Raw genomic sequence first — 57,671 nt, forward strand, 5'->3', positions numbered from 1 at the left:
TAAAAACAGCTCAACTGAGCCCATGAAACGGAGGAGATCACGACAGTATACTGGCTGAAAAATCACATCAAAAGAGCGGGTCGGAATTCAATGCAAATTCCGGGTCAGAGTTCAATGCAATTCAACACGCCGCTTGCAAAAAGAGCGGTCTAAGTAGATTTGCGGCTACGCCCGTTGCGGCATTTCCAGTCGCTCGACTTTCGGCAACGGCAGCAAGAATTGGCGACTTAAATACGCGACTTGCCAGTGCCGACAACACCCCAACCTCCACCAACGTCGCGCGGAGCACTTTGCCTTGCATATCAATTGAATTAAATTTCGGAAGCAATGATCTCTGTGTCGCTCTGCGATCCATCGAAAGTAGAAAGCTGACGTCCCTGGCGAATACTCCGCACGCAAAAAAACCCGCTGGAGTCGAAGATACCATTACCTTTTCCGCTCGCAGCATCAAGGAAGACACCAATTTAGAATCGTTAGCCTGTCGCGCCTGATCAAGGTGAAGTATCAGGTGGCGGGCATGACGACCGGCAGCAGTATTTATCACGCGGTCATAGAAACGCTCTCCATCCTCTAGTTCCAGTTTTTCAGTATCTTCATGCCCTTCTAAAACTAGCCATAGGCGATCCCACCACGTCAGGTCGGGGGCAGTGGGCCAAAGATCTACTAACCGGTTAACAAGTCCACCGACAATGTTGCTGCCCGAACGTCTGAAGCGACGGAATACCAAAAGGGCCACGCGTTCGCGGATGGCCTTCGCGTCATCGCTCTCGTTTTGCGGAGCCCAAGAAATCGCACCGATGAGGTCGGACCACAGACCAAGATTTTTCGCGTTCTCGCGACTGGCCGCCAACGTTTGAAATGCTCCGACAGGATCGGCAGCACAGTATGCACTCCAATTGCGCTGTACATCCGGATCCCAAGCACCTTGCTCAGAAAGGGCTTTTTCAAGCCGCTCTTCAGGAGGCGTGCTTAGCAGCACCTGTGCATTCCCCGCCACATACGTCACGCCAAACGAGTATGTAGTGAATAAGTCCCGATCCTCGTAGTCCCGCCCTTCAATATGAAGACTGGCAGCGATTTTTCGCAACAATGTGCGACCTGCTCCGGTTAGCGCCCCCGCGCGATCTATTGCTTTTAATCGCAACCACATTTCCCGGCTTCTAGCATTCGGTCGCCAATCAGTTTCGCCATTCTCGCTAAGCTTAGGAAAAAGCTTCGGTCCCTCCTTGCCGATACGTCGCCAGAGCTGGGCTACCGACTCTGTAGACGCCTCTCCAATGCGTTCTTCCAGCGCCAAAATTAATTCTCGGCGGATTCCCCAAAACTGATCATGAGACAATTTGGTCAAGATCGTTGCAACCTCGTCCCCTGAGTACAATAATCGATTTCGTAGGCAATGCAGCCAAAGCCGCGCGCCAAGCTTTCCTGGCAATCTTCCGAGCATTTCAACCGCGGCTTTTACTTCCTGCGTATTTGTCTTCGCGAGAACTGCCACTAGGGTGGTCGTCAACATGACCAAGTCGGCTAGACCGTAGTGGTGACCGTTTTGCGCATGCTCTTCCACTGCCGGCACATCTAAATCAAAACGGTCCCAATCGGAGTCAACTAGTTCGACGTCACGTGCCTCGTAGAGAACAGAACGCACTGCAAATACTGCGAGCTGAAAAATCCGCTCCGCGTGTGCTGGTAGCTGTAGCAAGGCAACCCGGAGACGCGCTGATTCCCGTTCCTCTGGCGCGCGCATCTCGACCCATAATAGCTCTGCCAGTTTCGCTGGTTTAAGCGCGGGTGGCTTCGTCACGTCAGACCATTTCGCGCGGTCCTTCACAGTGACGACAGGTCGCATGCAATCAATTGCGGCACGCAGATCGGAATCGCTGACGTTACCGGATTTTACCCTTTGCAGTACCTGCATTCCAATCGAGTAAACTTCACGTACTGGCGCCGCAGCTTTTGCAATAACATCCCACGCCTTTACGTACACAGGTGGGATGTGTTCCCGAAGCCGCAATTTTAAACTGAGGCTTCGGGAAAAATCCGGCCCGAGTTTTGTGTGCCATTGAACGGCAGTTTCGATATGAATGTGGCTTGTCCATCCTCGCGCCAGCCATGACGGCAAAGAGCGCGCCATGTCTTCTTTATTTACGAGACGTTCCGCATATAAAAAATCAAACCAGGATGGATCCCGAATTGAGACAACGGCAACCTCTAAGAGGTCAATTTTGCCCTCAAATAGCCACTTGACAGTAACTTTTGCGGCCTCATCGGCACTTGCGAATGGCATTGATAAGATCTGGCCAGCCCTTTCTCGCCTTACAGCAGCAGGCGACTCAACCAAACGGGCAAGGAGTTTGAGGTCGTCCCACAATGCCGCGTGCCCCCTGCGCGTTTTCCGATAGGACAGGGGAGTGACAGCAAGAGCTGACCAGCGCGCCTCGGACTGCGAACTATGACTTTCCACGCCATCAAATGCGTACACTGATCTGATATCTTTGAAGCGCTGTCGATCAGCGTCGAGAACGTTGAGAAAATATCGAACGGACGCATCACCAGCGCTATAGCCGATCAGTACCAACGTTTTGCACCGGAGTAAATCGAACAAGAAACGCGACGCTCCGCCAGACCGCATATAGACGTCGCCGTAGGCAGCACTGGTTAGTACAAGTGGCGTGGAACTCAGTCCTAGTTCGGTGTCCTCAATCCTTCCATGTATGTGGATAATGCCGCCGAAATCAGGAACTCCGGGCGAGGGCAGCGATTGTGAGGCATAGCTCGCCTGCTTACCTACGCCAACACCGTCGAGTCGTTCCAGCGCCTGTTCGAATAGCGTATCAAAGTTGGTGGTAATAAGGCACACGCGATCGTCAAGATTGCGGGCTAATCGTAGTAACGTTAAATGATTTTCGAGGTTCGGGGAGGGTGGACGAAGGCGCCGCGAGACCGACTCAATCATTGCCGACGGGCGCGATAGACGGCGCTCCAATGATCCGAACGCCTCTTCAAATCGATAAGCGTCTGCAGCTTCTTTCTCTGCGGGCGTTGCATCAACTCCGAGATCGGCATATACCTCGTTTAACAGTCCAGCAAAACCCGGAAGCTGAGGTGCGCTAACGCCAGCGCCACATAAAAAGACGACCTCGCCGTTAATGAAGTCATCCACCAGCTGAGCCGGGAACGCTGGGCCATCGTTGGAAAAACGTATTTCCAAATTACCTCCACTAAAGCGGAACCATAAAAATTTCCGTCAAAACTCAACTGGCGCTATGCGATTGCGTGTTGGCAAGCAAACTTTATCGATTGCTATGCGACATGTAAAGCTCTGGCAGCACCATAGATTCGGCCTTCACAAACGAAAGCGAGAAGGCTGGCAACTCGGCGTCAACCCAGACCGATTGCTGGTACTCCCTGGAACAGCTGCGGTGCGGGCTTGGCTGGCGCAGAAGACATCCGCGATTGCACATCAATCACAGAATACCAAAACATTTCACACTATGAGATCTGTGAATAATGTGCAAAAGATAGGGTGATTCTTATGCACACCATCTCAAACCATGCCGGTATGAGGGATGGCCGGGATTACGAATTTTTTCGCAGAAATTGAACTAACTCGTTGATCTATAATAGAAAACTGCGTTAATGGATAGCTCTCTTTCCTCGACCTATCCGACTTAGTCATCAAGAATCAGAGGCCTTCAGTCCCCGCCTATTTCCAGGAATTTTTGGTGAATTGGCCTTTTTAGCTGCCCAGCAAAAAGGGACGTTTCGCCAAATTTTGATGCTCTCATATAGCGAACACCCATGTAATTGATGCGAACGCCTTGTCACTGGCGTGGCCGCTACTCAAAAACGATTAAAGCTGAGAGTGAAGGACGTCATTTTCGGCGTTTTTGCCAGGTCTCCAGCCCAAACAACGTGACCGTGTGGGCGCAATGAATCGCCAGTCGCGCGTGGCGTGGTTCTAGACACAGAAACGGGATTTCAGCAGCAAGCCAATTCACACCTGTGCCTTATTCCTTCTGCCAGCATCATGGAAATATGAAGGAAAGCTTGCCTCACCTCGCGATATAACTCCGGATCCGAATCACGTTCACCAGGTCCAATAGAAATTTCGCCCAAGACAGAACCATCTTCCAGTCTCTCTGCTGCTTTGAATTGTTGGATGAGTTGGCTGATATGGAAATCAGAAAAATGTATAGCACCTGAAGTTTTTGTATAAACAATAGGTATCCATTTTCCAAGCGGTTTGATCTGCTCAATCAGCCATCGATCAGTCGCGTTCTCCTTCGATTTCTTAAACTTCATGTTCTTAATACTTTTCCCCTGCGCGATATCCTTTGCAAGGGATTCTGCCGACATTCCCTCTGTCTGCTCTGCCCAATACAGGGTGTAGAACCTCGCTAAAGTGTCAAGGTTCAAACGAACGAGTGTCATAGCCATTTGGCCGTTATTAGACTCAACCGACTGGACAAAGGCTTTTTCTAGAGAAAGTGTTCGTCGAATCGCAGCCAGGAGAAAGTGGCGTTCGTGCTCATTTTTTTGCGGAAATGCGAGGACCCTTGCGCACATACCGTACAGGTCGCTCCGCAATTTCTCATACTGATCCCAATCGCCAAATCTTTCGGCAGGGGTAGAATTTACCATCGCGCACTCACTATTATTGTTCATCATTGTCAATCTGCCGTGGCGGCGCCGGCCGGTAGCGCGCAAAGCGGTCACTGCTGTCAATGTAACGCATCGCGCTTTGAATGCTTTTCCAGCCGACGTACTCCATCATGGATTTAGTATCCCAGCCGTCGGCTGCGGCCCAGTTCGCAAAACCGCGACGCAGGGAGTGTCCGCTGTATCCGTCGGCGTCGTCAATGCCGGCTTTACTAAAAATCGAGCGAAGCAAAGGTATCAGGCTGTTGGAATGCAGGCCATCATCCCCGACATGCCCTCAGCGGTCAATGCTGCGAAATGCGGGGCCGATCTCGATGTGCGCCAGCGAGACCCAGTCCAGATAGGCAGACACCGGGCATAGACGTGCCAGTGCCGGCGCGTGGAACGTGACACCCTTGTGCTGGCGGTCCCCCTTCGTGCGCGGAAAGAAGCAGCTCATGCCTTCGCCGGCGGCGACTTGAACATGCTCGGCCTGCAGGCTGGTCAATTCATCACCGCGAAAGCCGCGCCAGAAGCCCAATAAGAGGGTGTGCCGGGATAAGGGTGGAAATGACACATAAGCGATAAAGTAATAAAGAGTTAAATCGTTATGCTTTTACTGCTCATTGAATGAGACGAGCTTCGAGCTGTCAAAATGCGGAAAGCGCTCTACCAGATGGATGCTGGCCCACCGGCCCCGCTGAAGTCCGATGTTCCTGAACTGGCTAGTTTTACAAAGGCGGCAACATCAACAATGCCTGCGAGTCCACGCTTGGTTTTTGGGTCAAACTGCAAAATGCGCCAGAAACCATGCTCTGCCCCAAAATCAATGAACACCGGCTTGATGGTGTGCCAACGTAAAAACAGCGTGCTTTTACCAAACCACTGGAACTGCGCTGTGCCGTCTTTCCCTATCTTTTCACGCATGTTCGAGAAATTAAATCGGTCTGCATCGTTCTTGCAGCCGTCTACAACCCAGACCATTTTCTGATGGAAATGCTCTCGGGCCTTGACCTCGTCGAGCGTAATGGTCGACCGCTGGAATTCGAGTACCAGGCCGAAGGCAGTTTTTACATCTGCGATGTGCAGTTCTCCTGATTCGGCATCGCGCGCGGGGATTTCCTGCCACTCAGTCGGAAAGCGATTTTTCCAGGCGCGATGCCATTCCGTTTCCGATTCCCACCAAGGGTCGCAATGAATTCGTGATACATGGGCCCAATGCCAGGTGATGTATTTTCCGCATTTGGATACAACCTCGGCGCCGCAACCCGGGCAAGTAGCCCTCAGTTTCGGAGCCGCCTCGACTCGTTGGCCCGCCAAAAGAGCAAATCGCATGTTCTTCCTTTGTGTCGGGATAAAATCTCACTCTAAGTCATCGGCTGTTACCAGCCCCAAATCCAGTAGTAATCTTCCCCAAACAAAACCCATCATCATCACGAGATCCGGACCTGATATGCTGTTGTTCCGTGTGCGGACCATAATTTCCTGGACCGCGGCGGGTTCATTTCCGATCGAGGCAGGGTCTACCTGGAAATCGATCTCCGTTATCACTTCAGGACCGCCATTCGCGTTCATGACAAAATGCTTCGCGGCAGTCGCTAGTTGAAAACTCATGCTCATCCACGGGCTATTCGTCGTGAGAAACGAACCGAAATCCTTCACTCCCCTGATCTCGCGGCCGGCAAAACGATGCAGCTCATCTAGACGCCCGGCGTCGCGCAGCGCGACGTACACCCAATCTTTCATTTGCCATGCCGTAGTGATCGCATTCATTACGGCATAAGCGCGCTCAGTGAGGTCATCTGGAGGCGCCTGGCGAAGTGATATCGCCTCAAACCTGAGTTTTCGGTACAGGTCGCACGGAGTTTGCAGAGAGAATGTACGACCGTTACTGGCTTCAGGCGGCATGGTTAACCCCGGTGCTTGGCTGCACAAAAATGATTATCCCGACTTAAAAACGATTACAAATGCCTTCACAGGCCAAAAAACGATTATAACGATATCCGTTTCGCAATAAAATGCAGTATCCCACCTGGCTCAGCTTTTAGAATCTGCCGCACTTGCAGTGGTCGCTATCTTGTCCAGATAAGCACGCAGTTGCTCCCCAATCTGTTCGTGAGCCGTTGCTTTTGCGTTTGCCCGCGCCAGTTGTATCTCAAGCTCGCGGGTGCGTGCATGCGCAGGCTCAATCAGCGCGTTTGCGGCTTTCAGCTGCTCAGCGAGTAGTTCGACCTCGGCAATCTTGCTCGCAAGTTGCCGTTCAATGTCTCCAGCACTTTGCTGCATCGCTTGCAGCTGCTCGATCTTCTGTTCCAACTTGCGGCTATTTGTCAGCTGCTCGTAGAGTGATTGCTTAGTGTGGGCCAGCTCGGCGACCAGGCGCGCGCACTCCTGATTCAGCTTCGTGACCTCTTCCTGCTTGGCCCCGGTAGCTAACTGCTGACGCCGCAGCTCAGCCTGTGTTTGTTGTACTTGCTCCTCGTGGCGGCGTTGATCTTGTTCCCGCTGATCCTTCACCGACTGGCGATAATGATCCAGTGCGTCGCGTGCGTGCGTGTGCTTTTCTTCGAGCGATTTCCGATGCTGCTCATTTTCCGCCAGCCGTTCCTTTAAATCCCTAACTTGCTGTTCAGCGGTATGCCTGGCGATCGATTCGGCCTGGAGTTGCGCCTGCGTGTTGGCATGTTCGGCGATCTCCGTGCTGAGGCGAGCCTCCAAGGTGCCCAAGGTTTCTCGCGCGGCGCTTAACTCACTCTCCAGCAAGTTCCGAGCTTGAACCTGTGCCCGCTCGCGGCTGTCCAGCTGCTCTTTGGCGTGCGCGACGCCGGCGTTCGCTTCCTCCTGCAGCCTGCCGGCGAGACGCTCAACCAGATCCTGGATTGCATCGCTGATCGATGCTTTCTGAGGGCCGGCGCCTTCTTCCTCTTCGAGTTCCTTGAGGTACTTATGGATGGTAGTTTTCGATCCGGTATTGCCTAGCGCCATACGTACGGCATCGATGGATGGATATTGCGACTGGGCGATCAGGCTATCCCGAGCCCGTTTCACATCCGACTTGTAAAGTCCCGATCTGGCCATGCTTCCTCCATTAAATTTGATACTGCAATACGTACTACGTAAATACATACTAATTTTATCGCCAAATTTGAATTCATGTGCCTGAAATTTAGCACTTGATAATGTCACATTATCACGCCTGTGCGCCAAAAATCGCGTTAAAATCGTCCGAAACCAGTACATTTCGCGGATCAGTCCCAACAAACCGTCTTTTTTGGAAAATCGACATGAATGGTATCGCCCGCATGCATCACTGGGTGCCCCAGTGCTATCTGAAGGGCTTCGCGCGCAGCCCCAGCAAAAAGGCGCAGCTATTTGTGTTCGATCGCAAGACGCAGCGCACCTTTATTTCTCACCCTAGCGGCATCGCCGGCGAGCGCGATTTCAACCGCATCTCCTCTGAAGGATTTGATCCCAATTACATGGAGACGCAATACGCCTTATTTGAAAGCGAGTTGGCGTTGGTGCTGCGTCGCATGTGGCAGGATCGTCGGCCGGCCGTCGGCGAAGATCTAAACCTATTGCTGAACCTGATTTCGTTACTCGCGGCACGTAATCCACGCATGCGTGAAAATGTTCGTGACTTCAGTGAGCGAGTTATTAAGCAAATGATGCATCTGTCCGTCGCCACGGAAGAACGCTACGAGGCCACATTTGGTCGGGCAGTTAAGGACGGGCACGTAGCCCCAAATCCGGAGGTTGACTATCAATCCATGAAGGAGTTCATCGATGGCGAACAGTACAAGATCACGATGGCCACAACCCGGCATGTCGAAAACGAATTGCACATGCACGAGTCGATTTTGGACTTGCTCGGGCATAGGCAGTGGTGTTTGCTGCGTGCTGCGCCTGGCAGCGGTGGATTTGTCACGTCAGACCACCCAACCTGTCTTATCTGGACCCAGCAGCGCGACCGCGGCTTCTTCAGCTCACCAGGTTTCGGCCTCAAAGGAACCGAAGTAGTATTCCCAGTGTCGCACGACTTGGCCATAGTTGGCCTGTTCGAGCGCATTCCCGATGTGCGCGACGTCGGACCAGATATAGTTGCTCATATCAACGGGATCGTCGCGCATTACAGCGATCGCCAGGTCTACGCACGCGACGATAAGTTCGTATTCATGCTGCCCGATGGTCGAGTTGCACGTGGCGCCGATCTGCTACGGCATCTCCCCAAAGGAGAGAAAACCGATGGACACTGACGATATCGACCGTTACCTTGATGCCGCGAACCGCAGCAATACCAACCGCAGCTACCAAGGCGCTCTACGGCATTTTGAGGTCGAATGGGGTGGATTTCTGCCAGCCACGCCAGATAGCGTCGCCCGCTATCTGGCACACTATGCTGACTCACTCGCTATCAATACGCTCCAGCAGCGGCTTGCGGCACTCGCCAAATGGCATAACGAACAGGGTTTTGCTGACCCCACCAAGGCGCCAATCGTACGCAAGGTTCTGAAGGGAATACGCACACTGCATCCAGCGCAGGAAAAACAGGCGCGACCAATCCAGCTAGAGCAACTACGCTCTCTCGTCGACTGGCTTGATTCCCAGATTGCTGACGTTGGCATCGGACCAGCATCGCTACGCTACCGCCGCGACAAAGCACTCGTGCTGCTGGGATTCTGGCGCGGGTTTCGTGGTGACGAACTGACGCGACTTTGCATCGAACACGTCAAGGCTGTCGCCGGCGAAGGTATGTCCTGCTTCCTGCCGTTTTCAAAAGGCGACCGCCAGGCACATGGCATGACGTTCCGCGCACCGGCGTTGCTGAGCCTTTGCCCAGTCGACGCCTATCTGGATTGGATCGCTGCTGCAAAACTAACGGATGGGCCTGTATTTCGCGCTATCGATCGCTGGGGCAATGTGGGCACCGAGGGCTTGCATATCAACAGCTTGATTCCCTTGCTTCGCTCGCTGCTCGACGATGCCGCCATACCGCACGCCGACGAGTACACTAGCCACTCATTGCGCCGTGGTTTCGCCAATTGGGCAACAGGCAGTGGCTGGGATATGAAGACACTGATGGAGTACGTAGGTTGGCGTGACGTCCACTCAGCTATGCGGTATGTGGAGGCGGCAGATCCGTTCGCCAGCGTACGCCAGCCCAACGAATAATTAGGTCAAAGCACAAGAACATGAATGCCCAGTTGCAGGAGCTTCCCGCATCTGGGCAGTGACCATGTACTAAATCAATCCCGGCGCATTGCGCTAGGGGGCGCCGCGTGCGCCTTATCACGCTGCCGCCGGCGCAATATCAGGTATGCCGCAGGCACCACAAGCATGGACAACAATGGCGCCGTGATCATTCCCCCGACCATCGGCGCCGCAATGCGCTGCATGACTTCGGAGCCTGTCCCGCTACCGAACATTATTGGCACCAGTCCCGCCAGAATGACGGCAACGGTCATCGCCTTGGGGCGCACGCGCAGTACGGCACCTTCGCCGATCGCGTCCAGCAGGTCTTCAACGCTGGTTTTGCCGGCCTGTATGCGAGCATCCCAAGCCTGTTTCAAGTACAGCTGCATGATCACGCCAAACTCGGCCGACACCCCCGCCAGGGCGATAAATCCCACGCCCGACGCGATAGAAAGGTTGTGACCCAACAGCCATAGCAGCCACACGCCGCCTGCCAACGCAAAAGGCAGCGTCGCCATGATCAATGCAGCTTCATCAAAGCGCTTGAAGATCAGGTACAGCAGCACCACGATGATCGACAAGGTCGCCGGCACCACGATCTTGAGCCTGGCCGTGGCCCGTTCAAGGTATTCGAATTGCCCAGACCAGGAAACGGAGTAGCCGGGCGGAAGCCGAACTTCCTTGGCGACCACCTGCTGCATCTCGTGTACCGCCGAGCTGAGATCGCGTCCGCGAATATCAATATACACCCAGCCAGACAGGCGTGCGTTCTCGCTCTTTAACATTGGCGGACCATCCTCGATGCGGATGGCGGCGACGTCTCCGAGGCGAATCTGCGCGCCGCGCTCAGTGAGCACCGGTAGCTCGCGCAATTTCTCGACCGAGTCGCGCACCTCGCGCGGGTAGCGGACGTTGATCGGGAAGCGCTGCAAGCCTTCGACGGTTTCACCGATATTGTCGCCCCCGATTGCCGACGACACGATGCTTTGCACGTCGGCGATATTCATGCCGTAGCGGCCTGCAGCGTCGCGGTCGATCTGCACATCGATGTAGCGGCCACCGTTCAGACGCTCGGCCAGCGCGGAGGACACACCGGGTACATTTTTGACGGCCCGTTCGACTTCGCCGGTGATGCGATCGATTTCCTTCAAGTCGACGCCGGCGACCTTCACACCCACCGGGCTCTTGATGCCGGTGGCCAGCATGTCGATCCGATTGCGAATGGGCGGTACCCAGATGTTCGACAGCCCCGGCACCTTCACGGTGCGGTCCAGTTCTTCGACCAGCTTATCCGGCGTCATACCCGGGCGCCACTGGTCACGCGGCTTGAACTGGATCGTGGTCTCGAACATCTCCAGCGGCGCCGGATCGGTGGCAGTTTCGGCCCGGCCAGCCTTGCCGAACACACTTTGAACCTCCGGCACCGTTTTTATTAGACGGTCGGTTTGCTGCAGCAACTCGGCAGCCTTGCCAATCCCAATGCCGGGCAAGGCCGAAGGCATGTACAGCAGGTCGCCCTCATCAAGCGGTGGGATGAATTCGCCTCCCAGGCGTACCAGCGGCCAGATGGTCGCCATAGTGACGATACCGGCCGCCACCAACGTCGTCTTCGGATATTTCAGCACGCGCTCCAGCAACGGTCGGTACAACCGGATCAGTGCGCGATTGAGCGGATTGCTTTGTTCGTCCGGGATACGGCCACGAATCAGGTAGCCCATCAACACGGGGATCAGGGTAACGGCCAAGGCGGCCGCGGCGGCCATTGCATAGGTCTTGGTGAAGGCCAATGGCGCAAACAGCTTGCCTTCCTGCGCTTCGAGCGTAAAGACCGGCACGAACGAGAGCACGATGATCAGGAGCGAGAAGAACAGCGCCGGGCCGACTTCGGCGGCGGCCTCACCCACCACGCGCCACTGTTCGTCGCCAGCGAGCGCCTGGTCGGGATGGCGGTGCCTCCACGCCTCGATGTGCTTGTGCGCATTCTCGATCATCACCACGGCCGCGTCGACCATCGCCCCAATGGCGATCGCAATACCGCCCAGCGACATGATGTTGGCATTTACCCCTTGGTAGTACATCACCAGGTAGGCCGCCAGTACACCGAGCGGCAACGAAACGATGGCCACCAGGGCCGAGCGCAGGTGGAACAGGAAAATGGCGCAGACCACGGCCACAACGACAAATTCCTCGATCAGCTTGTGTTCGAGATTGGTCACGGCCCGCTTGATCAGGTTCGAGCGATCATAAGTCGGCACGATCTCCACGCCTGGCGGCAGGCTGGCTTTGAGCTTGTCGAGCTTGGCTTTGACAGCCTCGATGGTCGAAAGCGCGTTTTTCCCTGACCGCATAACGATCACGCCGCCGGCCACTTCGCCTTCACCGTTCAGTTCCGCCACGCCGCGCCGCGTTTCCGGGCCGACTTGTACCCGGGCGATGTCGCCCAGCCTGACCGGCACGCCGCTATCTGTCGTGCGCAGCGGGATCTTGCGGAAGTCGTCGAGCGAGGTCAGGTAGCCCGATGCGCGTACGATGTATTCCGCTTCGCCCAGTTCCAGCACCGATCCGCCCGTTTCCTGGTTGGCCTTTTGTACCGCCTCGATCACCCGGGCATGGGGGATGTTATAGGCGCGCAGCTTATCTGGGTCGAGCTGGATCTGGTATTGCCGCACCATGCCGCCGATGCTGGCCACCTCCGACACATTGGACACCGCTTTGAGTTCGTACTTGAGAAACCAGTCTTGCAGTGCACGCAGTTGTGACAGGTCGAGCTTGCCGCTCCGGTCGACCAGGACATACTCATAGATCCACCCCACGCCGGTGGCGTCAGGGCCAAGTGCTGGCCGCGCCTGTGCTGGCAAACGGGACTGCACCTGGTTGAGGTACTCCAGCACGCGCGAGCGCGCCCAATAAGGATCGGTGCCGTCGTCAAACAGCACGTAGACGAAGGAGTCGCCGAAGAATGAATAGCCGCGCACAGTTTTGGCGCCGGGCACCGAGAGCATGGTTGTCGTCAGCGGATAAGTGACTTGATTTTCCACGATCTGCGGCGCCTGGCCTGGGTAGGTTGTGCGAATGATGACCTGTGTGTCTGACAGGTCCGGGATCGCGTCCAGCGGCGTCTTCGACAGCGCCCAGATGCCCCAGGCGGCCAGACCCGCCGTGGCCAGCAGCACGAAAAACCGGTTCACGATAGACCAGCGTATGAGCTTGGCGATCATCGCTTGCCTCCCTTAGACGCTTTGTCCATCGCCGGCGGCATCGCGTCAGGCTTCATCGCGGCCGGTGCGCTATTGGTAACAGGCGTTACGGCCGTCAGTTGGTAGCCATCCGGCACCTTGCGCATCTCGAAGGCTACCGTGTCGCCGACTGCAACATTGCGTGGCAATCCGTCAGGCGGCGGCTTAAATGCCATCGTCATTGGCCCCCAATGCAGCGAAGGAATCGGTCCGTGGGATAACGTAACGCCCTCCGGGCCGATTTTTTCGACGCGGCCGGTTCCGCGGTGGCTCGCTTCCGCCGTCGGCTTATCGGTTTGCGGCGCAGAAGCTGACGAATCTTCCATCCGGGCAATCGTTCCTTTCAGACTGGCCTCCGAATCGACCAGGAATTGTCCCGAGACGACCACTTTCTGGCCCGCCTGCAATCCTCGGCGAATCTCAGTTTGATTCCCTGCCTGCGCGCCGATTTCGACGTTCACCGGGGTGAACTTGCCGTCGCCGGCGGCCACAAAGACCACACTGCGGGGGCCGGTCAGGATCACAGCTTCGCTGGGTACCAGCAAGCTGCGTTGGCCGGTGGCGGGCGTCAGACTGATGTTGGCGAACATGCCCGGCGCCAGCCGCTCCCCTGGATTGGCCAGTTCGATACGGGCCTTCAAGGTGCGGGTGGCGGCATTAATTTCCGGCAGGAGCGATTCCAGCTTGCCCTGGAACGTTTGCCCCGGCCACGCGGGCGTGCGCGCCGTCACGGCAGCGCCAGGACGTACCTGCCCGGTGGCTGCCTCGGGAATCTCGGCAATGATCCATACGGTCGATAAGCCGTTGATGCGGTACAGCGGTGCGCCAGCGGCGACGGTCAAGCCTTCGCGCGCTGCCAGCTCATCGACGACACCCGATACCGGAGCGTTGATGGTGATCCTGGGATGGACTTTGCCGGTACTGGTGACCAGGCGGATCTGCTCCTCGTTCATGCCAGCCAGTCGCATTCGTTGGAGCGCGGCATCAGCGAGGTCCTGCGCGCCTTGCATGCGACGGGCAGCAAAATATTCCTCTTGTGCCGCCACCCAGTCAGGCACGTACAGCTCTGCCAACGGCTGGCCTTTGCGTACCCGGTCAAGCGATGCGCGCACATAGAGGCGCTCCACATAGCCGCTGGCGCGGGCCTGCACCACGGCGACGTCGCGCTCGTTATAGGCGACACTACCGACTGCTTCCATCGTGCTGGACAGCTTACCTTCCACCACGTCGGCGGTGCGAATGCCCAGGTTTTGCTGGACGCGGGGACTGATGAGTACCTTACCGTTGTCCCCCGATTCGTCGGCAAACATGGGGACGAGCTGCATATCCATGAATGGCGATTTGCCCGGCTTGTCAAACTTCGGCCCCGGTACCATCGGGTCGTGCCAATAGAGAACCTTCTTGCCGGTGGCAGGATCGATTTGGCCGCCAGGGCCGCCCGTGGCTGGCTGGGTAGCACCATGTGTTTCTTGTCGTGCGCCGGCCCAGTAGCCGCCCGCTCCGGCGACGGCGATGACGAGAGCGACGATCGCAGTGCGCGTGATGTTTTTTTTCTGGTTCATTTGATACCTTCAATACTTGCTGTCGGCGCTGGGCCATGCGTAGTCGGAAAGAGGAAATTGAGTTGTGCCCAGAGCCTCGCGGTGTCGGCTTCAAGCTGGAGCGCTGACAGGCGCACGTCCAGTTCGTTGCGCCGTGCCGCGAGCACTTCGCCCAGCGCCGATTTGCCACCTCGATAGGCAGCCAAGGCGGCCTCGCTACGCTCCTGAGCTAAGGGCACCAGCTCGCGGGCATACCGTGCAAGGCGATCACGGTTGGTTTGCCATTCGTTTAGCATGGTGCGCGTCTCGGCGACATGCGAGCGCAGCATCTCGTCGCGCCCGGCCCGGACCTGCTCTGCGGTGGCAAGCTTGGCAGCCAACTCGCGGTCCTGTCGGTTCTTCTGATCCCATTGCAGTGGCACGGAAATGCCGACCGACACCATGTTGGAATAGGCGCCACCGCGCTGCTGGTACGCCACCTCGATACTCCAGTCGGACTTTTTATTGGCTTCGGCCAGCTTGACGTCGAGCGCCGCGATGTCCTCCTGCCGGCGCAGGGCTGCAATTTCAGGATGGTGGTTGAGCTGCGTCTCCAGCGCGACCGGATCGAGGCGCACCGTGTCGATGGCCGGCTCCCCGGCCAATGGCCGGTTACCGGCTTCGCCAACCCAGCGGGTCAGCGTGATCGCGGTGCCGCGCACGCGGCGGACGGCATCATCGTGGCGGTCGTCTAATTGCGCGATATCACCTTTGGCGGCAAGTACATCAGCTTGGCTGCCGCGCCCACCTCGGTAGGCCGCCTCAGCTGCCTGCAACTCGCGCACTGCCTGATCGCGCTGTGCACTGACTACCTCGGCCACCGCCAAGGCGTAATAACGGTCTAGCCAGGCGATGGCGGTATCTCGCTCGATAGCTGCAATGACCACGTCTTTCTCGGCCAGCGCCTTATCGGTTTCGCGAGCATAGCGTTCGCTGCGAAGATGGCGTTTATCTGAGCGCGTCAGCTCTTGCGAGAAACCGATGCGCCGCATGGTCATGAAGTCGGCGGCAACGCTGCCGCGATCGCGGCCCGTCACTGGCAGGTTGTCGATACCGGCCTTCAACACCGGGTCTGGCAGTTGGCCGGCGGCCACCGACATGTCGCGCGATGCGTTCACGGCGGCGTCTTCAGCGACGATCTGGCGTGACCGCTCAAGCGCCATGCGCTGCGCCTCGGCTAACGATAACGGATCGGCGGCAAGAGCCGCCCACGAGGATGTAACGAGTCCGATGGCGACGGCAAGGCGGACCATAGAATATGAATTTGCACGCCCGTTACGGCGTGCGGAAATAAGATGCGGCATGAGGCCTCCACAAGCGTTGAACCACATCGCAGACGCAAACGCGCACGCGACGGCAAATCAAGCGAATGAAGGTGTCAAATACGGAAGCAGCAGTGCCGTATTGACACAGGCGGCGCTATGGCATGGGCCAGGGAGGTGTCTGTCAACGCCGCAATGTCGGTCGGCATCGACACGTCCAGCAGAATAACTGTCTGAACCAGGGTGATCGGATGGAATGGTGGGATCTGCGGCAAGTCCGGCTTGTCGAGCGATTGATGCCCGGTGTGGCCATAGGCGTGGCACAAGCTCGGCTGCGCTTTATCCATACCCGTACAGTTCGCCATTGGAGGCATGCCGGCATCTGCCGTCATCGTCGCGCGCTCGGGCATACTCATGCCTGGGCAAACATAGGACGCCACAGCCAGCTGCGTGAACAGCAAGCTGAACACGGCTATGATGGCCGCAACGAAGCGCGATGTACGGGAAAATTTCATGGTTGGGCCGATTATATCTGCTTTTACACAGCCGTGATCAGTGCCCTCGGTAGCCAATGCGCCGTTCGTGGCACCGGCATTACAGCGGTGGGGCGGTGCGTAGTACTTTCGAAATGCGGGACAAGCCGCCGGCCGAACAGTCGGCCGGCCAAAGCTCAACAACGTCTCCTTCCTTGAGGGAGAAATTCGCCGGTACGGCGGCCACCGCGGTGCGTGTCAGGCGCACGTGCTGGTAGCGAACCAACACAAATCGCTGCTTGGCGTACTGGTCTGGGGGCAGCGCCGCCACGCACGCCGGGCGCTGGGCAGGCGCAGTGTCAGCGCCATACGTAGTGCTGACCACGCCGCGCCGCGCGCCATGCTGCCAATCGACGACACCGAAGGTTGGGTCCGAAGCGCAGCCGGCGAATCCCAGCAAGGCGATCACCGTTACTGCAAAACTGCCTTGCCAATTCATCCTGATTCTCCTTTTCCGCCTCTGCGGCCGACAGCCTATTATTGAAGACGCAGAATGCGGCGCGCGCCGCCCAGCACGATCACACCAATGATGAGGCCAATAATCAGGTCCGGGTAGCGCGAACCGGTCCACGTCACGAGCGCACCGGCGATGATCACGCCCAGGTTGGCAATGACGTCGTTGGCCGAGAAAATATAGCTGGCCTTCATGTGCGCGCCGTGGTCACGTTTTTTGGCGATCAGGATGAGGCACGCGATATTGGCCACCAGCGCGACGGCGCCGATGCCCATCATCGTCACCGACTCTGGTTCACTGCCCGATATGCCACGGCGGATCACCTCGGCAATCGCGCCAATGGCCAGCACCAGCTGCAGCCATCCGGCCAGGTGCGCTGCACGGCGCTTGTGGGCCAGCGACCGCCCGACTGCGAACAGCGCCAGGACATACACCGCCGCGTCGGCGAACATATCCAGCGAATCGGATATCAAGCCGGTCGACTGGGATATCCAGCCCCAGATTATCTCCACCAGGAACATGGTTCCGTTGATAGCCAGCAGCCAGCGCAGCGTGCGGGCCTCGCCAGCGTCATCACGAGATTGCATTGCCGGCACGGTGTCGGCCCGTTCCGTGCTGGTCAGCTCAGCGCCCAACCCAAGAGGCGTGAGACGCTCCAGTAGCGGTTCGGCGTCGCCCGTGTGTGTCACGCGCAGCTGGCGGCCGGCCAGATCAAACTGCAATGCGCTAATGTTTGGGGTATCGGCCAGCGCCATGCGGATGAGATTTTCTTCCGAGGGACAGTCCATCTTCGGAATCGCGATCGTGCTGACGACAACACCGTGTTCGCCGGCCTCAATTTTCCGGCTTTCGCGCAGCTGGGCGCCGAAGTTCAATGGTGCCAACGCATCGACAAGCGACTCGGCCGCGCCGGCATGCTCGATGGTGACAGTGCGTGCGCCAAGGTCGAACTTGAGAGTGCTGATACCGCTGATCGGCGCCAAGGCCAGGCGAATCAGGTTCTCCTCGGATGGGCAGTCCATTTTCGGTACCGACAGGATGCTGCGATGGCGGTCAGCCGTGGACGCTTCGACCCCTTCTAGGGAGATATTCGTATTCATACCCCAAGGCTAGACCTTGAAGTAGCTTCAACGTCAAGCGAATTCGCAGAACTATGCTCTGGGCTGCAATGCGTCGATGATGCGGCAATTGGCCACCGGTCCCCCCTGGCACGAAGCCAGCAAGCCGGTGAGTTGGTCTTTCAGCGCCAATAAATCGGCAATTTTCTGCTCGACGGCGCGTAAGTGTTCGGACGTCATCGCTGTCACCGTGCAGCAATCAGCGTCGCGCTGATCCGAAAACGCCAGCAGGCTACGGACTTGATCGATCGTGAAGCCGATTTCGCGCGCCCGGCGCACAAAGGCCAGCCGGTTAAGATCCTCGGTGTCGTACAGCCGGTAGTTGCTGTCGGTGCGCGATGGCTTGGACAGCAAACCGATTTTTTCATAATACCGGATCGTCGCCGCCGGTGTTTGCGCGGCGCTGGCCAGCTGGCCGATCGAAAAAGATGTCGTCATGTTACTTGACCTTGAAGTGACTATAAGGTTTATAAACCTTACAAAATCACCCGTCAAGCACCCACTATGCCCCTTCGACTATCTCGTACCCTGATTCATGGAATTTTTACGGTGAGCCTGCCTCTAACCACCCTGGCGCAGGATCTGCCGCTGACGCTGCGTGAGGCAGTGGCGCACGCACAAGAGCGCGCTCCGACATTGCGTGGCGCCGATGCCGCAGCAAGGGCAGCCGACGCCGGCGTGGAGGTGGCGGGCTTGCGCCCGAATCCCACGTTGTCCATTGAAGCGGAAAATGTGCTCGGCACAGGCCGCTACAGCGGCTTTGGCGGCGCCGATCGCACTGTGTCCTTGGCCGTGCCACTGGAACTGGGCGGCAAGCGCCAGGCGCGCATCAATGTCGCACAGGCGGAGCGCGCGGCGGCCGGCATCGGACTGACCGGTGCGCGGGCCGACCTGACGCAGCGCGTGACCGAAGCGTTTGTGCGGCTGGCTGCCGCCCAGCGACGGCAGGACATTGCCCATAGCGCCCTGGAGTGGGCCGAGCGTGCCGCCCACGCGGCCCAGGAACGTGTCCGCACCGGCAAAGCGTCCCCGATCGAGGAGCAGCGCGCGCAGGTGCTCAAGCTTGGCGCCGATACACGGTTCGGTAAAGCAGTGCGCGCACTGGCGCTCGCCCATGCCGACCTCACTCAACTGACCGGCGACGCAGCACTCGCTATTTCGGCGTCCTGGTTCGATACGGTCGCACTGGTTGAATCCGCACCGTCCGGGCAACCGTCACTTTCCGTCGTCGCGGCGCAGGCCCAACTGGCTATCGCCAACGCGCGTGTCGATGCGGCCCGGAGAGACCGGATGCCCGATGTGACGATCACGGCCGGCACGCGCCGCTATGGCGATTCTCCCGACAAAGCGGCGGTTCTTAGCCTGTCGATACCGCTACCGCTGTTTAACAGCGGTAGCGGCGCACTGGTGCGCGCTAAGGCGCAGGCGGACCAGGCGAACGCGGAGGGCGAATCGGCGGCCATCGAGGCCCAGCAGGCGCTGGCGCACGCCGTCGCCGACGTTGCCGATGCCCGTGCGGTGGCGCAGACGGCGGCCGGCCCGGCCCTCACTGCAGCGCAGGAGGCGGCCAGGATTGCCCGGTTGGGTTACGCCGAAGGCAAATTTCCTCAGCTTGAAATGATCGAGGCGGAGCGCTCCCTTGCCGAAACGCGTGAAGCGGCGCTTGAAGCGCTGACTGACTACCACCTTGCCCAAGTCCGTCTGGCCCGGCTGCAAGGCAGCATACAACCCATCTACAAGGATTAAATCATGCAAATGCCATATCGTTTGAGCGTTTGCGGCATATTGCTGATCCTGGCAGCGTGCTCGCGCTCTCCCAAGCCCGAAGAAGGCAAGCCCCAAGCTTCCGCCGCTGCGTCGGCCGCGCCAGCAGCAGCGCAAAAACACGCCGACAAAGACAAGGATGACGACGACAAGCCCACTGAGCGCAAAGGCGGCGAAGAAAAGGATGGCAAGGACGCCGATTTTGTAAAACTGTCGGACAAGCAGATCCTGGCCGCCCACATCGAGGTGGCGGCAGTGCGCACGGGATTCGCCGGCGCTGTCGAAGCGCCCGCCGTCATCATCGCCGACCCGCAGCATGCCGCTGTTGTCAGCAGTTCGGTCAGCGGCCGGGTAATTTCAGTGCGCAAGAATTTGGGGGAAAACGTGGCACGAGGCGATATTCTGGCCGTTATCGAAAGCCGTGAGGTGGCCCAGTTCAGCGCCGATGTGGCGTTGGCGCGCCGGCAGCTGGAACTGGCCGACGCCGGGTTTAAACGTGAAGACCGCCTGTACGCAGAAAAGGTGTCCTCGCGCCAGGAATATGAGCTGGCACGATCGGCGCTCGACGACGCCCGTACCCGGCTGCGCCTGGCGCAGCAGCAGCTTGCCACCAGCGGCGGCGCCGAACATAGCGCCCAGCTGACACTGCGCGCGCCCGTCGCCGGCGTCGTCACGGCCCGCCAGGTGGCGCTCGGTGACATAGTCGAGGCCAATGCCAAACTGTTCGAGCTGGCCAACCCAGACCTCCTTTCCGTCGAACTGTCGCTCGCGCCAAGCGATGCCTCGCGCGTGGCGCCCGGTACGCCAATCGAAGTATCGGCCGATGGCCGCTCGGGAACCGGGCATGTGGCTTTCCTCTCGCGGGTGCTGGACCCGGCCACGCGCCAGATCCGGGCCATCGCCACGCTGCCGAACAAGAATGCGCTCTGGCGCATTGGCGAGACGGTGTCCGCCTCGGTGGTGCTCAAGCCCGAATCTTCCGGAGAGCAGATCGCTGTGCCGCGCTCCGCGGTTCAGACCGTCGAGGACAAACCCAGCGTGTTCGTGCGCCAGAAAGACGGCTTTGCAATCAAGCACATCGTGCTCGGCAAGCCTGCAGCCGGGTTTGTCACCGTGCTGTCAGGGCTGGACGGCTCTGAGCGCATCGCCACCAGCAACACCTTCGTTATCAAGGCCGAGCACGGCAAGGGTGAAGCGGGAGGCGACAATGACTAAACAGCCGCATTTCGCGTGGTCGCCGGAGGTGTGGGCATGATCGCGCGGATCGTCAACGTGTCGGTACGCCACCCTTGGGAGATTTTGTTTGCCGCGCTCTTTGCTGCCGTGGTTGGCGCTTTCGCGTTGGTGCGCCTGCCGATTGATGCAGTACCTGACATAACCAACACGCAGGTCCAGATCAACGTGGTGGTGCCGGCGCTGGCCCCGGCCGACGTGGAACGACAGGTAACTTACCCGATAGAGACGGCTTTTGCCGGCATACCGGGACTGGAATCGACGCGCTCGCTGACGCGCCACGGCTTTGCCCAGGTCACGACCGTGTTCAAGGACGGCACGGACGTGTATTTCGCGCGCCAGCAGATCGCCGAGCGCCTGCGTTCGGTGGAACGTGCACTCCCGCCGGGGGCGACAGCCACAATGGGGCCGATCGCCACTGGCCTCGGCGACGTCTACATGTGGACCGTGGAGTTCTCCAATACGCATACCGGTGCCAGCGGTGCCGGCATGGCGCCGGATGGCAGCTACATCACGCCTGCAGGTGAACTGCTGCGCACCGAAAAAGACAAGGCGACCTACCTGCGCACGGTGCAGGACTGGATCGTAGCGCCACAACTCAAAAATACGCCCGGACTGGCCGGCGTGGACGTGATCGGCGGCTACGTCAAGCAGTACGTGGTGACGCCAGATCCGCAGCGCCTGGCGGCACTTGGCATCGGATTGTCCGAACTGGCCGAAGCACTGGAGCGTAACAACACCAGCGTCGGCGCCGGTGTGCTGGTGCAAAACGGTGAGGCACTTACCATCCAGGCCGACGCTCGCCTGACCAACAGCGCTGAGTTGGCCAAGAGCGTCATCGCCACGCGCGGCGGCATGCCCGTGCTGTTATCCCAGGTGGCGCAAGTTGGTGTCGGCCAGGAGATCCGCTTCGGTTCAGCTTCGGAAGGCGGTGTCGAGGTGGTCCTTGGTACCGCCGTGATGCGCATTGGAGAAAACAGCCGCACGGTCGCAGCGGCCGTCGATGCCCGCTTGAAGGAAATTGCCCGCTCGCTGCCGCCCGGCATCGTCATCAAGCCGGTGCTCAATCGGACGCGTCTGGTCGATTCAACGATCAACACCGTCGCCAAGAACCTCACCGAGGGCGCCTTACTGGTCATCGCGGTGCTGTTCGCGCTGCTGGGCAACCTGCGCGCGGCGCTAATTGCCGCCGCCGTCATCCCCGTGACGATGCTGCTCACATCGGCCGGCATGCTGCAGATGGGCCTGTCCGCCAACCTGATGAGCTTGGGAGCCCTCGACTTCGGCCTGATCGTCGATGGCGCGGTCATCGTTGTGGAAAACGTGCTGCGCCGTCTGGCCGAGCAGCAGCATGCCAACGGCGCAATACTGACCCGTGCGCAGCGCTTGGAGGTGGTCGGGGCTGCGGCGCGCGAAATGATCCGACCGAGCGTCTACGGACAGGCCATCATCATTCTGGTGTATGTGCCGCTGTTGACCTTCCAGGGCGTTGAGGGCCGCATGTTCACGCCGATGGCGATCACGGTGATCCTGGCATTGCTGTTCGCGTTCCTGCTGTCTCTCACCGTCGTGCCCGCCGCGATCGCGCTGTGGCTCTCCCGCCCGATCAACCACGCCGACAACAAGCTGGTATCAGCAATCGGCAAACTGTATGCCCCCTGGCTGGACCGAGTGCTGCCGCGCCCCATGTTGACCGCTGGCCTGGCCACGGCCGCTTTTGTCGGCGCGATCGCTTTGTTTCACACGCTGGGGCAGGAATTTCTGCCGACACTAGATGAGCATGACGTCCTGCTGGAGATAGTTCGTATTCCGGGCACATCCCTGGATCAAAGTCAGGCGATGCAGTTTGAGGTAGAAAAGGCGGTGACCAAGGTGCCGGAAGTAGAACTGGCATTTTCGCGCACCGGTACGGCCGAACTGGCGTCCGACCCGATGCCGCCGAATCAGGCCGACACCTTTGTGACCATCAAGGATCGCTCCCAGTGGCCAGACCCATCGCTGAGCAAGAGCGAACTGATAGAGAAGATCGAACGCGCTCTGGCGGATATTCCTGGGCAGAATTACGAGTTGACCCAGCCAATCCAGATGCGCTTCAACGAATTGCTTGCCGGCGTGCGCGGCGATATTGCCATCAAGGTCTACGGCGACGATTTTGCGTCCATGCTCAAAGTGGCCGACAAAGTCGCCGACCAGCTGCGCGCAATTGAGGGCGCGACGGGCGTACGCGTGGAGCAAGTACAAGGCATGCCACGGCTTGACGCCCAGCTCGATCGCGATGCGATGGCCCGTGTCGGGCTCACGGCAAAGGACGTATTCGATACGCTGGCTGTGGCTGTGGCGGGTCGCGAGGCTGGCCAGATCTATGAGGGAGACCGCCGGTTCGATGTGGTGGTGCGCCTTACTGACAGCGCGCGCAACGATATCGAGGCGCTACGCCAGCTGCCCGTGCTGACACCTGCCGGCAAGTTTGTCCCGCTTGGTGCGGTTGCTCGGCTGGAATTGGCCAAAGGAGCAGGCCAGATCAGCCGCGAGAACGGCAAGCGGCGCGTGGTCGTGCAGGCGAACGTGCGCGGCCGTGATATCGCCAGCGTGGTCAAGGATGCACAGGCAGCGATCGATGCCAAGGTACCTCGTCCTCCGGGCGTCTGGCTGACATGGGGCGGCCAGTTCGAAAATCTGGAGCGCGCCCGCCTGCGGTTGGCCGTGGTGGTGCCAGCCTGTTTCTTGCTGATCGTTGGCGTCCTGTATTCGGCAGTGGGCTCCTGGCGCGCGGCGGCGGTGGTCTTCACCGGCGTGCCGCTGGCCTTGATCGGCGGCGTGCTGGCACTCTGGCTGCGTGGCTTGCCGTTCTCCATTTCTGCCGCAGTCGGTTTCATCGCGCTCTCTGGCGTGGCCGTCCTGAACGGGCTCGTGATGGTTGGCGCGATCGACGAATTGGCCAAGACGCAGCCTTGGAAGGATGCGGTGCGCCTTGGGGCGTTGCGCCGCCTGCGGCCGGTGCTGATGACGGCGCTGGTGGCGTCGCTCGGTTTCGTGCCGATGGCCTTGGCCAACGGCGCCGGCGCCGAGGTGCAGCGCCCGCTGGCGACGGTTGTGATCGGCGGTCTCCTCTCGACCACGCTGCTTACGCTCTTGGTGCTGCCCGCGCTCTACGCCAGGTTCGGCAAGCCAGTGCGGCAAGGCGACGCTGTACACTGATTTCAAATCTGCAATTAAATAATCGTTTTTTTGCAAAATGGCCGATTTCTAATGATTTTTGAGTCGCAATAATCGTTCTTGGGTAGGATCGGCCGGATTTATGTGCGGGTACAGGCGGTTGTCGTCTGTCCATGAAAATCAGCCACACGGAGGTGTTGATGCGCTCGTTAGCGGAGGAAATCCCCGATATCCAGGTTTTGCTGGCCTTGGCGCCGGAGGAGTTGGCCTACACGGTGCTGCGCATGGGAAGCCTCAATGATCAGAATGGTCTGTTCCACCCAGCCTCATTCGAAGCGCAGCCGAACGGGCCACGGTATCCCCAAGAGCGGGCTGCGCAAGCCGCAGTTGCACTTGGGGAGGCGTTGGCGTGGCTGACGGTGAACATCCTCGTCATGCCGGCGCCGGGCATCAACGGGAACAACGGCCATTTGATGATCACGCGCCGCGGACGCGAAGCCCTGCAGCGGCAGGCATTTGACCAGTACCGGCAGGCTGCCGCTTTCCCCAAGACACTGCTGCATCCCCAGATCGCTGACCAGGTGTGGCTGAATCTCGCCCGCGGCGACTATGCCACTGCCGTCTTTCTGGCATTCCGGGCTGTTGAAGAAGCAGTCAGGGAGGCTGGGGGCTTCCGGCCAGAAGACATAGGTACCCGCCTCATGTTCAATGCGTTTAGCCCCGCCAACGGCCCATTGACCGATCAGAACCCCAACGCGCCCGCCGCCGAGAAGGAGGCGCTGGCCAGCTTATTCGCCGGCGCCATCGGATCGTACAAGAACCCGCACTCGCATCGTACCGTCGCGATCGTCGACCCGGCAGAGGCACAGGAGATGGTACTGCTGGCGTCGCACCTACTGAGGATCGTTGACGCACGGCGGCGCCATTAGCGGCGCAGCTGATGAACCGAATGCAGGTCACAGGTGAGCCGATCAAGGTCACGGTTGAGCCGTTCTAGCTCACCCGTGAGCTAGTTGAGGTCACGCCTCGCGAAGTTGCGCTACAGGACGTTCTCTGCACCTGTTTTTACGCATTTATTTGTTGACAGGAAGGTATCGTCGGGTCAAGCTTTATATTGTTCAATTAACCATGCTAAGCGAACTGCGCGATCGATGACCAGCGTTCACGAAACGGCTTACCCAAGGCTAAAACCTGAGGTCACGGACCAGGAACTGGTGGCCATCTACACGCCTTCGCGTTCCGAAATCGAGCACATCTTTTCGCTGTACAGGCAAGCATCTCACCGTACATGGTGCATCATCCAGTTGATGCTGCTAAAACGGCTCGGGTACTTTGTGCCGCTCACCACCGTGTCGCCTGACATCATCAGGCACATTTGCGATCGGTCTGATCTGCGCGTGCCACCACGTCGGGCGCTCAGCCAATATGACCAGTCCGGCAGCAAGACCATACACCAGCGACGCATCAGGGATTACATCGGCTTGCGCTTGATGACAGCCGTTGATGAGCGCTGGCTTGAACGGCTGGCCGAACAGACGGCGCAGACCAAGCAGGAGCTGCCAGATATCATCAACGTCATGATCGAGGAGCTGGTGCAGCGGCGCATGGAGCTCCCCGGCTTCACGTACTTGTTCAAGCTTGCCCGCAAATGCCGGGCGAGCGTGAACGACGGCATTTACAAGCGCGTCACGGGCGCCTTGTCACAGGAGGTCGTCGACCGCTTTGAGTCGATGCTCAACGCCGGTGGCAACCAGAGCGGCTGGGATGGTCTAAAACGCGAACCGAAGCAGCCTAATGTGCGCGAGGTGGTCGACTTTTTAGCCCACATCGACAACATGCTGGTCTTGTCGACCGGATTGCCGCAGCTTGATGACATTGCGGCGACCAAGCGCGAACAGCTGGTGTTGGAAGCGCGGGCGATGGACGCGGCGGAAATGCGCCGGATGAAACCCATCAAGCGATATGCGCTCATGGCATTGCTGATCCAGGGGCAGCTGCAAAAAGCGATCGACGATATCGCCGAGATTTTTATCAAGACGGTGCGCAGCCTACACAACGGCGCCGAAGAAAGGCTACGCCAGTACCACCTGCAGCATTCGGAACAGATCGAGCGTCTCATTGGTCAGTTCCGGGAGGTGCTTACCGTTTTGAATGAAGACGCCAGCGAAGCGGAGCGCGTCGCGCGGGTGGAGAGCGCACTCAATGGCGATCTCGAATCGTGGATACTTGAGTGCGATGAGCACATGGCATACGCCGGCAACAATTATTATCCGTTCATGCTAGTTGGCTATGTCAGCAAGCGTAGCCTGTTGTTCAAGTGCCTTGAGGCGATGAGCCTGAAATCCAGTTCGCAAGACGACGGTTTGCTGGCAGCCATCGCCATCATTCAGAAGCACCGTTCCAGCCATAAAGAGCTCTTGCCATTGAAGGAGGACGAGCTGCCCGAACTGGCGCTGGACTGGATCTCGGATAAATGGCGCAAGTTGGTATTTGAGCGCACGGGCCCCGACGAGCCGATGCGTATCAACCGCAAATACTTTGAACTGGCCGTCCTGAGCGAGGTGATGGACGAGCTGAAATCGGGCGATCTGTATGTTGAGCACAGCGGTGACTACGACGATTATCGTAACCATCTCGTCAGCTGGGAGGAGTACGAGCAAGACGTCGGAACCTACGGCGAAATGCTGGGCCTGCCGGTGGAAACACAAGCCTTCATCGATCAGCTGCACAGCAAACTGTCAACGCTGGCCAGCGAAGTTGACCAGCACTTCCCGGAGAACGAGCACGCAGATATTGACCACACCGGCATCATCATCCGTAAAATGGACCGCCCGAAGCCGCCACCAGAACTGGAAGCTGTCGATCAGGTGCTAACTACGCAGATGAATCAGGCCAGCATATTGGACGTGCTGACCGAAACCGAAAAATGGCTCGACCTGCATAAGCTGTTCGGACCGCTATCTGGCTTCGAGGCGAAGGTAGATGATCCGCGCAAGCGTTTCATCACTACGTTGTTCTGTTACGGCTGCAACCTTGGCGCAACGCAGACCGCGCGCTCAGTGAAGGGGCTGAGCCGCAAGCAGGTTGCATGGCTGAACCTCAAGCACGTCACCGAGCAGAGGCTGGATAAAGCGATCGTCAAGGTCATCAACGCTTACAATCGTTTCGCCTTGCCGCGCTACTGGGGCTCGGGCAAGAGCGCCTCGGCCGACGGCACCAAGTGGAACATTTACGAGGCGAACCTGCTGTCGGAATACCATATCCGGTACGGCGGCTACGGCGGCATCGGCTACTATCACGTCTCAGACAAATATATCGCGCTGTTCAGCCATTTCATCCCATGCGGGGTCTATGAGGCCGTCTACATTCTCGATGGCCTGATCAACAATCAGTCCGATATCCAGCCAGACACGGTGCATGGCGATACGCAGGCGCAGAGCACGCCGGTCTTTGGTCTGGCGTCGCTTTTGGGGATTGATCTCATGCCACGCATCAGGAACATCAAGGACCTGGTGTTCTTCAAAGCCGGCAGGGGAGACCAGTACGAGCATATCGGCAGCCTGTTCCGAGGCACGATCGACTGGGAACTGATTGGCAGGCACCTGAAAGACATGCTGCGCGTCGTGATTTCCATCAAAGCTGGCAAGATCGCGCCGTCGACGATCCTGCGGCGCCTCGGCACGGCCAGCAGGAAGAACCGCCTGTACTATGCGTTTCGCGAATTGGGGCGAGTACACCGCACCATGTTCCTGCTGAAATACATCAATGATGCAGAGCTGCGCCGCACGATCAACGCCGCGACCAATAAGAGCGAAGAATTCAACGACTTCATCAAGTGGCTATTCTTTGGCGGGGACGGCATTATTGCCGAAAACGTGCGGCACGAGCAGCGCAAGGTGATCAAATACAACCAGCTTGTCGCCAACATGGTCATCCTTCACAACGTGCATGAGATGACCAGACTGTTGAAGGAGATCCAGTCGAAAGGGTATGAGCTAACGGAAGAGGTGCTACGCGGGTTGGGACCGTACCGCAAAGGGCATATCAATCGCTTTGGCGAGTATGTGCTTGATTTGGACAAGGAGGTGGAGCCGATGAACTATAAGGTCGAATTCTCGCAATAAATCATAGAGTTAAGACACTTTCTGCGAAAAAATCCGCAATCCCGGCCGACCCTCGGTATTGCCCGTAAGGCGAGGCGACGGCGGCGACGTGATTTTACATAATATAAATTATGCGAAGTTATGGAGATTTTGCCATGTGCCGAAACGGCTCATACAGCAATACCTTCAGCATCTAACTAAATAGTTAGTTATACTTGCGTCTTCGGCTTATTTCAGCGAAGCCGATTTATGAGATGCGGTGCCGGCCGCCCGGTCGGTGTGAATCTGCGTGCGTTCCTGCAGCGCAGACGACAACGCTTGCCTTCACGGCGCAGCCGACACGTCGAGCGCGCCCGCCACCGTTTCAATGCAGGATAGTTCTCGGAGAATTTTCAAATGACAAAAAGTGAAACCCATCATTCAGTTGCACTGAAGACCGGGTGTATATTGCTCGGCCTGGTCTTGCTGGCCACCGGCCTGTTCTTCGCCATTGGCGGCGCGAAGCTGGCGGCCTTGCACGGCAGTCTGTACTTCTTAATCGCTGGCATCGTCATCGTGGCGGCTGCGATCCAGTTCATGCGGCTGAAGTCGTCCGCAGTCGTCATTTACGGCGCGGCTTTCGTCGGCACCTTGATCTGGGCGTTGGCGGATGTTGGCCTCGATTTCTGGCCGCTGGTGTCGCGCCTGATGCTGCCCGCCGGTCTGATGCTGCTGGCCTTGCTGGCATGGCCGTCGCTGCGCAAGGCCAACACCGGGACCGCCGCCGGCAAGCACGCCTACGCCGTGGCCGGCGTGCTCGGGCTAGCGATGGTTGCCGTCTTCGTGCAGATGTTCCAGCCGCACCCGACCGTCCCATTCGAAGGCACGCCTACGCCCTTGGTCAAAGTTGCTCAAGGGAAAGAACAAAAGAACTGGAGCCATTACGGCAACACCGCAGGCGGCAGCCGCTTCGCCGCGCTGGACCAGATCACCCGCGACAACGTCCAGCAGCTTGAGGTCGCGTGGACCTTCCATACCGGCGATACCCCGATCAGCCCGTCGGGCAACGGCGCGGAAGACCAGGAAACGCCGCTGCAGATCGGTGACCGGGTCTACCTGTGCACGCCGCATAACAACGTGATCGCGATCGAGGCCGATAGCGGCAAGAAGATCTGGGAGCGCACCATCAACGCGCAGGCCCAGGTGTGGAACCGCTGCCGTGGCCTCGCCTATTTCGATGCGACCCAGCCACTGGCGCAACCAACCGTGGCCGGCGCGACGCCGGTCGTGGCGGCCACGCTGCCAGCCGGTGCGAATTGCCAGCGCCGTATCCTGATGAATACCATCGACGCCCGCCTGGTCGCCATCGACGCCGACACCGGCGCCATGTGCGACGGCTTCGGCAACGGCGGCTTTGTCGATTTGAAGGCGGGCCTGGGCAGCGCGGACGATCCCAAGTACCAGCTGACGTCGGCGCCTACCCTGGCCGGCACCACCGTGGTGGTCGGCGGCCGCGTGGCGGACAACGTTCAGACCGACATGCCGGGCGGCGTACTGCGCGGCTTCGATGTCATCACCGGCCAGATGCGCTGGGCCTTCGATCCGGGCCATGACGATCCGAACGCGCGTTTGCAGCCGGGCCAGACTTATGCCCGCAGCACGCCGAATTCGTGGGCGCCGATGTCGTATGACGCCGCGATGAACACCGTCTTTATCCCTATGGGCAGTTCCTCGGTCGACCTGTGGGGCGGCAATCGCACGCCGCTGGATCACCGCTACGCCACCTCGATTCTGGCGCTCGACGCCAGCACCGGCAAAGAGAAATGGGTCTACCAGACCGTGCATAACGACTTGTGGGACTTCGACGTGCCGATGCAGCCTAGCCTGATCGACTTCCCGACCAAGGACGGCGCGACTACGCCGGCCGTGGTGTTCGGCTCCAAGTCGGGCCAGATCTTCGTACTCGACCGCCTGACCGGCAAGCCGGTCACGCCGGTCGAGGAACGTCCTGTGAAAACGGCCGGCATCACCGCCGAGCAGTACTCGACCACGCAGCCGTTCTCGGTCGGCATGCCGCAAATCGGCGCCGAAACGCTGAAGGAATCGGACATGTGGGGCGCTACCCCGTTCGACCAGTTGGCGTGCCGCATCAGCTTCAAGTCGATGCGCTATGAAGGCCTGTTCACGGCGCCGGGCACCGACGTCTCGCTGAGCTTCCCGGGTTCGCTGGGCGGCATGAACTGGGGCAGCCTGTCCACCGATCCGAACCACCACGTCATCTTCGCCAACGACATGCGACTCGGCCTGTGGGTGCAGATGATTCCGCAGAATACCGACCACGCCCAGGCCAGCAACGGCGGCGAATCGGTCAACACCGGCATGGGCGCGGTGCCGCTGAAAGGCACGCCGTATGCTGTCAACAAGAACCGCTTCATGTCGCCACTCGGCATTCCGTGCCAGAAGCCACCGTTCGGCACGCTGTCGGCGGTGGATCTGACGACCCGCAAGGTGTTGTGGCAGGTCCCGGTCGGCACGGTGCAGGACACCGGTCCGTTCGGCATCAAGATGGGCATGAAAATGCCGGTCGGCATGCCAACGCTGGGCGGTACGCTGGCGACCCAGGGCGGCCTGGTATTCATTGCCGGCACCCAGGATTACTACCTGCGCGCCTTCGACAGCGCGACCGGCAAGGAAGTCTGGAAAGCCCGTCTGCCGGTAGGCAGCCAGGGTGGTCCGATGAGCTATGTGTCGCCCAAGACCGGCAAGCAGTACGTGCTGATCTCGGCCGGCGGCGCACGCCAATCGCCAGACCGTGGCGACTACGTGATCGCCTATGCATTGAAAAAATAATGATCTGATTTGGTTTGAAACGATATATGCAATACGAAAATGAACTTATGGCGCGGTCCCGGCGCGACGGCGTCCGCCGTCCACGCGCTTGGGCGCGCACCTGCCCGGCGGCTTTGGTAGCTATCGTCGCGCTTGCTTCGCCAGACACCCGAGCGGACGACTTGCAGACGTCAACGGAATCGTCCACGCTCACCGGGGACTGGGGCGGCGCGCGCTCCCGTTACGCCAAGGCCGGCGTGAACTTGCGTGGCGATTATGTCTCCGAGACGTTTGCCAACGTCAGCGGCGGTCTGCAGCGCGGCAGCACCTATGCCCAGCAAGTACGTCTGGGTGCCGATTTCGACATGGCGCTGCTCGCCGGCTGGTCCGGCACCACGCTGCATTTCACTATCAACGACCGGCGTGGCGAGAGCGTGTCGGCCGACTATATTGGCAACCGGATGCCGGTCCAGGAAGCCGCCGGCGGCTCTTACACGCGGCTCAGCGAGGCCAGCGTTGAACAGAAACTACTCGGCGACAAGCTCAATCTGCGCCTCGGCTTTTTCGCCATGGGCAATGACCTGGGCGGCATGGCCGTGGGTTGCCAGCTGGTGAACGCGGCGTTTTGCGCGCACCCGCTGTCGATGTCGGGAAATAGCGGCTGGTACAACTACCCGAATGCGCGCTGGGGCGCGGCTGTCCGTTACCAGCTGCAGCCGGAACTGTATTTGCGCAGCGGTGTTTACCAGGACAATTCCAAACTTGGCAACAAGGAGAACGCCTTCCGTCCGTTCGCCGCCGGCACCACGGGCGTGGTGCTGCCGTTGGAGCTGGAATATGCGCCGGGCAGCGCGCCGAACAGTGCGGCATTGCCCGGCCATTACAAGCTGGGCGCGCTCTACGATACCGCGCAGGCCAAGCGTCAGGGCGAAGCCGGCACGGTGGGCGAACGCTACGGTGTTTACCTGCTGGCGGACCAGATGATCGTGCGCGACGGCGCCACCGGTCGCGGCCTGGCGCTGTTCGGTCAGATCACGGCGAACCCGCAGGCGTCGGCGCAGATCACACGCTGGTATGCGGCCGGCCTGGTCAAGACCGGCACCTTCGCCGGCCGGGATCGCGATACGGTCGCGCTGGGCGTGGTGCGGGCGCAGGTCAATCCGCGTCTGCGCGCGAGTGCCGCCGCCGCCGATCCCGACATCGGTGGTTATGCCGCGCTGCCGGCCGGTGAAACCGTGGTCGAACTGAGCTATGGTTGGCAGCCGCTGCGCTGGCTGGGCGTGCGGGCCGATGTGCAGTACATCATCGACCCGGGCGCTTTCAGCTACCGCTCGACGCAAAACGCGTTGGCGATCGGCACCCAGCTCAAAATTACTTTCTAAGCCGCAGTCAGGGCACGCACACCGCGCGCAGCACGGTTTCCACCACCGATGCGCGCCGTGCGGCGTGCACCTCGGCGGTCCCGAGGTCGCGGTCGAAGATGAAGCTGAAGGTATGGCGATTCGACACGTTATAGAACGACAGCGCGCTGATCGACATGTGCAGGTCGACCGGATCGACATCGGCGCGGAACACGCCCTCGGCAATGCCGCGCTGGCACACCTGTTCCAGCAGCGTGATCGCGGAGTGGTTAATCGCGCGCAGTTCCGGAATCTGGCGAATGTACTCGCCCTGGTTGATGTTCTCGCCCATCACCATGTGGATGAATTCGGGATGGGCCGCATGGAAGTCGAAACTTGCACTGACCAGCTGGCGCAAAGCCTGCACCGGCGCCAGACTGGCGTCGACCTCCAGCCCGCCCTCGATCTCGCGGAAGCGCAGATAGCTTTCCTTTAGCGCGGCCACGTACAAGTCTTTCTTGCTGCCGAAGTGGTAGTAGATCATTGCCTTGTTGAGTCCGCTCTCGGCCGCGATCGCGTCGATGCGGGCGCCGCTCAGCCCGAGTCGGGAAAATTCCCGCAGCGCGACATCCAGAATTCTTGCGCGGGTGCTGTCTTCCTCGGTCTTGGCAGGAGCGGTCTTCAATCTGCTTGCTTTAGTCATCAAGCCATTCTATCTAACTTTGAGAAGTAACGGTACGTGTGCCGTTCAGCGACGCCAGGATTTCGTCGTGTCGCTCGTTGTCGGTTTTATGCAGATACGCCGCAGTGGTGGCGATGCTGGCGTGGCCGGCGGTTTCCTGCAGCGTCTTCAGTTGCACGCCATTGTTGGCGTGGTTGGTCAGCATGCTGTGCCGCAGCCAGTGGGCCGAGGCCTGGCGCAGCGTGGCGGCCATATCCACGTCGCCCATGCCGGCCGCCGCGCTGGCTGCGGCCGCGAAAATCGCCTTGAGCGCGTCGGACGCCGCTTCATCGGTGATACGGACCAGCGCCGCTCCACGGCTCGACAGCACCAGCGGCGTGTGGTCGCTGCGCACGGCATGCGGCAGCAAGTCGTAGGCGGCACGGTATTGGCGGAACGCGGCCAGCATGTCCGGCGGCACCGGCAAGCGGCGCGGTTTGTCGCCTTTGCCCATGACGTCCAGCCACCAGCGGCCGTTGCCTTCGGTGTAGAACGCGCCCATATTGGCGCTGACGATTTCGTTCAGGCGGGCGCCGGTGTGGATGTAGGTGATTAACAGGAAACGATCGCGCTCACGCCGGCGTACCGCCGCTGGCGTCAATGCCTCGCGCGCGGAAACCGTGGCGATCGCCAGTTGGAGCGCGTCCGAGGTCAGATAGCGCGTGATCCGGCTGGCGCCGATGGTTTTGACGTGCTTGACCAGCGCCGCCGGATCGCGCCGCAGATAGCCGGTTTGGGCGGCGTACGCAAACAATCCTTTGACCGCGATCATGGCCTGGCGCCGGCTGGCGTCCGACAACGGACCGCTGAACGGCCGATAACGCGGATCGTTGCGCGGCCATTTGGTGGTCGACACCCAGTCCGGCGGCGGCGCCTTGATGAATTCCTTGTAATGATTCAGGTCGGCCACATTCAGCTGGCGCAGCGTTTTGCCTGCCTCCTCCCGGCACCAGGTCAGGAAGCGGAACAGCTCTTTCTGGGTGTTGGCGACCGATTTCGGTCCCAGCTCGCCGTGGCTGATGAATTCGCGGGCAATTTCGCTATCGGTGCGGGCATCGGTGATGGCGTCTTCGGCGATGCTACGCAGGGCGTTGGGATCGCGAAAACGTCGTTCCGCAGCGCCGCCGCTTTGGGAGGGAAACGGGTCCAGGTTGATGAGGTCGAATTTCTTTTCCGGCATTGCAGGCTGCACAAAATACTGTATGAACGTCTAGTCGATTATACAGTATTTCATACAGTTATATTGATCGACAATATAGGTAGTAATGTCGATTAGACTGGGCTACCAGAATTCATGTCAACTGGTCGCGTCGTCTCTTCGCAGGGGCGGTTCTTCGACCATGGCTGTTAGCATGGCTTTCAGGGTGCCGCAGGCTTGGTCAAAGGTCGGGTGAAAATTGAGGGCATCGACCGCCTCGAATTGCTTTTTCAACGGCGCATATCGCTCGTCGAGTTGCTGGAACACTGCGGCAGCATGGCGGACCATCCATTCGGCCGCCGCCATGAGTGCCTCGGTCTCCCGCTCGGCAATCAACGCAAAGTCGAAGATATCGCGCCCCGTGATGCGATCACCCCGATGCCACATTTTCTTGGCGATGATTTCCACCGAGGTTTCCACCCGGACCTCCTGCCCCATGATGGTTTTAATCTCGAAGCCTGGTGCGGTCAGGTTCGGCGCCGCCACGAAGTCAATTTCTCCCTCGGGGAGATAGAGCTTCACGTAGCTGGCCGCTTCGACGTAGTCGTTGGTGATCGACTCAGCGACCTTGCTCAGGCGAGGCGTGACGAAACCCAGGGACTGCGGATCGGGAACGAAAATGTCAATGTCCTTGCTGAAACGGTGGCCGTAGCGCAGCATCAGGACCGTGCCGCCGCCAAAAGTCCAGAACGGATCAGCACGGCCATGGCGGGCGATCTCGCCGATGACCGTCAGGGCATTGGCGAACAGCGTCTCCCATATCGTAGGGATGCCCGGATCGCCCGCCATCACCAGACCGTTCTGCATACTTGCCACTGCTCGGCCCACGAGCTTAGGTTTTTCATGATTTTTCTCGCAGGCACGTCGGGCGTCGCCGCCTCGGTCACAGCCTTGACGACGACCGGCAGCGGGGTTTCATCCAGCAACGTCATCAGGTGTGGCTGGAATTGTTCAGGCGCCTGGCCAGAACGCAGCATCAGCGAAAGCATCTCGGGCGTCACGACATCCCGGTAACTGGTGCTGATGCTGCGCGCAGCGATCACTAGCGCACTTTTCAATCCAGAGGGCTGTACTGTTTCCATGTCGATACCCAAAATGTCCATCACGGCCTTGAGCTTGGTGTAGCCCAAGTCCTTCAGCGCCCCATTCTCCAGTTGATTAATCGTGACGCGGGACAGACCCGCAAACTTGGCCAGATGCTCCTGCAGCAGGCCGGCCTGGACACGCTTGATATGAATTTCACCGCCAATTTGTGCAAGATTCATGTTAAAACCAAGGTTAAAACTAAGTAATGTTAAGTATATTTAACATTATAGCTGTAGTCGCGGCAATTCCAAGCCCTTGTTTCATCTTAGGTCGCGCGTCCGATATATATCGCGTTATTGTCATCAAGCGAGACTTGCCAGTTCATATAGTTCTCGCGCAAATTCAGGCAGTAGCACCAATGACTCATGTTCTATCCAGCGTTGGCTGGTAACCAGTTCATGCAATATCGGCCCAGACAGTAACGACGCCGGCAGGTCCTGCACTGGCCACGGCTGCGGTAGCGGCAACGCATGAGTAGATAGCAACGTGCCGGCCGCGCGGGGAATCCATGGCGCAGGTCGCCTCCCGTCGGCAGCACAGCGCAAAGATAAGCCTATGCGTAAGCCATTGGGGTCGAGATCGGCGAAGTGCAACCACGGAATATTGTCGGGTAAGCGGGCGATGAACTTCGTTGCCAACCCTGCATTCCAGCCCGGCGCCTGCAGCATCAGTACGGAGGGCACAAGAGGAAAGTCCACAAAAGCGCCCAGGTTTTCCACCGTGAGGATCAATCGCGGCATAACGCCGGCCAGCTGCCACTCCCCTGTCAACGCCCGCTCCGGTATCGATACCTCGCCCAGTAACGCCAAGCAGGCGTCCAACTCCATTCTGCTCCCTGCCCCCACCATCTCCAAGCCCGCGTTTGGTCGCAGGCGCAATACCTCATCGGTCGTCAACAGTACGCCTTCAGGAGGCGCGCGCTGGCCCGACTTGGAATGCGCGCCGGCCCACGCCGCCCACGTTTTGCGATTCAGCCGGCTGATGCCCGCCGGCAGTATTAGCGATGATCGCCGCTGCGCCCGCAACGCGGCCGTCGAAATGCTCTGCGGGTTGGCGGAAAACGCCGCTTCCACTTCCGGCAGTTGCGGCCACCGCTGCAGCAGATAGCAGCGCAGCACGTCCACCTTCTCGGCGTGTAGCTGATATTCTCCACTGCGGCGAGTTGGCCCGATCAGTCCAAGCTGCTCAAGTTGCAGCAGCCACGATGCGGCCGCCTTCGTGCTTGTCAACCGACGTGTGAGCAATAGCCGCAAGGCCCCTGCCCGCACAGAATCATCATCCCAGTTCATGCGCTCATGCGAGTGCCGCGGATGGTGACATATTCCTCCCTCCCCCGCAGACTGCGCTGGAGCTGAAACACCGTGGATCGCCGCGGCTTGTCCAAGCCGGGGGCCGCTACCAGCGCCTGCACGTCCATGCGTTGGCAAAACTCCGTCAGGGTATCGAGTGCGGATTGATCAAGCCGGTTTGCCTCATCCAGCAGAATTTGTTGCATGGCATAGCCGGCAGCGCCGGACAGGCGATTCGCTTCATCATTCCACGTGCGCAAGATCATAATGAGCACTGCCGCGCCCACTCCGATCGCCTCACCTGTCGACAGGCCGTCGGTCGCTTCCCATTTACCGTTCAGACGTTGGACTTCAAGATGCAGGCGCAGATAGTTGCGATAATCGAGTAATTTCGTACCCTTGATGGTTCCGCCCGTTTCGCGGTGATACATTTGCGCCAGCGTTTCTTCCAGCGGTAAGCCAGAATCAAACAACGACAGCTGGTTATGCTGTCGCAGACAGTTCAGCATCGTCTCCATGTCCTCCGGCTGACTGGACTTGATCGTCAGGCCCTGTATCGATCCGAAGCGGACCTGCTCCAGCTCATGACTAAGGCGGTTGACCAGCGCTCTTGCTGAGCGCAGACGCACGCTAATGCCATCCGCCAAGCCGGACGAGCGGTTCCGCATGTCTTGTTCCTGCACCAGCAAAGTACGTCGCAACTCGCCCAATTTTTCGGTCATTTGCGCCAGTGCCAGTTGAGGATCGTCGGCGGTGGCAATGGTACGCGGAATCCGCTGCTCGATATGCAGCCGCACTCGCTGCCAAGCGTGCAATGTCTGGATCGCCCTGCGCTTGCCGGCATCCTCGGCAAATCCTTCAATACGCTTCACCTTTTCCAGCACGTCGGGATATGACCTCAGACGCTCCAGCAAGATCCCCTGCTGCTCCTGAGACGCGTGAAAAGCGTTAATAGGGCTTCCGGGCGGCAAATGCTTTTGCCGATTGGCCGTAGTGTCAATTTTTCCATGCAGGCCCAACTCGTCCACCACGCGCTGCAACTCGCGCTTCGCCTGGCGCTCGCCCCGCAACACCGACAACTGCTGGGTGGCCGCCTTGTCCTGCGCCGCCATCACGTCAGTCAAGCTGCCAAGTAAAGTGACCGCCTCAATGTGCTGCTTGTTGGCAGCTTCGCGCGCCGGCGTCAGCTGCGCCAGCAGGGCACGAAGGCGTTCCAGGTGGCGCCGAGACAAGCACACTTCGTCGGTGCTGCCGGTGGCGCCGGTGGCGGCCAGTTCTTGCTGAAGGGATAGGCACTGCGCCTCTTTCGCTTGTAGGTTGCCCTGTTGCAGCGCGTTACTGGTTGCTGCTGAGCGCGTGAGTTCCCGCGCTTCCTTCAGTTGGCCCCGGCTGATATCCAGTAGTGTCTTCGCTGGCGTAAGCTTTTTTTTCAGGGCGTCGATCACACTCCCCTGTTCATGGTACTGCCGCTCGTCGTCGTCACGGTCCAGATGATCGATCACGCTCAGCAACCGCTGCAGCGCATCGCGTTGCCGCGCAAGATGTGCGCGGCTGGAGGTCAGCCGTGCCATTTGCTGTTCCAGCGCTTGCAGCTGGCCGGCCACAGGCACCGCCGCCAAAATCGGCAATTCTGCCAAGATCTGCGTCACCGCATCGCCGTGCTGTCGCAGCCATGCGCGCGCCTCCTGGCCCGCTTTCAGCTCACGTTCCAATTGCAACACCGTTTGCGCAAACAACGGTGGATCCAGCAAACTGCGCCGCGACTCCAGCTCGACCAGTCGTCCACGGCGGTGATCGGCGCGGACGGCCTGCTCGCGCAAGCTGTCCGCCCGCGCCTGCAAGGTTGCAATGGTCTGGGTGAGCGTCCTCACTTCTACCTGCAAGGCGTGATAAGCTGGTTCGGGGTTCGGCTCCCAGGCAGCGCTGCCGAGCGCCAGCCAGTCCGATGCGAGACCGAGACTCCGCTGCAGCGTACGCGCCTGCTCATGCAGGCCTGCCAGCGCCGCTTCGAGCATGGTGACATCGTTCTTCAGCCGGGTCATCTCCAGCTGGCGCGCGCGGCGCCCCAGCACCGGTCGCTCGGGCCGGCGCGTGAGCCGTGCCAGGAGTTGTGGCAACTTGCCTTGCGTGACCAGCTCGCTATCATCAAGACTGATGGCATCGAGCGATTGCCGGGCCAGTTGTTCAGACATGAAAAGCAGGGTATCCGGGCGATCGCCGAGCTCTGCCGCCAGACGGGCCGCATGCGCCGGCTGGTCAACCACGATGGCATCTGCGAACAGGCCCAGCCGTGCTTCAGTGGTGGCCGCCTCCCCTGCGGCCAGATCATCAAAACGTTGGGCCAGCAACGAGCCTTCGACATGGGCCGCGACCGTGGCGATACGCGGGTCCAGCGTGCCGGTGCTACTTTCCAGCTGACCTATTCGATGACGCAGCAGATATAAATCCTTTTCGGCCACGCCGCGGTGTTCCTGCACCACGAATTGCTCCTGCCGCTTGAGATCAGCCATGCGCTGGACTTCGGCTGCCGATGTCAGCGGGGACCACGCCGTGTCAAGTGCCGCCAGCTCGGCACGGAAGTTACTCGCCAACTGGTAGCAGCGCAGCGCTTCCTGCAGCGTCGGCAACTTGCCTTTCACTTCCAGCAAGCGCTCCTGACGCGTTGCCAGCTCAATGCCCAATGCATTTTGCTCCGTCTGGTTTTTAGCCAGTTCCGCATGAACCATGGCCTGCGCGTCGCTCAACTCGGCACCGCTATGAATACCCAATTTTTCCGCCTGCTGACGAACCGCCCGCTGTTCGCCAGCAGTATTGCGGGCGTATGCGAGATCGTGCTCCAGCCTGTCAATAGCATCGGCAGCGACAAGTTGTTCGCGCCGCCGTACCTCCAGCGCCATCGCGTAGGCATGCGCGCCCTGCATGGACGGTGGCGTTTTCGATTGCGCCCGCGCCAACTTGCTGATTTTGGCGTACAAATTTTCAAATCGCTCCCGTTGCTGGTCAAACGCATCGAAGCGCGCCTGCGCATCGGTCTGGCGCAATGTCGCCACCTCGTACTGCACATCGACCACGTTCTTGATGGCTGCTGCGGTGTGCTGGTCTACACGCAGTGGCACCATCACCGCCTGGGCTGCGGCCCAGTGCTCCCGTGCGATACGCAACTCCGTCACGCGCCGTATCAATCCTTCATAGGCTTGCTGAGTGTTGCCCAATTCTTCGGCCAAGCGCGTGTGCTCATCCTCCGCGCGCTGCTGCACCAGCATGGCCTGCCTTTCCGCAAGCTCATATTGTTCACATTGAAGGCGGGCAGCTGCGGCAGACTGCGTCAGCTCGGCGCGCTCCTCGTCAGCGGTTTGCAGTTGGGTGCGCAGCTTGTGTGCCTGCTCCTTGCTCTGCAAGTCAATGGACGCGGCCTGCGCCTGCTGCTCAGTAGTGCTGAGTTGCAGGCTTAGCGAGTCCACCAGCTCCTGTAATCCCGCGGCCTTTTCGGTATCACAGGCATGACGCCTGCGCACCTGCTTGGCCAAGCAGGCTTGCTGACGCCAGTTGCCGAGCTCCTGCTCGTATCGGCCCAGTGCGCCGAACAGCGCAAACGATGTCATCTTCCAAGCGGCATCAAACAAGCCACTGATTTCGGCATGGGCTTTTTCAGCTTCGTCCAGCTGACCACGGGTAATACGGCATTGTTCAAGCGCGTCGCGCATCAATACGGTACGGCGCTCAAGCGTGGCATCTTCCAGCAGCAGATAATCGCGCAGGCCGGTCTGGATCAGGCTGGCCAACGCGGAGCCTTGCATCGAGGTCGACAACACCCGGTAAAACCGTTCCTGCTCCTCGTGTGTGGTCATAGGCAAGGGGGTAATGCCGAGATCGAACAGCGATTTCATGTACTCGGCCAAGGTCTTGCATATGGTCAGCTTTCCGCCACGAAAGTTGATTTGATCTCGCAACGCGTTCAGTTGCGGGATCACGCTGCGTTCTCCATCACGCACCAGCAGGATCTCGTACGGACTGGCTTCGGTCGGCACGTCTTCAATAATGAAACTCTTCACATCGATGGCCGGCATAGCTCCCCGCAGCAGGGCCACGCCGGCCCATATACTCTTGCCACGCGGAGTGATCCACTCGATCACGGCATAACTGATGCCCTGCTCACCGAGCCGCCCCCACAAACCGCCATCACCGCGCGTGGCACTCACGGCACCGTTGATGTTCTTGAACTCCAGCAGGCGCAGGTTGGGCAAAATCGCGGTGACAAATGCCGCCATGACCGTAGTCTTCCCCGAGCCATTCTGGCCCTCCAGACCAGTCACGTGGCGGTCCAGGTCAAAACAGTGAAATACGATCCCCTTCCAGTTGGCAATTACCAGCCGTCTTGCATATGTGCGATACAGTTTCATCTCAACCTCCGGTCAAGTGTCAGGGTCGGCTTCGTCATCGTCTTCTTTAATCTGTCCTTCGGCAATCAGGCGGCCCAGCGCCAGTTCCAGCTCCTCGGCGCCGCGCACCGGATCGGCAAAGCGCATCACAGCCGACAGCGGCACCACCACACCCAGTTCGCCACGGCCTTCGCGTCGCACGAACCCCAGCCGCTCCAGCGTCCGTAGCGCCATGGCAAATGCTTCGCGCAATTTACGCGCATCCTGGCCCAGGTCCTTGCCGCGCCTTCTGCCGGCCAGCCGTATCAGTCCTTGCTCGCCAAGTAATTGCTCCATCAGCCCGAAGATAGCGAGATCCGGTATCCGGTGATTGGTTTCCAACCATTTGTGATCCAGTCGCATCAGGGCCAGGGTCTGGCCGGTCAGCATTTCCATGACAGACAACTTGCGCAGTCCCAGCGGTGGCGGCACCGCCAGCCGGTCGGGCAGCAGATAGAAGTAGCCCTCGCTCCCCTGCAGCAGGGCGACGCTGAAGTAACTGTAAAAGCGTTCCATCAGCTTGCTCGTACTGCTGAGAAAATCAAACAGCGCGGTATCATAATCGGGGCCGATATGTCGGCCGCGGCGCAAGGCAAGGTCGGCGCGCGCGAACATCGGGTCCTCGATCACCTCTTCCAGGGTGTGATAGATCATTCCGGCTCCTTCACGTTGAACGGTGGTGCGCGCTGCAGCTGCGGCAACCCGGCCGGCAGCCGCAGTTTGAGCGTTTGCGCTTCCAGCCGCAGCGACAGCGCAATCCATGGCTGGGGCAACATCGTCTCATGCGTGCTACCGTTTTTCAGCAGCTCGGGCGTGACGTGAGATAGCAGAGTGAAGCGCTCTTCGTCGGTAAAGTCGACGGCGATGTCCCGAACCGCCGCCACAATGTCGATATCGCCTTCGCCGAGTAGCCGTTGGACCAGTGCCGCCACCGCCTGTTCGACACGGTCGGGCTCAGCTTCGACGCGCTCCTGCAATCCTTGAGCAAGCAAGATGTCGTTTGGCACCGCGAGCGAAACGGTGGCCTCGGGCTTCAGCACCTCGCGCATGTGACGGAACGGTTCCGGCGCCACCAGTACCAGACCGAATGGGCGATCCTGGAACTGGCGTATTTGCTCGACCAGCCGGCCGCGCAATCGGTTATCGGGGTCAGTCTGAACAAAGTAACGGATATAGATCTGGACGTTGGCGTAATATTGGGCCCAGTCTTCGTGCCGGCGCGCGCCCCAGGCGGCCAGCCGCAACAACTGGTTCTGCGCGCGCTCCACCACTGGCGACAGTTCAGCGTGGCTGACCGCGAGCTCAGACAAACTCAACAATTGCCGCTGCAGCGACTCCACGTGTTCGCACAACACCGCGTTCAGCTCGCTCAGCGTCCGGTCGACGCTGCTCACCATCTCCTTGCAGCTGTCTGCAGCAACCAACCACTCACTGTCGAACAATTCGGTAATTCGCTGGCGCAGCCGCTTATGGGCGGCGTCCAGTCCCAGTTGCCGCTTCTCGACCGCAGCCATCATTTCCAGCATCACGTCGCGCATCGGGAAGATGACTTTCATTTCCCAGTGTTCATGCGTTCCGCCCTCTGCTGCTGCCGCAAGCACCTGGGCCAGTTCGGTACGCATGCGCATCAACATGAATTCCAGACTGCGCCGGGTCAGCGTGCGTTCGTTCTGCATGCCTTCCGCCAGCGCCATTCCCAGCGGCGACAATGCGTACTCGCCTTCGTAAGACCATCCGCCGGAGTCGATGCGCAATAGTACGCCTTGCGCATGGAGACGGGCGATGATGAACGTGGCGCGCTGCGTTTCGGTGTCTGTTCCGGCGTTGGCCAATTCAAACACTACGGCATACACTCGGCGCAACGACTGCTCATCCAGGCTAAGGATAGTGGTATGTTGCAGGTACGCATGTATCCCTGCGATAAACGCGGTCTCTTCCCGGCCCAAATGCAGCGCACAGCCGCTGAGCCAGACTTCGGTAATCACACCGGCGACCGAAGGCCGCTCCTCATGCTGTTCCATGCATATCCCCACGCTATGTCAAAACGCTTGCACACTTTGCAATAAGCTAAAGTCTCCGCTCACGTCTGTCGCACGGTTTGATACAACGCAAGCGGACTCTCGATGCCAGGCTCGAAAGAGCCTGTTTGTCACCCGGGAATTACGACCACAAGGAATGGTCAATATAGCATGGCCTGACGTCAAATTTCTCGTATTAAGCCCTTGATTTCGCTATAATTCCCGCCTTCACACGTAAGGAATCAAGCCATGACTCTGCTAGCCCACCAGCTTGAACTGCTGTCGCCCGCCAAAACCGCCGAGATCGGCCGTGAAGCGATCCTGCACGGCGCCGACGCCGTCTATATCGGCGGCCCGGCGTTCGGCGCGCGTCACAACGCCAGCAATTCAATCGAGGAAATCTCCCGCCTGGTGGAGTTCGCGCATCGCTACCGTTCGCGCATTTTCGTTACCCTCAACACGATTCTGCATGACGCCGAACTGGACGCCGCCCGCAAGCAGATCTGGCAGCTGTACGAGGCCGGCGTCGATGCCCTGATCGTGCAGGACATGGGCTTGCTGGAAATGGACCTGCCCCCTATCCAGCTGCACGCCAGCACCCAGTGCGACATCCGCACCGTGGACAAGGCCAAATTCCTCGGCAACGTCGGTTTCTCGCAGCTGGTGCTGGCGCGCGAGCTGACCATCGAGCAGATCAAAAAAATCCATAGCGAAGTCGATACGCCGCTGGAATACTTCATCCACGGCGCGCTGTGCGTGGCCTATTCCGGCCAATGCTACATCTCGCACGCCGACACCGGCCGCAGCGCCAATCGCGGCGACTGCTCCCAAGCCTGCCGCCTGCCCTACACGCTGAGCGACAGCAAGGGCGGCGTGGTCGCCTATGAAAAGCACCTGCTGTCGATGAAGGACAATGACCAGAGCGCCAACCTGGAAGCGCTGGTCGACGCCGGCATCCGCTCGTTCAAGATCGAAGGCCGCTACAAGGACATGGGCTATGTGAAGAACATCACCGCCCATTACCGTCTGCTGCTGGACGAGATTCTGGAGCGCCGTACCGAGTTCACGCGCGCCGCCAGCGGCAGCACCGAGATTTTCTTCACGCCGGATGTCGACAAGACCTTCCACCGCGGCCACACCGATTACTTCGCCAACGGCCGCCTGGATGATATCGGCGCCTTCGACAGCCCTAAATATGTGGGCGTGGAATTGGGCACCGTCAGCCGCGTCGGCACCGACCATTTCGACGTGGTGACCAATGCCGCCATGGCCAATGGCGACGGCCTGAACTACATGCACAAGCGTGAAGTCCACGGCATCCAGGCCAATGTGGTCAAGAAGCTGGATGAAAACGACGAAGGCCAGGTCTGGCGCGTGTTCCCGAACGAGACCATCAGCACCCTGCCCGGCCTGAAAGTCGGCTTGTCCGTCAACCGCAACCGCGATCACCACTGGGAAGCCTCGCTGAACAAGAAATCGGCAGACCGCAAGGTCGGCGTGCATCTGACCTTGAGCGAACAGAACGGTGGCCTGCGCCTGTCGCTGTGCGACGAAGATGGTTATCTGAGCGACACCAGCGCCACCATCGCGCTGCAGCCGGCGCAGAACGCCGAGCAAGCCGACGCTTCGCTGCGCGGCAGCCTGGCCAAGCTGGGCAACACCATGTTCGTGGCCGACAGCGTGGAACTGAAGCTGTCGCAGCCGTGGTTTGTGCCATCGGCCGCCATTAACGCGCTGCGCCGCGAGGCAATCGAGGCACATGAGGCGGTGCGTCTGGCGGCCTGGGACCGTCCACAGCGCAAGGCGCCGGCCGAGCCGCCAGCCACCTATCCGGAGACGCAGCTGAGCTATCTGGCCAACGTCTACAACGAAAAGGCGCGTGCCTTCTATCATAAGCACGGCGTGCAGCTGATCGCCGCCGCTTACGAGGCGCACGAGGAAGCCGGCGAAGTGCCGCTGATGATCACCAAGCACTGCCTGCGCTTTTCGTTCAATCTTTGCCCGAAGCAGGCCAAAGGCGTGCAAGGTGTGCAGGGCCAGGTGCGGGCCGAGCCGATGACCCTGGTCAGCGGCGACGAAACCTACACCCTGCGCTTTGACTGCAAACCATGCGAGATGCACGTGGTGGGCGCCATGAAGCCCGGCATTCTGAAGTCGGCGCCACCGTCGAATATTCCTTACAGCCCCCTCGTTTTCCATCGCCAGCGCCCACGCGCTTGAGCGATTTTCACCTCGCACGCGGCTTTCTGCCGCGTGCATTCATACCCCTGTGGCGTTTTTGTTGCACATCTGTCCAATTGGCTTGACAGGCAATAGTACGCAAGCTATCTTCACCGAAGTTGCCGCACGGAAATAATTTAGCAGCGCCCGGATTCCTGTTGATTCGTGCGCTGTTAAAACTTTTTCTATAGCAAAATGCGCGTCGCTCGCGGATTGACCGCTAGGCAACTTCCACTCTTCCAGCCACTACCAGCCACAAGCCAAGGGGATAGCATGAGAAAACTTCCATATCGACAGCGATCACTGGAAACCTTTCAACGTTTCACCACAACAGGACTTCCACTCGCCATCAGCCTGACACTAGCCGCCTGTGGCGGTGGCAGTGACGGCACCCAGGACACCGCCAGCGCCGGCCCGGCGCGCATGATGAGCGCGCTCGCGGCCAGTCCGGAGGCGGTGCTGACACCGGTCGCGGCCACCGCCAGCGGTGCCGAACGCGGCGATTTGTCGGCCGCCGCCGCCATCGACCATGATCTGACCACCCGCTGGAGCAGCCTGTTCAGCGACACCCAGTGGCTGACGCTGGACTATGGCAGCAGCAAGGTCATCAACCACGTCCACATCGATTGGGAAAACGCCCACGCCACGCAGTATCAGTTGCAGGTGTCGGACGATAACCTGAACTGGACCACCATCAAGACGGTGGACAACAGCCAGGGCGGCAGCGAGGATTGGACCGGCTTGAACGGCCAGGGCCGCTACCTGCGCATGCAGGGCGTCAAGCGTTCGACCAACTACGGTTATTCGATCTTTGAAATCCAGGCCTATTCCGGCGGCAGCGTGTCGACCGATCCGGTAACCACCGAGCCGGTGACGGTCGACCCGACCAAGCCTGGCGTGGCGATCAAACCGGTGACGGCGACCTCGTCGGCGCTGGAAAACCCGGGCAATTCGGCCACCAATGCCATCGACGGCAGCACCACCACGCGCTGGGCCAGCGCGTTTGAGGACGGCGCCTGGATTCAGTTCGACTTCGGCGCCAAGACCCAGGTCGGCTATATGAAGCTGCTGTGGGAGAACGCTTACGCCAAGCAGTACAACCTGCTGGTCTCAGACGATGGTCAGGCGTGGACGCAGATCCGCTCTGTCAGCAATGGCCTGGGCGGCACCGAGGAGTTCTTCAACCTGGGCGTCAACGCGCGCTATATTCGGTTGCAGGGCGTGGCGCGCGCCACGCAGTATGGCTACTCGCTGTTTGAGGTGTCGTTCAAGACGCCGGGTAGCGACAACTCGCTGTCCTCGTCAACCACGTCGGCGTTCAAGTTCCCGGCCAGCGGCGCCGGCTGGGCGCCCTTGCCTGCCGCCGCCGAGCCGCTGGAATCGCTGCAGTTCACGCTGGCCGACGGCACCCTGGTCACCCGCTTCGGCGCACGCGGCCTGGCGCGTCACGGCCGCGAACGTGGCGAGGAATGGAATGAAATCGGCTATGGCCTGAACGAAACGGTGGACCCGGTCACCGGGCTGCCGGTCGATAAAGGTCCGGGCAATTATCTGACCTTTGTGCCGCAGTACTTCAAGAACCGCACCTGGGGCATGGAGATCATCGACAACAGCCGCGTGGCTGGCGTGACCAAGCCGCAACTGATCGTCAACCAGTACTCCACGGTCGATTTCCTGCAAGGTGGCGTGGCCTTCTTCCGCGCCATCGACCGGCCGGGCGTGACCGGCTACGGCTGGATGGCGCCGGGCCAACTGGTGGACGACAGCGTCAAGGTCTGCAAGCCGATCGCCTACCCGGCCAATAACAAGCTGGCCACCACCAACGGCATCAACGGCGCCTGCACCTTGCTGGTCAAGGAGTATCCGGGCATGACGGCGCTGGATACCAATGGCTTCCCGATCGAGGGCAAGAACATCGCCGCGCGTCCGTTGGTACAGGGCGATGTGATCGAAGTGTCGCCATCGATGTTCTCGACCACCGAGTCGATGCTGGCCAAGGGCGACAACGGCGGCATCCGCTACTACTCGTATGAGTGGGTGTATGTGGTGGGTCAGGGTCTGAAGCCATGGTATGGCGTGCAGCCGCGTCTGAATTCGGTGCCGCTGCCGGCGGAAACGCTGTCCGGCGGCCTGGGTTCGGTGTCGTACAACTATTCGGACAACGCGCTGTTCATGTTCCAACAGCCGCAGACCAATGTCGGCATGCAGAATATGCAGCGCTTCGTCGAGGGGCGGCGCCTGTTCCATACCAACTTCACCACCGGCGACCATAACGAGCCGGGGAATGATCGTTATGATGCGGCGGTCGGCCTGCAAGGACAGCTGTTCAATCAGTCGTCGTGCTTTGCCTGCCACGTGAATAACGGCCGCAGTGTAGCGCCGACCACGCTGAATCAGCGTCTGGACAGCATGTCGGTGCGGGTGGCGTCCACCAGTGCGGCCGGTGTGCAGTCGCCACATCCGCTGTATGGCACCACGGTGCAGATGAATGCCCTGTCCTCTTCCGGAACGCCGCAGAACTGGGGCACCGGCGTGCGCGTCGGCAGTTTCGAAAGCACGATCAAGACGCTGGCCGATGGCAGCACGGTGGAACTGCGCAAGCCAGTGCTGGCGTTTGAAGGTCCGGTGCCGGATACGGTATCGCTGCGCGCCGCCCAGCCTATCATCGGCGCCGGGCTGCTGGAAGCGGTAGCGGAAGCTGACATCCTGGCGCGTGCCACCGGCGCGGCGGACGTGGATGGCGTCAAAGGTGTGGCGAACTATGTCTACGATCCGGAGAGTGGCGCGGTGCGTCTGGGCCGCTTCGGCTGGAAGGCATCCAAGGCGACCTTGCGCCAGCAGGCCGCGTCCGCGCTGCTGCAGGATATGTCGGTGGTCTCGCCGGTGTACCGCAACCGCTCGTGCAATACCGATCCCGCCGGTTGCCAGGCCGCCGCCGCGCAAAAAGGCATCACCGAAGATGACCTGCAAGCGCTGTCGCGCTATCTGGCGCTGGTGGCCGTGCCGGCACAACGCAGCCTGGCCAGCGGCTTCCCGAAAGGCGTGGCGCCGATCGACGAGATGAATGTGGATCCGGTCAAGGTGGCGGCGGGCGCCAAGGTGTTCACCACCATGCGCTGCTCGGCGTGCCACACGGTGGAGATGAAGACTGGCAGCGGCCATCTGTTTGCAGAACTGCGTAACCAGACCATTCGTCCGTATTCGGATCTGCTGCTGCACGACATGGGCACTGGATTGGCCGACAAGTTCGTCGAAGGCCAGGCCAAGGGCAATATGTGGCGTACCGCGCCGCTGTGGGGCATCGGTTATACCGACAAGGTGATGGGCAACAGCACCAAGGTCGGCTACCTGCACGATGGCCGCGCGCGTAATCTGACCGAGGCTGTCATGTGGCACGATGGCGAGGCGGCCAAATCGCGCCAGCGCTTCGAGAATCTGTCGAAGACTGACCGCGAGGCGCTATTGGCCTTCCTGAAATCGCTGTAACGACAAAGCCGGGCACCTGCCCGGCTTTTTTCATTTTGCCGCGTTGACGATGGCCGTGATCACCGCCGGATACACCTGTGCGCCAGTGGACCGGTTGAACAGGCCGGATTGATGGTTGGTGGTCGGACCATTGTCCCAGTACACCGGCACCATCCCGTGCTGGTAGGCTGACTTGGTGATGTACTGGTCCCAGTACTGACGGTATTTGCCGGCCGCATCGTACTCGGTGCGCTGGCTGGCCGCGTACTCCCCCAGAATCACCGCCACGCCCTTGTCGATGAAGCGGGTCTTCATCTTCTGGAACTGGGCATCGACGTAGGATTCGTTGGCCCAGGTTTCGGTGGCCGCAGTGTCGGTGGCGATGCTGCCCCATTGCCAGATCGCGCTGCTGGTGTTCAGCGTGAAGTTGTATGGATCGTAGTCGTGCACCTCCATCATCAGGCGGCTGGTGGCGCTGTCGGTTGGCACCGTATTGGTCGCGTAGGTGTAGTCGATGTTGGTGTTGTAGCCCTGGACGATCAGGTGGCGGCTGGCGTTGTTGCCGCCGGTCGCGCGCACCGTGTTGACGAACACTTGATTGAAGCCGTTCTGCACCGCGATGTTTTCGGCGGTTGGCGCGGTGTAGACGCCATCCACCATCACTTCGTTGGTGCCGGCGAACAGCAGGTAATCGTCGTAGTACTGGAAGGTGGTGGCGATCTGGGTCCAGAACTTGGCCAGGCGCGCATTGGCTGTCGATTGCGCGGCGTAGGTTGGCTGCAGCCAGCCGCCGTCCCAGTGCACATTAATCATCACATACAGGCCAGCGCTGCGGGCCGCGTCCACCACTTCCTTCACGCGCGCCATCCAGCTGGCGCTGATGTTGTAGTTAGCGTCCGCGTACTGACTCCACGATACCGGAATGCGCACGGTCTTGAAGCCGGCCGCCTTCACGGCGGTGAACAGCGCCTGATTGGCCGGCGGGTTGCCCCAGGCGGTTTCGCCCCCAATGGCTTCCAGCGAATTCCCCAGATTCCAGCCCGGCGACATCAATGCGGACAGCTGCACGCTGGTCAGGCTGCGCATGGCGCCCACGCGTACGGCGGTGGCGGAACCGGAGCTGGAACCGCCGCTGCTGGTGGTGAATTTGACCCAGTACCAATACGGTACGCCGATGGTGGGCGTGGTATCGGTGTAGGTGGTGGCGCTGGCCGCCGGAATCGCAACCCGGGTACGGCCGGTGGCGTCGCTGTCGGTGTCGCGGTAGATTTGCAGGCCGGTGACGGTGCCGGTGACGGTCCACGTCAGCTTGATGTTGTCGGACGAGCCGGCGGCGCTCAGGCAGACGGTGGCGCCGCCCCCGGTGCCGCAACTCTGCGCCTGCGCTGCGCCGCACACCGCCAACATGGCCAGCAACGCAGCCGGCAGTTGCAGCCTGCGGCGAGCGCGCCACACCAGCAGTGTCAGCCCCGCCATCAGCATCACGACCGAACCCGGCTCCGGCACCGGCGCCGCGCTTTGCGTGATGAAGTCATCCATCACAAACCAGCCGTCGTCACGGGTGATGCTCAGGCGCGAAACATTGCTGAAATTCGCCGCCACCCACTGGTAGCCCAGGCCGATGCTGACATTGCCGGTGCTGCCGATCACGTGGTCGGCAGCATCGTAGGCGGTAATGTTGATCCAGCTCGCGACCGCGCCGTTGGTGTTGGGCGCTGCGAACCACGCGCCAGCAAAGTTAAAGGCGGTGGCGCTGCTGATGCCCAGATTGTCCACGCCATAGCCGTTGGTGACAAAGGAGATGCCGGAGTGTGCGCCGTTGTCATAGCCTTCGACGGTGGTATCGCCGTAGTACCAATCCTCGCTCCACTGCAGCCCTGCATAGGGGCTGAGCAGCGCGGTCAAATCGCCATCCGCGTGCAGGTCTTCAAAGTCCACCGCTGCTTGTGCCTGGCCCACCAGCATCAGCGTCAGGCCGGCCACCAGGCCGATCAGAAATTTTTTCATGGTCTCCCCTTTTTTAGTTACATGCATCGCCGGTGACGACCGGGATGGCCGAGCCACTGACCGTCATCCCGAATTCCACTGTATTGCCAGGATAAATGTCGTGATTCCAGCTCTGATTAGGTGTCGCTGTATAGGTCGGGCTGCTGCCTGTAACGGCGGCGTTCCAGTACCCTTGCACCACTGAGTTGTCTGTATAGGTCCAGGTGACCGACCAGCCGCTGATAACGGTGCTGCGGTTGTTGGTGATGCGTACCGCCGCGTTGTAGCCGCCCTGCCATGCTGCCGTGACCACGTAGCTGCATTGGTTGACCGGCTGGCTGGTGCCAGGACCGTTCGCCACCGCCGTCACAGCGACGTCACCGCTGTCGTCCACCTGGCCGTAGGCGATGCCACGCCCGGCGGTACTCATGTAGACGCGGCCATACACATTGGTGTCGCCATTGATCATGTGCGCATTGCCGCTGCCGCCGTACTGGTGAGCGTCATCGTTGACGCGTACCCAAGTGGCACCGGCGTCGGTGGAACGCAACACGCCCTGCGTGGTGCCGACCGTACCGATCATGTACAGCGTGGGATAGGACGATGCCGGCGCCGCCTTGCCGAAGCCAATCGCGCCGCATTGATTGACACTGGCGATTTTGCTGAAGCTGGCGCCGGAATCGGTGGAACGCGTCAAGCCGCCGCCGTTCAGGCACACCCACACGTCGCCTTCCCTGCCCGGCGCCACACGAATGATGCTGGAGCCGCCGGAACCCGGACTACCCTTGGCCACAAAACTGACGCCGCCATCGACGCTGGCCAGCAGGCTGCCGCCGTCATACGCATAGAACTTGGCCGGATTGACCGGATCGGCCACCGGGCGCGCATTGTTAACCGCCAGGCCGGTGACCGGCGTCCAGCTGCCACCGTAGTTGGTCGAGCGGTAGCTGGTGGTGGAGTCCGCAGGGCTGTGCAGCAGCACATAGCCATCGGCTGACAGCGCCAGTTGCCCCTGCGCGCCATTAATCACAGCCGATTTGTTCCAACTGGCGCCACCGTTGCTGCTGTAGTACAGCGACGATCCGGCACGTGCCATGATGCGGCCATCCAGCGCGGCCACCGCCAGTCCGCTGGTGGTGCCCATCTGTGGACTGTGCTGGATGCCGTATTGCGCCGGATCGGTGTTGAGGAAGCCATCGAAGTCGCCGATCACCGACACCAGCGGGCCATTCGGCACGGCCTCGAAGTTGAACGGCACCGTTTCCTCAATGCCGGCCACGTCAAAGGCCCAGGTGGTGGTCGCGGCGTCGATATTGGCGGTCTTGAACAGGCCATTGCCCGAGCCTACCCACACGTTTTTAGCGTCAAACGGATCGAATTCAATCGCTCCGGCCCAATGGATGGAAGCGCCATTGCTGATCCAGCCGACGCCTGCGCCATCCAGAGCGAAGCCGCGCGCCACCACGTCGGTCCAGCTGCGGCCCGCGTCCAGCGAAGTGTAGACGCGATCGCCGTAGCTGTTGGCGCCCTGCGGCAGCCAGGTGTTGATGGTGGACGCCACCAGGTGCTTGGGATTGGCCGGGTCCACGCTGATGCCGCTGTAAGGATGGGCCGCGCCAGCCGGCGTGATATTGGCCCAGTTGCCGCCGACCGCGTTGTATTCCCAGATCTGGCCATTGTCCATCGGCTCACCCGTGACAGGATATGGTCCCGCGCCGTTGGCGTACGTGATGTACAGCTTGCCCTTGGACGAAATCGCGGCGCGCTGCGGCATCAGCGCGGTGGTCGGGCCGCCCTTCACCGCCGTGAACGTGGCGCCACCGTCGGCGCTGAAGTACAGATTCGGGCCGACCGAGGCTAGCCGCGACACACCGACGAAAATGCGCTTGGCTGCTCCGGCGGTAGCGCTGGTCGGATCGAGCAGCACGAAGCTGATGCCGTTGTCGTTTGGCGTGGTGGTCAGATCCAGCCCGGCCAGGCGGTTCCAGGTCGCGCCATAGTCGCTACTCCGGTACAGTCCATTGCGGCGCGTGCCGGTGTACAGGACGTTGCTGGCGCCGGGATCGACCTGCAGCTTTTCGCCGTTCTGCCGGCCCATGCCATTGCCGTGCGCTTTGAACTGCGACGACACATCGATGACGGTGAAGTTCTTGCCATAGTCGCTCGAGCGCAGGATGGCGGTTTTACCGTTGCTGAAGTAGCTGGTGCCGGCCAACAGGTAGACGTTGGCGGCATTGCGTGGGTCGACTGCCAGCGATTCGATGCCCAGCAAGCCGATGTCCGCTTCACCGATCCAGTCGGTGAGTGGAATCCAGCGCGCGCTGTTCTGGTCCCAGCGGTAAGCGCCGCCGACGTCGGTGCGGGCATACACCACACCGCGCTCCGATTTGCTGGGAATGACGCCTGTGACAAAGCCGCCGCCGCCCATCGCCACCGCGTCCCAGCGGTAGTTCTCCGCTGTACAGGCGAGCGGCATCACCAGCGCTGCCATCAGCAGCGCCAAGCCGTGTTGTGCCTTCATTGATATCGTCTCCGTAGTTTTATAGTTATCGCGCATTAGCACGCGTGAAATTATTCTGAGACTGGTTTCACGCCGCCGCAATTACGAAAACCGCCAAACGCGGGAACGAAATTTGGCAGAGACCAAGGTTCACAATGCGTGGATGATCTACAATCTGCTTGCCAATACATCAACAAGAGGAACCATGAATCTGATTGCTCCCGTAGTTTGTGTGGCCTTCGCCGGCGTGTCGGTGGTGTTGTGGTGGCGGCTGAGCCGCTCCCGGCGCGAAGCCTACATCCGTGACTTCATCCTGCCGCAAGGGCTGTTCGACAAGCTGCGCGCGCGGCATCCGCATTTGTCGGTCAAGGACTGTCATCTGGTGGCGCAGGGGCTGCGCCAGTTCTTCCTCGCGCACCTGAAAAGCGGCCGCCGGTTCGTCTCCATGCCGTCGCAGGTGGTGGACGATTTGTGGCATGAGTTCATCCTCTATACTAAAAACTATCAGCAGTTCTGTGGCCGCGCTTTTGGACGCTTCCTGCATCACACACCGGCGGCAGTGCTGAAGAAAGGCCAGCAAGGCAATGGCGGCATACAGCGCGCCTGGTACTACGCTTGCCAGGAGGAGAACATCAATCCACGCCATCCCTCGCGCCTGCCGCTGCTGTTTGCGTTGGATAGCAAGCTGAATATCGTGAATGGATTTGTCTACGTCCCCAATTGCGCTAGCGTGCAGCGGCAAGGCGATAGCAGCGGCGCCACGCCTTACTGCGGCGCCGACTTGGGCGCCGCCGGTGCTGGCTGTGGCGGCGACAGCGATTTCAGTGATGGCGGCGGACATGGCCACGGTCACGGTCACGGCGGCGATGGTGGCGATGGCGGCGGCCACGGAGGTGGCGATGGTGGTGGCGATGGTGGTGGCGGGGACGGCGGCTGTGGCGGAGGTGGCTGCGGCGGTGGCGGAGACTAATCATGAAAATGATTAAATCGCACACACCGTTGACACAGTTGGAACCGATCCCGATACTAGACCTGCACTCCTTCCCTGCCGGCGACACTCTCCGCTAACTCCCGTCTCCGCCGGCAGGGCTTTCTCATCACTCCAGAGGTGTCAGCGTAACGTGACGAAGTTCGTAAGGCGTCCCCTCCAGCTGGAAGCCGATGCGTCCCGATGCCGGCGATACCTGCGTCACCCGGTTCTGCGGCACACCGTTCAAAGTCACCTCCACCACGCCATCGCGACTGACGATATCGCATGCATTCCACTCGCCCACCGGCTTCTCGCTGTCCGCCGCCGTATGCGCCTTGATGCGGGTTTCGGCGCCCGGCGCGCTGGTCAGCGGTTCGGCAAAACTGCCGGCCGCCATCGGCAGCAAATCGCCAACATTGCCGTTCTTGGTCTGCACCTGCAAACTGACCGGCCACACGCGATCAAACACACCAGGGCTGATATGCAGCAACACACCGCTGTTGCCTGGCTTGCCGCTCCAGCGCCACTCCACGTGCAGCTTGTAGTTGCGGTAGTTCTGCTGCGTGGCCAGGAAGCCGGACGGTTTGCCGGTCGACGCGATCACGCCGTCCGGCAGCATGCGGAACGCATCGTCAACCACCGCCTCGGGTTGCGTCTTCAATTCCCAGCCGCTGAAATCGCGGCCGTTAAACAATTCCACCGCGCCCGCCGATTGCGCGGACAACGTTATGATCACTGCACTTAACCACTTGTTCACCTTGTCTCCTCTATGAAAAAACTACTGCTTATTCTGATGTTCAGTGCCGCCGGACTCGCATGCGCCGCGCCGCCCAGCGTGATTCCATTGTGGCCGGAAGGCGTGCCTGGCAAGCGCGATATCGGTCCCGAAAAAATCGGCGACGGTTATAACAGCAACGTCAGCGAGCCGACACTGACCATGGTCGGCCCGGCGGTCGATCACCCCAACGGCACCGCCATCATCATCTGCCCCGGCGGCGGCTACGTGCGCATGTCCACAGCGCGCGAAGGCGACCAATACGCCACCTGGCTCAGCACCCTGGGCGTGACCAGTTTCGTGCTGAAGTATCGCATGCAGGAGTATGGACATCCAGCGCCGTTACAAGACGTGCTGCGCGCGGTACGCACACTGCGTTCACGCGCCGCCGAATTCGGCATTCGTCCCGACCGCATCGGCGTCATGGGCAGCTCGGCCGGTGGTCATCTGGCGGCCAGCGCCGGCACACTGTTCGACAGCCCGCTGGGCCGTACCGGTGCACCACTGGACAGCGTCAGCGCCCGGCCGGACTTCCTGATGCTGATGTACCCGGTCATCACCATGCAAGATCCAGCCGCGCACGCGGGTTCGCGCAAGGCGCTGCTGGGCGCCACGCCATCGCAGGAAAACCTGCAGCTGATGTCGCTGGAAAAGCAGGTCACGTCCGCCACCCCGCCCACGCTGCTGATCCACACCCAGGCCGATAGCGCGGTGCCGGTCGAGAACAGCATCCTGTTCTATCAGGCGCTGACCAAGGCCAAGGTGCCGGCCGAGATGTACTTGTTCGAACATGGTGGCCACGGCATGGGCATGCGCGATGGACTGGGCACCTCGTCGCTGTGGCCACGTCGCGCCGAAGAATGGCTGCGCGACCGTGGCCTGCTCACCCCAGTGACTCAAGCGAAGTAAAACACCTGCTTGAGCGGCCATTCGCGGGGCCGGTTACCCGGCTCCACTTCCATCAGGTCCGCCATGTAGTCCCACCAGCGCTTCATCACCGCTTGCTGCGGCAGGTCGGCTATGCTGTTCTCGGGCCGCAGCTTCAGCACCGCGAACAACGACAGCGTTTCCTCGTCGAGGAAGATGGAGTAGTCGTAGATGCCGGCGGCACCCAGCGCGGCGCCGAGGTCCGGCCATAGTTCATCATGGCGGCGCTTGTATTCTTCCACAGTGCCGGGCTTCAATTGCATACGGAATGCGCGTGTCGTCGTCATATCACACGATCCCACTGCTGCTGGCACCGGCCTTCGCCGGACGCGCTTCCGCCACCCGCGCGCGATAGCCGCTGTGACGATAACAAGCCACCGGATCGATGGCGCCATCATTACGCACCCGCGCCATCGCCAGAATGGCGCTGACGTCGGTGCGGTAAGCCTGCTTCAGCGTCTGCGCCGCTTGCAGCGCATCGTTGGCTTCCTGATGCGCGCGCAGCGCCACCCGGTCCACCAACTGCGCCTGCACGAAGGCACGCTGCACTTCGACCGCGCTGCTCATCAGGCTCTCGATCGGATCGGTCACATTGTGCGACTGGTCCAGCATATAGGCTGGCTTGAAGGCCGCGCCGTCGCGCTGCGCCGCATCGGCCAGCTCGTTAAACACCAGGAACAGCTGGAACGGATTGATGCTGCCGGAATCCAGGTCATCGTCACCGTATTTGCTGTCGTTGAAGTGGAAGCCACCCAGCTTGCCGAATTGCGCCAGCCGCGCGACGATCATCTCGATGTTGGTGTTGGGGGCGTGATGGCCCAGATCGACCAGGCAGCGCGCCTTGTCGCCCAGCGTTTGCGCGCAAGCGAAGCTGGTGCCCCAGTCAGCGATGGTGGTGGCGTAGAACGCCGGCTCAAACAGCTTGTGTTCGATGAACAAGAGCCAGTCGGCCGGCAGCGCCGCATAAATGTCACGCATGCTGTCCAGATAGCGTTCCAGCGCGCCGCGCAGATTGTGTTGACCGGGGAAGTTGGCGCCATCGCCCACCCAGACCGTCAGCGCTTTTGAGCCAAGCGCTTTGCCCAGTTCTATGCATTCGATGTTATGCGCCACCGCCTGTGCGCGGGTGGCGGCGCTGGTCGCGGTCAGGCTGCCGTACTTGTAGCTGTGCTGCTGATCCACCTGATCCTGGAAGGTGTTGGAGTTGACCGCGTCGAAGTACAAGCCATGCGCCTCCGCCTGCTGTCGCAGCGCGCGCGCATCGGTGGTTTTATCCCACGGGAAGTGCAGCGAAACGCCAGGCGTGGCGCGCGTCAGTTGGTGGATGACAGCGCAGTCGTCCAGTTTTTCAAATACATTGCGCGGTTCGCCGCGACCAGGAAAGCGCGCAAAACGCGTGCCGCCGGTGCCCACGCCCCAACTGGGCAAAGCCACGGCGAAGCGTTGCGCGGCTTCGGTCAGATGTTCGATGTCGACGCCGCGCCGGGCCAGCATGCCGCCCAGCGCTTCGTAGTCCGCATCCAGGCCGGCGCGCAGCTGAGCGTTATGCTCCGCCACGCGGCCGCTGTCGATGATGATGCTCATAGTGTCTCCTTGATTGCTCTTATCGCGTGAATGCGCCCGCGTTGCCGGCGTCCACGTTGAGGATATTACCAGTGCTCTTGGCGGATTTGTCACTCG

41 protein-coding genes (1 of these 41 running past the window's edge) are annotated in these 57,671 nt (G+C 60.2%); 13 read left to right on the plus strand and 28 right to left on the minus strand.

Features of this window, described 5'->3' with window-relative positions; genetic code table 11:
• Positions 1-121: 121 nt before the first annotated feature.
• The 7 genes from GJ699_RS17665 to GJ699_RS17690 all read right to left on the minus strand — a co-directional run bounded on the left by GJ699_RS17665 (position 122) and on the right by GJ699_RS17690 (position 7,899).
• The gene (locus GJ699_RS17665) at positions 122-3,208 is read right to left on the minus strand and encodes an SIR2 family protein (RefSeq protein WP_154378635.1); all 3,087 of its coding nucleotides are present in this window, start codon (positions 3,206-3,208) and stop codon (positions 122-124) included.
• A 770-nt stretch (positions 3,209-3,978) separates the two neighbouring features.
• The gene (locus GJ699_RS17670; RefSeq protein WP_154378637.1) at positions 3,979-4,668 is read right to left on the minus strand and encodes a hypothetical protein; all 690 of its coding nucleotides are present in this window, start codon (positions 4,666-4,668) and stop codon (positions 3,979-3,981) included.
• Positions 4,655-4,891, minus strand: a complete 237-nt coding sequence (locus GJ699_RS34620) for a tyrosine-type recombinase/integrase (protein ID WP_229262151.1) — start codon at positions 4,889-4,891, stop codon at positions 4,655-4,657. Before GJ699_RS34620 ends, GJ699_RS17670 begins: the two co-directional genes overlap by 14 nt.
• 45 nt (positions 4,892-4,936) lie before the next feature.
• Complete coding sequence (locus GJ699_RS34625; RefSeq protein WP_229262152.1) at positions 4,937-5,146, minus strand: site-specific integrase; 210 nt, start codon at positions 5,144-5,146, stop codon at positions 4,937-4,939.
• 161 nt (positions 5,147-5,307) lie between these two features.
• On the minus strand, positions 5,308-5,973 hold the full coding sequence (locus GJ699_RS17680; protein WP_154378639.1) for a competence protein CoiA: 666 nt from the start codon (positions 5,971-5,973) through the stop codon (positions 5,308-5,310).
• A gap of 27 nt (positions 5,974-6,000) precedes the next feature.
• The gene (locus GJ699_RS17685; protein WP_154378641.1) at positions 6,001-6,546 is read right to left on the minus strand and encodes a hypothetical protein; all 546 of its coding nucleotides are present in this window, start codon (positions 6,544-6,546) and stop codon (positions 6,001-6,003) included.
• Between the two features lie 129 nt (positions 6,547-6,675).
• Positions 6,676-7,899, minus strand: coding sequence for a DNA-binding protein (locus GJ699_RS17690; protein WP_229262153.1), 1,224 nt, complete (start codon positions 7,897-7,899; stop codon positions 6,676-6,678).
• 23 nt (positions 7,900-7,922) lie between these two features.
• Between GJ699_RS17690 and GJ699_RS17695 the strand changes: the two genes are divergently transcribed.
• Both GJ699_RS17695 and GJ699_RS17700 read left to right on the plus strand, forming a co-directional pair.
• Positions 7,923-8,894, plus strand: a complete 972-nt coding sequence (locus GJ699_RS17695) for a DUF4238 domain-containing protein (RefSeq protein ID WP_195763573.1) — start codon at positions 7,923-7,925, stop codon at positions 8,892-8,894.
• On the plus strand, positions 8,884-9,810 hold the full coding sequence (locus GJ699_RS17700; protein ID WP_154378647.1) for a site-specific integrase: 927 nt from the start codon (positions 8,884-8,886) through the stop codon (positions 9,808-9,810). Before GJ699_RS17695 ends, GJ699_RS17700 begins: the two co-directional genes overlap by 11 nt.
• A 74-nt stretch (positions 9,811-9,884) precedes the next feature.
• Here the strand turns inward: GJ699_RS17700 and GJ699_RS17705 are convergent, their stop codons facing one another.
• From GJ699_RS17705 to GJ699_RS17735, 7 genes are all read right to left on the minus strand, one after another.
• The gene (locus GJ699_RS17705; protein WP_154378649.1) at positions 9,885-13,049 is read right to left on the minus strand and encodes an efflux RND transporter permease subunit; all 3,165 of its coding nucleotides are present in this window, start codon (positions 13,047-13,049) and stop codon (positions 9,885-9,887) included.
• On the minus strand, positions 13,046-14,629 hold the full coding sequence (locus GJ699_RS17710) for an efflux RND transporter periplasmic adaptor subunit (RefSeq protein ID WP_154378651.1): 1,584 nt from the start codon (positions 14,627-14,629) through the stop codon (positions 13,046-13,048). Before GJ699_RS17710 ends, GJ699_RS17705 begins: the two co-directional genes overlap by 4 nt.
• Positions 14,626-15,951, minus strand: a complete 1,326-nt coding sequence (locus GJ699_RS17715) for a TolC family protein (RefSeq protein ID WP_229262154.1) — start codon at positions 15,949-15,951, stop codon at positions 14,626-14,628. The genes GJ699_RS17710 and GJ699_RS17715 overlap by 4 nt, the downstream gene beginning before the upstream one ends.
• Before the next feature lie 74 nt (positions 15,952-16,025).
• Positions 16,026-16,424 (minus strand): hypothetical protein, encoded by a 399-nt coding sequence (locus tag GJ699_RS17720; RefSeq protein ID WP_154378653.1) that lies wholly within the window; start codon positions 16,422-16,424, stop codon positions 16,026-16,028.
• A gap of 79 nt (positions 16,425-16,503) precedes the next feature.
• The gene (locus tag GJ699_RS17725) at positions 16,504-16,881 is read right to left on the minus strand and encodes a hypothetical protein (protein ID WP_154378655.1); all 378 of its coding nucleotides are present in this window, start codon (positions 16,879-16,881) and stop codon (positions 16,504-16,506) included.
• Between the two features lie 38 nt (positions 16,882-16,919).
• Positions 16,920-17,996 (minus strand): cation efflux transmembrane domain-containing protein, encoded by a 1,077-nt coding sequence (locus GJ699_RS17730; protein WP_229262155.1) that lies wholly within the window; start codon positions 17,994-17,996, stop codon positions 16,920-16,922.
• A 51-nt stretch (positions 17,997-18,047) separates the two neighbouring features.
• Positions 18,048-18,452, minus strand: coding sequence for a MerR family transcriptional regulator (locus GJ699_RS17735; RefSeq protein WP_154378657.1), 405 nt, complete (start codon positions 18,450-18,452; stop codon positions 18,048-18,050).
• A gap of 111 nt (positions 18,453-18,563) precedes the next feature.
• Here GJ699_RS17735 and GJ699_RS17740 point away from each other — a divergent pair, with 111 nt between their 5' ends.
• The 7 genes from GJ699_RS17740 (at position 18,564) to GJ699_RS17770 (ending at position 32,460) form a co-directional block, all read left to right on the plus strand.
• Complete coding sequence (locus GJ699_RS17740; protein ID WP_195763574.1) at positions 18,564-19,760, plus strand: TolC family protein; 1,197 nt, start codon at positions 18,564-18,566, stop codon at positions 19,758-19,760.
• A 3-nt stretch (positions 19,761-19,763) separates the two neighbouring features.
• The gene (locus tag GJ699_RS17745) at positions 19,764-20,993 is read left to right on the plus strand and encodes an efflux RND transporter periplasmic adaptor subunit (RefSeq protein WP_154378661.1); all 1,230 of its coding nucleotides are present in this window, start codon (positions 19,764-19,766) and stop codon (positions 20,991-20,993) included.
• A 36-nt stretch (positions 20,994-21,029) separates the two neighbouring features.
• Complete coding sequence (locus tag GJ699_RS17750; protein ID WP_154378664.1) at positions 21,030-24,209, plus strand: efflux RND transporter permease subunit; 3,180 nt, start codon at positions 21,030-21,032, stop codon at positions 24,207-24,209.
• 131 nt (positions 24,210-24,340) lie between these two features.
• Positions 24,341-25,096 (plus strand): TIGR02391 family protein, encoded by a 756-nt coding sequence (locus GJ699_RS17755; protein WP_154378666.1) that lies wholly within the window; start codon positions 24,341-24,343, stop codon positions 25,094-25,096.
• A 222-nt stretch (positions 25,097-25,318) separates the two neighbouring features.
• Positions 25,319-28,291 carry a Tn3 family transposase gene (locus GJ699_RS17760; RefSeq protein ID WP_154378668.1) on the plus strand — a complete coding sequence of 991 codons (2,973 nt, stop codon included), beginning with the start codon at positions 25,319-25,321 and terminating at the stop codon, positions 28,289-28,291.
• A 375-nt stretch (positions 28,292-28,666) separates the two neighbouring features.
• Positions 28,667-31,099, plus strand: coding sequence for a glucose/quinate/shikimate family membrane-bound PQQ-dependent dehydrogenase (locus GJ699_RS17765; RefSeq protein WP_154378670.1), 2,433 nt, complete (start codon positions 28,667-28,669; stop codon positions 31,097-31,099).
• 161 nt (positions 31,100-31,260) lie between these two features.
• Positions 31,261-32,460 carry a carbohydrate porin gene (locus tag GJ699_RS17770; RefSeq protein WP_229262156.1) on the plus strand — a complete coding sequence of 400 codons (1,200 nt, stop codon included), beginning with the start codon at positions 31,261-31,263 and terminating at the stop codon, positions 32,458-32,460.
• A 7-nt stretch (positions 32,461-32,467) separates the two neighbouring features.
• On the opposite strand, the gene GJ699_RS17775 is transcribed toward GJ699_RS17770, so the two are convergent.
• From GJ699_RS17775 to GJ699_RS17810, 8 genes are all read right to left on the minus strand, one after another.
• Entirely contained in the window at positions 32,468-33,103 is a 636-nt protein-coding gene (locus tag GJ699_RS17775) for a TetR family transcriptional regulator (protein WP_229262157.1), read from the minus strand.
• 31 nt (positions 33,104-33,134) lie between these two features.
• Positions 33,135-34,319 carry a tyrosine-type recombinase/integrase gene (locus GJ699_RS17780; RefSeq protein WP_154378676.1) on the minus strand — a complete coding sequence of 395 codons (1,185 nt, stop codon included), beginning with the start codon at positions 34,317-34,319 and terminating at the stop codon, positions 33,135-33,137.
• A gap of 117 nt (positions 34,320-34,436) precedes the next feature.
• Positions 34,437-35,144, minus strand: a complete 708-nt coding sequence (locus GJ699_RS17785; protein WP_154378678.1) for a nucleotidyl transferase AbiEii/AbiGii toxin family protein — start codon at positions 35,142-35,144, stop codon at positions 34,437-34,439.
• Positions 35,126-35,602, minus strand: coding sequence for a helix-turn-helix domain-containing protein (locus GJ699_RS17790; protein ID WP_154378680.1), 477 nt, complete (start codon positions 35,600-35,602; stop codon positions 35,126-35,128). Before GJ699_RS17790 ends, GJ699_RS17785 begins: the two co-directional genes overlap by 19 nt.
• A gap of 123 nt (positions 35,603-35,725) precedes the next feature.
• Entirely contained in the window at positions 35,726-36,712 is a 987-nt protein-coding gene (locus tag GJ699_RS17795) for a Wadjet anti-phage system protein JetD domain-containing protein (RefSeq protein ID WP_154378682.1), read from the minus strand.
• Entirely contained in the window at positions 36,709-41,112 is a 4,404-nt protein-coding gene (locus GJ699_RS17800) for an SbcC/MukB-like Walker B domain-containing protein (protein WP_154378684.1), read from the minus strand. Before GJ699_RS17800 ends, GJ699_RS17795 begins: the two co-directional genes overlap by 4 nt.
• Before the next feature lie 12 nt (positions 41,113-41,124).
• A complete protein-coding gene (locus tag GJ699_RS17805) occupies positions 41,125-41,784 on the minus strand; it encodes a chromosome partition protein MukE (protein ID WP_195763575.1) in 660 nt (219 codons plus the stop codon).
• Entirely contained in the window at positions 41,781-43,151 is a 1,371-nt protein-coding gene (locus tag GJ699_RS17810; protein ID WP_154378688.1) for a hypothetical protein, read from the minus strand. The genes GJ699_RS17805 and GJ699_RS17810 overlap by 4 nt, the downstream gene beginning before the upstream one ends.
• A 246-nt stretch (positions 43,152-43,397) precedes the next feature.
• Between GJ699_RS17810 and GJ699_RS17815 the strand changes: the two genes are divergently transcribed.
• Together GJ699_RS17815 and GJ699_RS17820 are read left to right on the plus strand one after the other, a co-directional pair.
• Positions 43,398-45,368: a peptidase U32 family protein gene (locus tag GJ699_RS17815; protein ID WP_154378690.1), complete on the plus strand. Its 1,971-nt coding sequence runs from the start codon at positions 43,398-43,400 to the stop codon at positions 45,366-45,368.
• Between the two features lie 273 nt (positions 45,369-45,641).
• Positions 45,642-48,854, plus strand: coding sequence for a di-heme oxidoredictase family protein (locus GJ699_RS17820; protein WP_154378692.1), 3,213 nt, complete (start codon positions 45,642-45,644; stop codon positions 48,852-48,854).
• Positions 48,855-48,884: 30 nt separating this feature from the next.
• On the opposite strand, the gene GJ699_RS17825 is transcribed toward GJ699_RS17820, so the two are convergent.
• Positions 48,885-50,840 (minus strand): cellulase family glycosylhydrolase, encoded by a 1,956-nt coding sequence (locus GJ699_RS17825; RefSeq protein ID WP_229262158.1) that lies wholly within the window; start codon positions 50,838-50,840, stop codon positions 48,885-48,887.
• 13 nt (positions 50,841-50,853) lie between these two features.
• Positions 50,854-53,340: a cellulose binding domain-containing protein gene (locus GJ699_RS17830; RefSeq protein WP_154378694.1), complete on the minus strand. Its 2,487-nt coding sequence runs from the start codon at positions 53,338-53,340 to the stop codon at positions 50,854-50,856.
• A 184-nt stretch (positions 53,341-53,524) separates the two neighbouring features.
• Between GJ699_RS17830 and GJ699_RS34190 the strand changes: the two genes are divergently transcribed.
• Positions 53,525-54,289 (plus strand): glycine-rich domain-containing protein, encoded by a 765-nt coding sequence (locus tag GJ699_RS34190; RefSeq protein ID WP_195763576.1) that lies wholly within the window; start codon positions 53,525-53,527, stop codon positions 54,287-54,289.
• Between the two features lie 127 nt (positions 54,290-54,416).
• On the opposite strand, the gene GJ699_RS17840 is transcribed toward GJ699_RS34190, so the two are convergent.
• Positions 54,417-55,046 (minus strand): 3-keto-disaccharide hydrolase, encoded by a 630-nt coding sequence (locus tag GJ699_RS17840; protein ID WP_154378696.1) that lies wholly within the window; start codon positions 55,044-55,046, stop codon positions 54,417-54,419.
• A 12-nt stretch (positions 55,047-55,058) separates the two neighbouring features.
• Between GJ699_RS17840 and GJ699_RS17845 the strand changes: the two genes are divergently transcribed.
• Positions 55,059-55,973, plus strand: coding sequence for an alpha/beta hydrolase (locus tag GJ699_RS17845; RefSeq protein ID WP_154378698.1), 915 nt, complete (start codon positions 55,059-55,061; stop codon positions 55,971-55,973).
• On the opposite strand, the gene GJ699_RS17850 is transcribed toward GJ699_RS17845, so the two are convergent.
• The 3 genes in view from GJ699_RS17850 to GJ699_RS17860 are tightly spaced (at most 19 nt apart) and all read right to left on the minus strand, a layout consistent with a single transcriptional unit that may run on beyond the window.
• Positions 55,961-56,278, minus strand: a complete 318-nt coding sequence (locus tag GJ699_RS17850) for an L-rhamnose mutarotase (RefSeq protein ID WP_154378700.1) — start codon at positions 56,276-56,278, stop codon at positions 55,961-55,963. The genes GJ699_RS17845 and GJ699_RS17850 overlap by 13 nt on opposite strands.
• A 1-nt stretch (position 56,279) precedes the next feature.
• The gene (gene rhaI, locus GJ699_RS17855; RefSeq protein ID WP_154378702.1) at positions 56,280-57,575 is read right to left on the minus strand and encodes an L-rhamnose catabolism isomerase; all 1,296 of its coding nucleotides are present in this window, start codon (positions 57,573-57,575) and stop codon (positions 56,280-56,282) included.
• Between the two features lie 19 nt (positions 57,576-57,594).
• On the minus strand, positions 57,595-57,671 hold the end of the coding sequence (locus GJ699_RS17860) for a bifunctional rhamnulose-1-phosphate aldolase/short-chain dehydrogenase (protein WP_154378704.1). It continues 2,020 nt past the right edge of the window; the window shows 77 of its 2,097 coding nt (coding positions 2,021-2,097); its start codon lies beyond the right edge, outside the window; its stop codon occupies positions 57,595-57,597.

Origin of the sequence: Duganella guangzhouensis, assembly GCF_009674535.1 — a bacterium.
In the GTDB taxonomy this organism is placed as follows: Bacteria; Pseudomonadota; Gammaproteobacteria; order Burkholderiales; family Burkholderiaceae_D; genus Rugamonas; species Rugamonas guangzhouensis.

Coding starts and splice junctions, on each gene's coding strand:
- GJ699_RS17795 (WP_154378682.1), bottom strand. CDS start 36,712: ATGAACTGGGATGATGATTCTGTGCGGGCAGGGGCCTTGCGGCTATTG.
- GJ699_RS17765 (WP_154378670.1), top strand. CDS start 28,667: ATGACAAAAAGTGAAACCCATCATTCAGTTGCACTGAAGACCGGGTGT.
- GJ699_RS17685 (WP_154378641.1), bottom strand. CDS start 6,546: ATGCCGCCTGAAGCCAGTAACGGTCGTACATTCTCTCTGCAAACTCCG.
- GJ699_RS17825 (WP_229262158.1), bottom strand. CDS start 50,840: ATGAAAAAATTTCTGATCGGCCTGGTGGCCGGCCTGACGCTGATGCTG.
- GJ699_RS17755 (WP_154378666.1), top strand. CDS start 24,341: ATGAAAATCAGCCACACGGAGGTGTTGATGCGCTCGTTAGCGGAGGAA.
- GJ699_RS17820 (WP_154378692.1), top strand. CDS start 45,642: ATGAGAAAACTTCCATATCGACAGCGATCACTGGAAACCTTTCAACGT.
- GJ699_RS17705 (WP_154378649.1), bottom strand. CDS start 13,049: ATGATCGCCAAGCTCATACGCTGGTCTATCGTGAACCGGTTTTTCGTG.
- GJ699_RS17750 (WP_154378664.1), top strand. CDS start 21,030: ATGATCGCGCGGATCGTCAACGTGTCGGTACGCCACCCTTGGGAGATT.
- GJ699_RS17725 (WP_154378655.1), bottom strand. CDS start 16,881: ATGAATTGGCAAGGCAGTTTTGCAGTAACGGTGATCGCCTTGCTGGGA.
- GJ699_RS17845 (WP_154378698.1), top strand. CDS start 55,059: ATGAAAAAACTACTGCTTATTCTGATGTTCAGTGCCGCCGGACTCGCA.
- rhaI (WP_154378702.1), bottom strand. CDS start 57,575: ATGAGCATCATCATCGACAGCGGCCGCGTGGCGGAGCATAACGCTCAG.
- GJ699_RS17700 (WP_154378647.1), top strand. CDS start 8,884: ATGGACACTGACGATATCGACCGTTACCTTGATGCCGCGAACCGCAGC.
- GJ699_RS34190 (WP_195763576.1), top strand. CDS start 53,525: ATGAATCTGATTGCTCCCGTAGTTTGTGTGGCCTTCGCCGGCGTGTCG.
- GJ699_RS17800 (WP_154378684.1), bottom strand. CDS start 41,112: ATGAAACTGTATCGCACATATGCAAGACGGCTGGTAATTGCCAACTGG.
- GJ699_RS17735 (WP_154378657.1), bottom strand. CDS start 18,452: ATGACGACATCTTTTTCGATCGGCCAGCTGGCCAGCGCCGCGCAAACA.
- GJ699_RS17695 (WP_195763573.1), top strand. CDS start 7,923: ATGAATGGTATCGCCCGCATGCATCACTGGGTGCCCCAGTGCTATCTG.
- GJ699_RS17720 (WP_154378653.1), bottom strand. CDS start 16,424: ATGAAATTTTCCCGTACATCGCGCTTCGTTGCGGCCATCATAGCCGTG.
- GJ699_RS17830 (WP_154378694.1), bottom strand. CDS start 53,340: ATGAAGGCACAACACGGCTTGGCGCTGCTGATGGCAGCGCTGGTGATG.
- GJ699_RS17745 (WP_154378661.1), top strand. CDS start 19,764: ATGCAAATGCCATATCGTTTGAGCGTTTGCGGCATATTGCTGATCCTG.
- GJ699_RS17815 (WP_154378690.1), top strand. CDS start 43,398: ATGACTCTGCTAGCCCACCAGCTTGAACTGCTGTCGCCCGCCAAAACC.
- GJ699_RS17790 (WP_154378680.1), bottom strand. CDS start 35,602: ATGAATCTTGCACAAATTGGCGGTGAAATTCATATCAAGCGTGTCCAG.
- GJ699_RS17680 (WP_154378639.1), bottom strand. CDS start 5,973: ATGCGATTTGCTCTTTTGGCGGGCCAACGAGTCGAGGCGGCTCCGAAA.
- GJ699_RS17670 (WP_154378637.1), bottom strand. CDS start 4,668: ATGATGAACAATAATAGTGAGTGCGCGATGGTAAATTCTACCCCTGCC.
- GJ699_RS17850 (WP_154378700.1), bottom strand. CDS start 56,278: ATGACGACGACACGCGCATTCCGTATGCAATTGAAGCCCGGCACTGTG.
- GJ699_RS17730 (WP_229262155.1), bottom strand. CDS start 17,996: ATGAATACGAATATCTCCCTAGAAGGGGTCGAAGCGTCCACGGCTGAC.
- GJ699_RS17805 (WP_195763575.1), bottom strand. CDS start 41,784: ATGATCTATCACACCCTGGAAGAGGTGATCGAGGACCCGATGTTCGCG.
- GJ699_RS17760 (WP_154378668.1), top strand. CDS start 25,319: ATGACCAGCGTTCACGAAACGGCTTACCCAAGGCTAAAACCTGAGGTC.
- GJ699_RS17780 (WP_154378676.1), bottom strand. CDS start 34,319: ATGCCGGAAAAGAAATTCGACCTCATCAACCTGGACCCGTTTCCCTCC.
- GJ699_RS17710 (WP_154378651.1), bottom strand. CDS start 14,629: ATGAACCAGAAAAAAAACATCACGCGCACTGCGATCGTCGCTCTCGTC.
- GJ699_RS17785 (WP_154378678.1), bottom strand. CDS start 35,144: ATGCAGAACGGTCTGGTGATGGCGGGCGATCCGGGCATCCCTACGATA.
- GJ699_RS17810 (WP_154378688.1), bottom strand. CDS start 43,151: ATGGAACAGCATGAGGAGCGGCCTTCGGTCGCCGGTGTGATTACCGAA.
- GJ699_RS17715 (WP_229262154.1), bottom strand. CDS start 15,951: ATGCCGCATCTTATTTCCGCACGCCGTAACGGGCGTGCAAATTCATAT.